Here is a 54790-nt window from a genome sequence, read left to right on the forward strand (position 1 = left end):
ACGACCACCAAGATGGCGGAATGTCGGTACAACTCTCACGCCAATGGCGGTGAGAAATTCACCGCCAAACAGCGTGAGCGGCTACACCATGCACGCCGCGGGCGGCATCGGGATCGCGGCACCGCAGGTGGGCGTCCCTCTGCAGGTAGCGGTGGTCGACATCGGTTGGGAGAGGTGGGAACTTGTCAATCCGGAACTGGTGGCGGCGGACGGCGAACAGGAGAGCCGTGAAGGATGCCTCAGCATCCCCAGCGTGCGCCTGACGGTGCGGCGGCCGGCACGAGTGACCGTGCGGGCGAAAGACCGCCGCGGCGTGGAACAGTTGATCGTGGCGGAAGGTGCTCTGGCGCGCGTGGTCTGCCACGAGCTGGATCACCTGCGCGGCGTGCTGATGGTGGACCTGCTCAGCGAGGATGAATGGTGGCAGCAGCTGATGGGCGAGCTGCTCGCCGCGGCACAAACACTCGACACGGCGGCAGAGCAAAACGGGCAGACCGAGGACAGCGATGGCGCGATGGCAGAAGAGATGCGGGTGGATGGCGAGATCGCCAAGGCTGAAGCAGGAGGGGGGAGGAAAACGCCGGACGCAGAAAACGCGGACAAGGCCGAGCAGCGTTTGCTCCCTGTGGACGATCCCGATTGGCGCGCGGCGCTCGACCTGCTGGCGGACGCGGCGTGGAAGCTGACCCTGGCCGCCGAGTGGCTGAACGAGTGGGCGGACAGGCCCAAGGTCGCCCAAGCGCAGGCGCGGATTGCGGAAGCAGCGGCGATGGCCGAAGCCGCGCACAAGGTGTTGTCCATCGATTGAAGATCCAGTTGTTCCACGATGTGGTACAATCAGAGTTGGCCCATCAACCAGATGGCCAGCGTGTTGTCGTAAGGTGACACCCCCTCGGTTGCCGTGGGACGGTGCGGCGTCTCCTGCCGGGGGACCGAGGGGGTGAGAGTTGATGCGGTGGTTCCGTATTCGCGTGATGCTCGTACCGACAGGCCATGCGTTGCTGCCGTGGTTCGTGCGTGTAGAGCTCACCATAAAGAAGTGACGACCGGCTCTCAGCCAACCGGTCGCCATGAACGAGTCACCAATCAACTCCGACAGAATGCTGCACCGTCCGTCGTGGCCCTGCCAGTCAGCCTCTGGCAGGGTCTCACTTTCATTATAACCAACGCGTGTTCAGATCAACAACAGTGTGGATCAGGTGTACCAGGTGAAATGTTTGGACTGGGCCGCCCGTTGATTCGAGACATGAGATCAAGCGCCAGCTGAGGTCTTGACGTGAAACACACCTTTTTGCGCGAGACCTGTCACTGGTGTTCACCCGTTGACGATCTCGCCTCCGTTGACGTGCAGCACCTGACCGGTCATGTACGCGGAGTCGCGCGACGCCAAAAACACGTAGCTTGGCGCCAGCTCCATCGGCTGGGCGGCGCGCTGCATGGGCGTCGTCGTGCCAAACGTCGCCACCTGGTCGGCCGGAAAGCTCGCCGGGATGAGCGGCGTCCACACCGGGCCCGGCGCGATCGCGTTGACGCGAATGCCCCGCCCTACGAGCGACAGCGCCAGCGACCGGGTGAATGCGACGATGGCCCCTTTCGTGCTCGCATAGTCGATGAGGACCGGGTTCCCCTTGTACGCCGTCACCGACGTGGTGTTGATGATGGCGGCGCCGGGTTGCATGTGCGGCAGGGCGGCCTTGGTCATGTAAAAGTACGAGAAGATGTTCGTCCGGAACGTTCGCTCGAGCTGTTGGGCGCTGATGTATTCAATCCCGTTTTGCGGGTGCTGCTCGGCTGCGTTGTTGACGAGCACGTCGAGGCGCCCCAGCCGCCCTACCGCCTCGGCCACGGCTCGCTGGCAAAAAGCCTCGTCCCCGATATCGCCGGCGATGGTCAGGCACCGCCGCCCCAACCGCTCGACGCGAGCCTTCGTCTCCTCCGCATCCTCATGCTCGTCGAGATACAAGATCGTGACATCTGCCCCCTCTTGTGCGAACGCGATGGCAACCGCGCGCCCGATGCCGCTGTCGCCCCCCGTGATGACGGCGGCCTTGCCGGCCAACTTGCCGGCCGGCTTGTACTGCGGGTCTTCCGCCAGCGGCCGTGGCGTCATCTGCGCCTCGATGCCCGGCTGGCGCGCCTGGTGTTGCGGCGGGAAGGCGGGTTTTGCCGTTTGCGTGTGAGTCATGAGGTTGCCTCCTTTGTCAAAAGAGCGCCGGCACAGGCGGGTCTGCTGATGACCACCTGCTGGCCTCCACATCCCTCTGATGGCCTCCACTTCCCTGCGGCCACCTTGGTTCGGTGCAGCCCATGCATGCACAATTTGATTGTGCTTCAGCCATACTCCCACCATGCGTGACACGTCAACCATACGTCGTATGAAGGGATATGCTTCGTATGAAGGGAACGCGTATGACCGAAACGGATCGCGAAGTCACGCGAACCCTGAGTGATGGCCAAACCCCGGGGGTTTCGCGGAATGCTGGAAATACGCGAGATGTCTGGATTTTTTCCCGAAGAGGGTGCTACAATGAGAGCGTCTGCAACGGAAATCGTACTGGTGTTGTCCAGGGGTTCGCGGAAAAAGGCTGGAAAAGCACGTCAGGCCTGGGCTGGATTCGGTGGAGTTGCTCCGCGGAGAACATCCGCGGCCCCATTGAAGCGGCCGACACAAAAAGAGCCTCCCCAACCGGAGAGGCAACGTTGCTCCGCGGAGAACATCCGCGGCCCCATTGAAGCGCGTTATCGGGTTTGACGCCATTATCAACGGGGTAAGTTGCTCCGCGGAGAACATCCGCGGCCCCATTGAAGCGCGGACCTTGATGCGCTGGCAAGCGAGATTGAGGAAGTTGATCCGCGGAGAAAATCCGCGGCCCCATTGAAGCGTAGGCCGAGGACCATGTCCGCGGCCCACGGCCTCACAGCAAAAGCGGGTGGCGACGCCCCGCACGCCAACGGCCGGTTGCCCGGTCGCCCACCGGTTGCACGCCGGCCGCCCGCCTACACCTCCAGCACCATCCGCGGCGACAGACGCGGGACGGGCGCGCCGAACGCTTCGCTCGCTTCCCGCAACAACTGATCGACGTCACCGTAGCGGGGATAGTGGGTCAACACCAGCCGCTTGGCGCCAGCCCGGCGCGCCAGCTCACCTGCCTGCCGCGAGGTGAGATGTCCTGCGCGCAACGCCGCCTCCTCCTGGCCGATGAACATGCTCGCCTCGCAGATGAACAGGTCTGCACCGGCCGCAAACGCCTCGAGGGGCGGGCACACCGAAGTGTCGGCGGAGAACACGAACGTCCGGCCGCCCTGCACCATCTTCACCGCCAGGCAGTACACCGGGTGAACCGTCTCCGCGAACGACACGTCCATCCCGGCAATGGACAGCTTGCTGCCGGCGTCAATCCGTTCCACGCGCAACAACGGCTCTGCGCGCAATTGCTCGGTCAATTCCGGCGACCCTTCCGGCAAATACACCGGGATGGGCTCCGTGCGCAGGCCGCGCGTGCGCGCCATCAAGGCGGCGTAGCTCAACACGCCCAAATCAGCGATGTGGTCAAAGTGGTGGTGCGTGATGATGACCGCCGCCAAATCGGCCACCTGACACACGTACTGCAGTTGCGCCAGCACGCCCGATCCGCAGTCCACCAGCACCTTCCCTTCAGTTGTTTCCACCAGGTATCCGGTCGTCGCCTCACCGGGCGCCGGGAATGTGCCCCAGTAGCCAAGGGCATGGATCTTCACGCCGCATCCCTCCCATGTTCATCTCACGTTTCATCACACGCGCACATCCGCCTCGTACAGGTCGGCCGGCACCTGCGCCAAGAGCGGGCACGGCGCACCTTGCCACTCGTACAGCCGCAACCGGTGCAGGGCTCGCGTGCACGCCGTGTACAGCAGCCGCCGTTCCGCTTCTTCCTGGTAGTCGGACGCATCCGCCACCAGCACTGCGTCAAACTCCAGGCCTTTCGCCAAGTACACCGGCACCAACACCACCCCGGCGTGAAACGCCGCATCCTCCGCCGTCAGCCGCCGTAACCCGGGCAACGCGGCCGCCAGGGCATCGTACAAGCCGGCGCAACCGGCATCCGTGCGCATCACCACCGCAATCGCCCGCATCCCGTCGCCCTGCAGGTGCGCTACCTCATCCGCCAGCGCACGCACGAGCGCATCCTCGTCCGCCACCCGGACGAGCCGCGGCTTCTCGCCGCCGCGGCGCACCGGATCGATCTCGCGGCCGCCCGGCAGGATGTGCCTGGCGAACTCGACAATCTCCTGCGTCGAACGGTAGCTCCTGCGCAGGTGCAGAGTGGTATGGCTGGTGCCGGTGAACACCTGGCCGATGTCGTTCAGCCAATCGGCCGTGACCAACGGATGGATAGCCTGGCGCGGATCGCCAAGGAAGGTGAAGCGGGCGCGCGGGAACATCCGCCGCAGCACCTCCGCGTGCAGGCGGGTATAATCCTGCGCCTCGTCCACCAGCACGTGCAGGATGCGGTTGTTCACCGCCGTCCCGTGCAAACGCGCCGACAGGTACAACAGCGGCGCCACGTCTTCAAACGGCACGCGCCCGGCACGGATGGCCGCCAGCGTCTGTGCGCGCACCGCCTCCGCCCGCTCCGGCGCCACGCCTGCCTCCGCCGCCAGCGGCGCCAGAATGCCTGCCTGGGCGTACATCTGCTCGTACAGACGCGGGCCGAGCGAGACGAACATCCGCCTGACCTCGAGGCGGATGCGCCGGAAGTGGCGACTGACCACCTCCTCGGCCTCACGGCGGATCTCCTCATCGCTCCCGGCGTACTGGCCACGCTGCAGCCGCCGCTCGTATTGGCGGCGCTTTTGCTCTTCCAGGCGCGCCAGTTTCTCTTGCACCGCCTCGCGCAGCTTGGCCATCCGGTGATGGATGGGCAAATGCGCCAACTTGCCGTAGAACCACTGCGCAAGCTCCGCCGCCGACACCACGGTGGAACCTTGGTACACCACGTTGGCAAAAGGCATCCCGGCTTGTTCGCACGCCGTCACCCAAGCGTCGAGCAGAGACAGGTACGCGGGTGAAAACTTCATGCGGATGCCGTCCAACCGCGTCGCGTACGCCTCGTCCCGCCGGCCGGCCAACAGGTACTCGAGGTGGTGCGCCATGTCTTCCACCTCGAGCCCTCCGCCCAGGCGCTGCACCGCGTATTCGTGAAACGTCATTTGCTGCACGTTCTCCTCGCCCAACTCCGGCAGCACGTTGGAGATGTAATCGTGCAGGATGCGGTTGGGGGCAAACAACATGACGTTCTGGGACGTCAGGCTTCGCCGGTGCCGGTACAGCAAGTACGCAATCCGCTGCAGGGCAATGGACGTCTTCCCGCTGCCGGCCGGACCCTCGACCACCAGTACGTCGTGCGCGTCGTCGCGGATGGCCTGGTTCTGTTCGCGCTGGATGCTGGCCACAATGCTCGACATCTTCTCATCCACGTTGCGGCCCAGCATCCACTGCAGGATGTCGTCGCCGATGCCGACGTCGCTGTCGAACATCCACTCAATGCGGCCGTCGGTGATCTTGTACTGCCGCTTGCGCACCAATTCGCCACGCACCGGCCCGGCCGGACCCGCGAACTCGGCCGGGCCGATGCCGTAGTCGTAGTACATGCTCGCAATGGGCGCCCGCCAGTCGTAGATGAGCCGCTCGCCGGTCTCCTCCGCGGTGAGCGACGAGATGCCGATGTAGACAGGCTCCGCAGCGGTGTCTCCCTCGAACCGAAAGTCGATGCGGGCGAAATACGGCGAATGCAGCATCCGCTCCAAGCGGCGCAGGAGGTCCCCCAATATCCGGTAATCCCGTTCGCGATCCGCCAGCTGCACGACGTGCTGTGCCATCTCGACAACCTCGTCGAACTCCGCCGCCGCGTGCGGGGCTTCCTCCCACATCTCGCGCCGATCCGAGACAATCGCCTTGGCCCGCTGTTCCCGGCTCGCCAAAAGCGCGTCCCGCTGCCGGCGCAACTCCGCCATGACCTTCGCCAGTCGTGCTCGCTCCTCGTGCCACTCCCGTTCGTCCATGACGCACCTTCTTTCAACCGCCGCCCATCCGGATGACGGCGATCCGACAGCCTTCCAAGCTTTGTTTGGACTGGGTTTGCAGTGTGCTGTCTGCATCATTGTACCGCGCTTGGGTGAAGACATGCATCGTTCGGTTCGCACGGGTTGAACGCAGCCCCACCGTCTTCGCACGCGCAACCCTCCTCGACGCACCGAGTGGCTGCGGCCGATGGACGAATCATGCTGCGCGTGTTAGAATCATACTTGTAAATGGCAGGAGGGTTTAACCCCTCCTGCGGGATGAGCGACGGCCCCCACGTCTCTGGCCTGGACGGGGGCCATCGTGTTTTCGATACAGGTCACCCCAAACGATGCCATCGCGCACCTGGCCGAAACGGGTGCGCGTTCTCGTTTTCTTCCCTGCTCCGCCCGTCCCCGTATAGTTTGCCCGTTTGCCGGCAAAAAAGATTGATAGAATCGCCATGCGTGAAGCGGCCGCGGCTCGGGCCGCGGCCAGGGCCACGGCCAAGCAACGGGCAAGGCCCAATCCATCCGAAAAATCCAAGTCACGCAGGACGCGGCGGTGGAGGGAAGGGCGATGCGAACGATGCGGGGTACGCTCGGCCGAGGCAGGACGCACAGCGTGCATGGGCCGAGCGGAAGGAGCCGGACGAGCGGGGCAACCGATGCGAGCCAAGCGAACGTGGCAACGCACCTCCGCTTCACCGAGCGGCGAACCCGGTGGCTCGCCGCAGCGGCAGGGGTCGTCCTGTCGGGGGCAGCATGGCCCATCGCGATCGCGTTGGGCTTGCCAAGTGTGCGCCTTGGACCAGCCGAACCGGCTGGCCGTGCGGCGCAGTCACCGCCGTTCGCGTCCTCACCACTGCGCCCAGGGGCCCGCCTGGAAACATCCGGCGCCGCCTTTGCTTCCGCCGGTGCCGACACCACCCTTGCTTCTGCCGGCGCCGACTCCACCCTTGCTTCCGCCGGCGCCGCCCGCAGCCTCCTCCGGGCCTACCAAGCCACCGGGGCGACGCCCACCTCGGGCCTCGTCCACGACTACACCGTGCTCAACGACCGCTTTCTGTCCGGCGCCACCCTCACCGCCGACGCGCGCCGCCTCGTTTCCCTGCTCGGCATTCGCCGCGCAGCCATTCGTTGTGCGGCACAGCCGGGCGAACATAGCGTGGTGGTATCCGCAGAGAGCCCCGCGGGCGACGGCGTGCGTCTGTATCTGACCAGCCTGGTCACGCGCTCGGCCGCCGCGCCAAAAGCACAGACGGTGCTCGTCGTGCGCTGGCAAACGGACGGGCACGGGGTGGACCGGCTTCCCGCCATCGTGGCTCGTGTTGCCCACAGCGTTCAGTGCCTGGGCGGCAGGCCCCTGGTGAGCGCCTACATCCGCGGCGTCGCGCCGGCTCCCGATTTCAGCGACGGGGAAGGAGACAGCGCCGGCACCATTCGCGCCCTGGCCCCGAACCAACGCGTCCGGCACGCACTGGCCGCCGTCGGTGCCCACCCCGTGGAAGGGTTGGCAGACGAGGGCGTCACCAGCATCTCCGCGTATACCGCCGCCATCCCCGGCGCCATCTGGACGGGTGCACACTGGATGAACCTGCAGGTCGCCATCCATACACTGTCCGGCGCGCCCACCTTGGTCGTCGCCGGGACCCCGTTTATCGTCGACCCGTATTGATCATTGAATTGATATAATGAAGCCATCACCGTGAGCGTTGACAGGGACGGGAGGAGCATGGGAAGGACACGCCACCCGCGCCAAGGCGAGCAGGCGCATGCAAACCGTGAGCCGCAAGGCAACGACCGTGTTCAGCCGCATCTGCACGGCCACCCGCATGACCATCCTCACGGCGCGGACGTCTTCCACACCCACGCGCCGGCCGGGAAGATGCGCCAGGCGTTTTTTATCACTCTCCTGATTCTGGCCGTGGAAGTCACCGGCGGTTGGCTGGCGCACAGCCTGGCCCTGTGGTCGGACGCCGGGCACGTGCTGACCGATCTCGCCGCCATCGCCCTGGCGTGGTACGCGACGAGCCTTTCGCGCCGGCCGGCCGACCGGCGGATGACGTTCGGCTATCACCGCTCCGGCATCTTGGCCGCCTTGCTGAACGGCCTTGTCCTGTGGGCCGTGGCGGGAGTGCTCCTGGCGGAGGCGTACCGGCGCTTGTTGCATCCGCAGCCGGTCCACAGCGCCGTATTGTTCGCCAGTGCGGCCATCGGCCTGGTCCTCAACCTGTATTTGGGCCTTGGCCTGCGTCACCATCCGAACCTGAACGTCCAAAGCGCCGTCCTGCACATCCTGGGCGACGCCGCCGCCTCCGCCGGCGTTATCGCAGGCGGCATCGTGATGGCCTGCACCGGGTGGATGTGGGTCGATCCGCTGCTCACCGTCCTCATCGCCCTGCTCATTGCGTTCGGCGCATGGCGGATCATCAAGCAAACCGTGAGCATCCTCATGGAGGGCACCCCGCACGGCATCGAAGTGGACCAGGTGGTGCGCACCATCCGCAGCGTAGCCGGCATCCGCGATGTGCACGACGTGCACATCTGGAGCATCACCAGCGGGCGCAACGCCCTCTCATGCCACATCGTGATCGACGGCGACAAGACCATCCGCGAGAGCCAAGAAATTTTGCGCCGCCTCGAGCACGAACTGGTGCATCTTGGCATCGGGCACGTGACCATCCAAACCGAGGATGGCGACCATCCCCACGAAGACTCCCTGTTCTGCTGCGACACGCAAGCCGCCCACGCCGCTTCGCCGGCCTCGGCACGGCGGCCCGGCTGACCGCGGACCAGATAACCCGGGCCCGGACGACCGCAACCCGCATACCCGGGGTGTGCCCCGGCGCGCTCGGCCTTCCGGCCGGCGGCGGGGCGCTTCCGCTCAATGTGCTTGCAACAGCGTCAACAACGCGCGATCCAGCTTGTGCCCGTACCAATCTTCATACGCGACGTCGCTGCGGCCGCTGTCCAGGACGCCGAACTCCCCCCGGAAGTTCCACACCGCAAAGCCGATGTGAAACTCACGGAGGATTTCGAGCACGTCACGGAACCAAGCGAGCGCCACGTGGTGCGGTGTGTGCTTGTACACCCCCATTTCGCCACAGTGGACACCGACCCCCTGACGAGCGAGGTCTGCCCACTTGGCGTAATGCCGGCGGAGTTTCTCCCGGTCCCACGCCTCGCCGCCCTGCGTCGCCCCGGGCCACACCGGCTCCGGCCACTTGTCCGATCCCGGCACCCACCCGGCCCGGTAGTGCGTCAGCCCGGCTGGGATATAGCCGCGGCAACTCTGGGCAATGCCGAGATCGACCAGGTTTGGACACGGCTCGTTGCCGATGGAGTGCCCTTCACAGAAGATGAGCCGGTCGGGGTCCACCGCGCGGATGGCCGCCACCGCCGCTCGCACCACCCGCTCGTAGTCCGCGAGCGTCATGCCGTCCGGGCTCGGTACGGGCGGCTCGTTCACCAGGTCGAAGCTGAGCTGGTGCGGCGGGATGCCCTTGTAGCGCTTGGCGAACACCGACCAGTGATAACAGAACGCCTCTTGCGCCTCCTTGTCCTTCCACAAGTCGAACGGCTCGTCGGGCCCGGGATTGATGCAGTAACCGGGCGCCCGATGGAAGTTGAGGGAAACGTGCAGACCATAGCGCTGGCCGAGCATGACGGCGCGATCGACCTTCTCCAGCACCTCCTCCCGGATGTCGTACACGTCGGGCCCGGGCGCCCACAGCCGGTACGACATCGGGATGCGCACGAAGTCAAACCCCCACTCGGCTATCCAGCGAAAGTCGTCCTCCCGGAAGTTGCCGTCGTGGCGATGCGTGAACATCTCAAGCAGATTGAACCCGCGCCAGCGCGGGAGGACCGTCTGGGCAGTGGATGACATCCGGCTTCACTCCTTCCCCCGCATGGTCACACGGGGCGGGATGGGATACGCGGGCTTGCCGCCCGGGAAGGTTCCTTCGCGCTCGCTGCCGCGGATTCCTGCCTGCTCGTTTACCCTGCCTGAGACAGCCGTGCGGGCAAAGAATCCGCCTCCCACGTCTCCCAAGTCCCGCGCACCGGATCGAAGGAGGCCAAGCGCAGCCAACCGTTCTCCACCTTGCGGCGGAAGGACGCGTCGCCCGCGAGCACGCGCGCGATGTGATTGGACGGTGCTTCAATCACCACGAGCAGCCGCAAGGGCGCGTGGTAGAGCGCATGATCGGAGGCGGCCACCGACTGCCACGGCAAACCGGCCATCAGGTCGCTGCCGTTGCCTTGCATCACGCCGATGCCGCCCGTCACCGTTTGGGTGGCTTTGTTGCCGCTGCCGTACACATGGGGCGCGACGGTGGACGCGTAGTACTGCAAATTGATCCACTGCGCCACCGTCACCGGGCCGGCCACGATGGCCGCGAGCTGTTCGCCCTCCGGGTCAAGGCGCCAATCGTAGCTGTGCAAAAACACACGCCCCGCCAAGTCGGCATGCTGGGTCAACCGACGCCGCCCGACGACAAACGCGGCGCAACCGGCGAGCCCCCACTCCGGGCGGACCTCACTCCAATCGACCGCGCGGCGGCTGGCTTCCGCATGCGGACGGCGCACCGGTCCTACGTGCGGCAGCCGGGCGAGCCGCTGCGCAGAGAGCTGCGGCCCCACGTGCGCCAACGCTTGCTTCAGGCGTTGCAGCGCCGCTTGGGCGGGACCGGACAGCGGCGGCACGTCGAGGAAACACAGTTCATCGGTGGTGGTGATGTGCTCGGCCGCTACGAAGATGGTGTCATCGGGGATGACGATGCCTTGCCGGGCCAAACCCTCCCGCACCGCGCGCAGGTTGCACATCGCGGCAAAGGCGCGGGCATTGAACCAGCCGGCCGCGCCGCCGCACGCCCCGCAGTCGAGCGCCGCCTGGTGCGGGTTGTTGGTGGTGCGGCTTTCGTGGCCGCATACCACCACCAGGGGCGCAAAGGAGACAAGCCCGATGGTGCGCAGGAGACCGCCTGCCGCAGCCACCATCTCTTCCGTGGTCAAGCCCACGGGCAGTCCGCCGTCCTCCCAGCCGTTCCCGGCCGCAGCCCCGCGGACCAGGGTCAATTGGGTCGGCGGTTTGTGATAGGCTGCCTCTTCCGCCCGCTGCCACAGCCTCCCGGCCCAACCGGGGGCGATGGTGCGCGCCAAGGTGTACAACCCGAGCCAAGGCCCGCTGCTTTCGGGCAAGACCAAGCTCGCCAACAGGTCTTGTTTCAGCTTTTTGAACACCCCGCCGACAAATTGCACCACGTTGCGCCGCCGGCGATAGGACGTTACGGACGAGGCAGGTGCGGGGCACTCGCGAATCTCGTATTTCGGTTCGACGATGGCCGGGCACGAAGGATGGGCGTACAGGCTGTCCAGCTCCCGCGTCTGCACGGGCAGGTTGAAAAATCCGGCGCATCCGTACGTCGCGAAAGGACCGGCTTGTTCCAGCTGGCGGCGCAACGGTTCCGAGCGCACGTCGATACAAAACAGGAGCTGGGCCACCGGCGACGGCTCTTTCCCCTGCGCGGCTGGATCGTTTTGCCGCGAGGAGGAGAGGATGCTGGCCCGCAGGCGCGTTTCATACGTCCTTTCCCATGCCTCGAGCCACAGCTGCCAGCGATCCACCCGCAGGAAGCGATCCAGCCACGCGATGCAGGCCGCCTGGACGTCCGCCGGCAATTGGCGAAACGCGGATGGCGTCAGCCCGCTATAGCCCAACCACAGCGCCACCAGCCGCACCGGGTCGCGGTTTGTGTCCGTCTGCCCGGCTGCACCCGCCGCAGCCTCGCCTGCAGTTGCATCGCGCACCACCGCACCGCGCACCGCCCTGTCGCCTGCTGCCGCATGGCCCGTTGCCGCTCCGTCCACCTCCGGCTTCGGCAACCAGGGTGCACAAAACGCCCACTCCAGGGACAGGCGCACCGCCAAGTATTCCAGCAACCATTCGTCCCCTTGCCCTGCCCTCCGGGAGGTCCATGCCAACATGCCAGCCCAGCCGGGCAAGGCCAGCACATGCGCTGTCAGGTACGCTGCCTGGTCGTCCTCCGCCACGCCCAGCACCGCCAGGGCATGCACCAACGCAGTCTCCGGGTCCTCGGGCCATGTGGCCAGCCGCGCCCGTTCCGTTCGCGTGAGGGACGGATCGAGCGGGACCAAGCGCCGCCACGCGCGGTACAACCCTTCGTCACGCCCAGGCAGTGGCCACAACGCCTGTCCCTCGTCCAGAAACAGCTTGCACCACTTGATCATCTGCTGGTCCAATCGTCGGCCCGGCTCACCCAATTGCACGCTGAGGGGCCGCACGGCGGGACGGCCGTGTCGGACCGTGGCGGCAGGCAGCTTGGCGCAGACTTGCTGCGCCAGGTCCAAGAGGTCATCCGCAACCGCCGGAGATTCCTCCTGGCTCTTCAACAGGGCATGACACAGCCGCGCCATGGCTTGCCGCGGCACGGGCAGCGTCTGCAAATCCAGCCATTGCTCCAGGCAACGCGCCAGGATGTTGGCGTCAATCTCTCCCCGCGCCAACGCCGCCGACAGGACGGAGCGGGACGGGTAGAGCCTGACCCCTTGCATGTCTTGCAAGCGATCCGCCACCTCGGCAAAAGACAAGTGCTCCATCTCCATCCACGGATGGCGTGCAATGAAGGCGGCAATGGGCCAAAGCGGCGCGATGACCGCGGACGCTTGCCGCACCAACTCACGGACGGTCATGTTCGCTGGCGCGTGCACATGAGTACGGGCTTGCGCCGCTTGCCCTGCCAGGGAGAGTGCGGTTTTGTTCATCCCAGACCTGCCTCCTCCGCGTACGCGGCCAGATAGCGCGGATGGGGTTCGATGGCCGCGCGTCTTGGTTCACCAAGGTGAATCAGCCAGAGATACAGCCGGACAAACGCTTGGGACGTGGGGCTTACGGCCAGCGCCCACAAGGTCACAGCACCGGCGGCCAACAAGCCCGCCGCCACTGCGGGCACCACAGGGGGTGCCTGAGCGGGCGCCAGAGCGGCGCGCACCAACCCGGCCAAGCCGGTGCGCGCCAGTTCCGCCAGCGCCGCCAGCGCCGCCAGAACCGCGAAGCCGAGCCACCGGCCCTCCTTGAGCGCAGACAGATAGCGCCACGCCAAAGCCGCCCCGGCGCCGAGAAACATGGCACTGAGCCAGCGCGCCGGCTCCTGGGGAGTGACGGCCCAATACAGCACGGCGGTGGCAGCCCCCATCGCCGCGGCCACGGCGAACCACCTCGCGGACGGTGCGGCGGCCAGCCCCCACTGCCTTTGCGGGCGTGGCACGACAGAGCCGGATCGCAAGAACAAGGTCGCTTTGAACAGGCCGTGGAAGACCAGGTGCACGACGGCCGCCCCGTACGCAGAGAGGGCACACTGAACCAGCATCAGGCCCATCTGCGCCATTGTGGACGCCACCAGCTGCCGCTTGTAGTCCACGTGCACCAGGCTGATGCCGGTGCCTATCAGGACAGACAGCCACGCGAGCAGCAAGAGCGCCATGTGCGGCAGCGTCCCGCCCACATTGAAGAGGGGCGACATCCGGGCCAACAACAGTCCCCCGGCATTCACCAGCCCGGCGTGCATCACCGCCGATACCGGCGTCGGGGTCACGGCCGATTCCAAGAGCCAGCGCTGAAACGGCCATTGACCAGCCTGGATGAGGGCCGCCACCAGCAAAAGCCCGCAGAGCGCTTCCCGCTCCCAACCAGGCAGCGCCCGGGCGTGCGCCAAGGCTGCCGGCAAGCGCCATGAACCGCCGGCCATCCCGAGCCAAACCGCGGCCGCCGCGACCGCCAGCACACCGAGTGAGAAGCGTTTCGCCATCGACACCGCCACCGCCCGCGCCGGCGCCCATTCGCGTTTCAAGGCCACCAACCCCACGAGGCCGAGGCTCATCAGCGCCCAGCACAAGGCGAGCAAACGCAGGTCATCGCTCATCCAAGTGAGGGCGGCGGCACCCGTGGTCCAGGTGAGCAGCGAAAAATAGCGGGGATATGCGCGATCGCCATGCAAGTAGCGTACAGAGAAGTGCTGGATGACGCCGCCCAGTGCCGCCACGTACAGGGCCATCAGCCAGCCCAAGGCGTCCGCCCGCCAAGGTCCCACGAGCACCCCCGACCTGCCGGCCATCACACCCGCGCACGCCGCGGCCACCGGCAACCAGAGCAAGCGGACGTGCAGGCGGACGTGGGGTTTGGGCGAGGGCCGCAGCCACAACACGGCCGCACTGGCCGCCACCACGGCCCATGCGCCCAACCAAGCCGCGAACATGACCTCGTGCATCTGCATGACGCCTTCCTCCTCTCCCGTCAGCGCGAGACCATCGGTCCGCTGCAAGCCACCATGGGGTCCAAGCCGGCAGCCCGAGCTGGCCGCTGCAGCAGGCGGGTGATGCCAAGCTGCCGCCGCAACGCGCAGGGGCAAACAAAAAACCGGCGCGGTCCGAATCGCCTGGTCAGTCGCGGGTGCAGCACCCGCCACTGCCGAACGATTGGCCTCGCCGGTTTCCCTTCAACCCGTCCCGTTAGACGGTCTGAAGAACTCCCGTGCGTGCGCTCTCCTCGGTTACCCTTCAACCCGCCGGACGCACGCCGGCGCTTTGAAGAATCCCCGATGAAAGCGGCCCCTGTGGCTCAATGTTCTCCTTGCGTCAATTTCTTCTCCAAGTCATTGTACAGGCGAAACACCATGACACGCTCGCCCGTCCGTGTGCTGAGGTCTGTGAAAAAGCTTTTCACCTGTTCCCCTGTGATACGATAGATGATGTCTTTCAGACCCTCAACACCCGACTCCACCAAACTGTTGCGCGTGCGTTTGACCGACAGCATCCCCTCGTGGGACTCGCACAGCGCATATTCAGCCGAAGTAAGGATACCTTGTAAGGATACAATGATCAAGTCCCGCACAATATCCGTTTTGACCGATACGGAGCCGCGACCCAGATAATCCTTTTCCCACTTCGTCAATGCGTTGCTGATCTCCGACTCGATACAGCCCTTCGATTTCCTCACCGGCGCTTGCTCCCCTTTGGTCACGAACTCCGCGCAGTCCCACCCCATTATCCGGCAGACCCTCCAGCATACCCTGCCCCGGCCACGAGGCACGGTCATGTGTCATTGTACCTGGAAACCGCCGCGCCCGGCAAGACAAGTGCAAGCAGGGGCCGGCTCCCGGCAGGACGACAGCTCGGAACTTGCGGCAACCGGCGGGGGTGACGCGCTGCGGCCGCCCACCATCAGGCCTCCACGCTTGCTTCCCCGCCCTGCAGAACTTTCGCCATCCGCACGTGCTCGATGCCGGCATCCAGAAACACCTCATCGCTCACGCGCCGGTAGCCGAGCTGCCGGTAAAAACCTTCCGCCTGCAGCTGGGCGTCGAGCACCGCTCGCACAAAACCCAGCCGGCGCGCCGCCGCCTCGGCAGCCGCCATGGCGGCGGTGCCGTAGCCTTGCTGGCGGTGGGAAGCCAACACGGCCACGCGCTGGATTTTCGCCGTGCCTTCCGCGTACGGGATGACGCGGGCCGTGGCCACCGGCGTGCCTTCGTCCGTGCGCACCAGGATGTGCACCGGCGCCGCTTCCTCTCCAACCGGCAGGCGGTCCCAGTCATCCATCTCTTCATCCTCCGGTACCTGCTGTTCTTCGACAAACACCGCCCGGCGAATGGCCAGGCAGGCCGACAGCCCTTCCCGCGTCTGCACGATTTCGCTTGGCATGACATCAGCTCCTCCGTCGTCGCTGTGGTGCGAGCGTTTCTACCGGTGACGACGTCGACCTCCGCTCGAGAAGATGAACCGTGTGAAGTCGAAGCAGTGAATGGTATATACTTGATATATACCACGCGCTTCACCCGGGAGGATGAGACAACATGCAACGAGCTAAAATTTTTCAGTCCGGTCGCAGTCAAGCAGTGCGTTTGCCCAAAGAATTTCGCTTTCAAGGCACCGAAGTATTCGTGAAACGCGTTGGCAAGGCCGTGGTTCTATTCCCGGCGGATGACGCATGGGACGTGTTGGCTGAATCATTGAAGATGTTCTCGGACGATTACATGTGTCGGCGCGAACAACCCACCCACTCGCCGCGGGAGGAACTTTTCTAAAATGAGATACATGTTAGATACAAACATCTGCATCTATTTGATTAAACAAAAATCCGATACATTGCTCCAAAAGCTGCGTACGTTCCGCCTCGGTGAAATTGGAGTATCGGTGGTGACCGTCGCCGAGTTGCAATACGGGGTTGCAAAGAGCCTGCACCGAGAGCGAAATCTGGCCGCTTTGCAAGCCTTTCTTCTGCCATTTGAGGTTGTGGATTTCAATATGGACGCGGCGATGATATACGGACAGATACGTGCCGATCTAGAGAAAGAAGGTCATCCCATTGGTCCGCTCGATACCTTGATTGCTGCACACGCGTTATCCTTAGATGTTCCCGTTGTCACAAACAATGTGCGTGAATTCCAACGTGTCAAAGGATTGCGTGTCGAAGATTGGAGCATCCTCCCATAAGCTCCGGTTCCACCCGGTCTGTGTCCGGCGTTTGATCCCGCATCCCTTCCCCTCTTTCCCATGACCCTCGTTGATGGCGTGGGTCTTGAAAACGGCCCCCGACAGTGCGTGCATGAAATGCCCTCATATTTCACATGCTGACCCCCAAGAACCCGGTCTTCACCCAACACCAATCAAACGAGGGGATTCGAAACATGCGAACCTGCACACGCTGGATGTGGTGTTGTCTCGGTGCGGCCGCTTTGACCGGCTTGGCCGCCTGTGGTTCTCCCACCACCAATCGCGCGGCCAACACCTCCCTGCCACGCGCCGGAGCGGGAGCCGCCATGACCGCGCTCAACACGCGCAACCTGGTGGAAGTCGCGTCCGCTGCCTACCATCCGTCGGATCAGTCGGTGACATTGACCGTTCGGCTGCATGGAGGCCGGACGGGAGAAACCATCCTGGATGCGGGCGATCCCGCCGGTCTCGTCAACTATGCGACCGCGCAATTCCCGGACAAGCCGGTGCGCACCGTGCGCGTCTTGGGGCCCGCGAGCGTGGTCCAGCGGCTTGTGCCGGCCGCCGGCATGCGCATGCTCGTGCCCAGCGCGCCGCCGGCAGGAACGGCCGGAAATGCGATGACCGGGATGACCGGTTGGTGGACATCTGTCCCCGGCACCCTGACAAAACCTGTGACAGCGCCCCCAGCTGTGAAAACGCCCATCACGACACCATCGCCCGGTGCTGCGCCGGTACCGCCGGCCACGCCGCCCGCCACGCCGGCGCCCTCGACCGTGCCGCCAACCGGACCGTCAGCCGCCTCGCCAGCGGCCCAAGGCGGCGGAATACCCATCCCTCCACCCGGCGTGCAGATAGACCCCAACATCAAGCCGCTGGCCGGGGTGAATGCACCACGCTGGGCCAAGACCGCCGCGGTACTGTCCGTGGCCCGCAGCAAGCTGGGGACACCGTATGTATGGGGACACAACGAGGACAGAGGCCAATTCGGGTTTGATTGCAGCAACTTCACCGAGTACGTGTACCACCACGCGCTCGGATACAAGTTCACCACGTCGAGCCGCGGACAAGCCAAGTACGTCGGGGTGTCGGTTCCGCGCAGCCAGATGAGCGCCGGCGATCTGCTGATTTTCGACCAGGGACGGCATGTCGGCATTTACGTGGGAAACAACCAGATGATCCAAGAAGGCGGCGGCCTGGGCAAAGTAGGCTACCTGGACATTTCCCCCGGCCATTATTGGAGCCAACACCTCACCGACGTGAAACGGATGTACTAAAGGCCTGCCGACGGCAGCGCCGCCGCGGCTTCGCGGCGGCGCTCGCCCGAGGGCCCGGAATGAGCCCGGACCAAAACGCGGTGTGAACCTGGAATCGCGGATGCGCTATTCCACCGTCACGCTCTTCGCCAGGTTGCGCGGCTTGTCGACGTCGTTGCCGCGCGCCACGGCGGCGTAGTACGCCAACAGTTGCAGCGGGATGACCGCCAGCACCGGTGCCAGCACAGGCAGGGTCTGCGGCAGGTAGATGACCTCATCCACGACCTGCGCCAAATCCTCATTGCCGACGAACGTCATCCCGAGCACAAACGCGTCGCGCGCCTTGACCTCCTTGATGTTGCTCATGGTCTTCTCGTACAGGTGCGGCTGCGTCGCCAGCGCGATCACCGGCACGCCCTCGGTAATGAGCGCGAGCGTCCCGTGTTTGAGCTCCCCGGCCGCGTACGCCTCCGCGTGGATATACGAGATCTCCTTCAACTTGAGCGCCCCTTCCAGCGCCACCGCATAGTCGAGGCCGCGCCCGATGAAGAACGTGTCGTGCGCATCCTTGTACCGCTCTGCGAACTGCGCCAACTGCGGCGCGGTGTCGAGCACCTGGTCCGCCAGCTGCGGCAGGTTGTCGAGCGCCTGCAACATCTCACGCGCCTTGTCCGCTGCCAGCGTCCCGCGCGCCAGTCCCAGGTGGATGGCGAGCAGGAGAAGCGCCACCAACTGGGTCGTGTACGCCTTCGTCGACGCCACCGCAATCTCCGGCCCCGCCCAGGTGATGATGACGTCGTCCGCCTCCCGCGCCACCGAGCTGCCGACCACGTTGGTAATGGCGAGCACCCGGTACCCGCCTTCCTTCGCAGCGCGCAGCGCGGCCAGGGTGTCCGCCGTCTCCCCCGACTGGCTGATGACCACCATCAGCGTCCGCGGCGTGCGCAGCACGTCCCGGTACCGGTACTCGGACGCGATCTCGACGTCCACCGGCACCCGCGCCAACTGCTCGATCCACACCTTCCCCACCAGCCCGGCGTGCCAGGAGGTGCCGCACGCCACAATGTGGATGCGGTCCATGTTTTCCGCGAAGCCGGCCGGCCAGCCGAGTTCCGCCAGCTCGACACCGTCCCGGCCCTCGGCGATGCGGCCGATGAGCGTGTCGCGGATGGCTTTGGGCTGTTCGTGGATCTCCTTGAGCATAAAGTGCGGGTAGCCCCCGCGCTCCGCCGCCACCGGGTCCCACGTGACCTCAAGCACCTGCTTCGCCACCGGGCGGCCGTCGAGATGGAACACCTCGACGCCGGCGCGGCGCACCACCGCCATCTCCCCGTCGTCGAGCACGTACACCCGGCGCGTGTACGCAAGCACCGCCGGGATGTCGGAGGCGACGAACTGCTCCCCCTCACCCAGCCCGATGACGAGCGGACTCGACTTGCGCACCGCCACCAAGGTCTCCGGGTCATCCGCCGCGATCACGACGAGCGCGTACGCCCCGCGGATCCGGCTCGCCACTTTGCGCATGGTCGCGGCGAGATCGCCGTCGTACAGCTCTTCGATGAGATGAACCACCACCTCCGTGTCCGTCTCCGACCGGAAGCGGTGCCCGCGCGCGATGAGCTCCGCGCGCAGCGACAGGTAGTTCTCGATGATCCCGTTGTGCACCAGGGCGAACCGCCCGCTGCAGTCAAGGTGCGGGTGGGCGTTCTCGTCCGACGGCCGCCCGTGCGTCGCCCAGCGCGTATGGCCGATGCCGAGATGCGCCGGCGCCCCTGCCTCTCGCAACTTCTCCTCCAGGTTTTGCAGCCGCCCGACCGATTTGGTCACAAAGACCCGGCCGTCCCGCACCGTCGCGATGCCGGCCGAGTCGTATCCGCGATACTCCAGCTTCCGCAAGCCCTCCACGACGACCGGCTGGACGTCGCGCGGGCCGATGTAGCCGACGATGCCGCACATGCTGTCCAAACATCCCCCTCACCGATCTGCTCGCCCTTGTTCCCCCGGTCGCCCGAGGGGTTTCAGGCTTCGCTTGCGGCGCGATCGGCGCGCCGGGAGGCATCCGCCGAATGGTTCGCCAACCTCCTCCGCGTCAACTGGCCGGGCTCCGCCCGCCAGTCCAGGCGCTTCCCGTGTTCCGGCGTGCGAGATTCGCCGAACACGTCATGCTCGTCTGCGGTTTCTCCTCTCCCTCCGCATCGCCTGCGGCGCGGCTCCCTCCGCGGCGCCACCCCCTTTCCCCGCGTTTGTGGCCGTCTTAGGCTCCCAACTCCTCGCGGATGACCTTGACCAACTCGGTCACCGTCTCCTGCAACTCCCGCTCGTCCGGGCCTTCCACCATCACGCGCACCAAGGGCTCGGTGCCCGACTCGCGCACGAACACCCGGCCCCACCCGTCGAGGCGCGCCTCCGCGCGCCGCAACGCCTCTTGGATGCGCGGGTTCGTCTTCCACGCGCCCTTGTCGGTGACGCGGACGTTTTCCAGGATCTGCGGATACCGTGTCATCACCGTCCGCAGCTCGGCGAGCGGCTTGCCGCTCTCCACCACCGTATCCACCAGCTGCAGCGCGGTCAGCATGCCGTCCCCGGTGGTCGTGTGGCGGAGGAAAATGATGTGGCCCGACTGCTCCCCGCCCAGGACGTGGTTGCCTTTGCGCATCGCCTCCATGACGTACCGGTCGCCGACCGCTGTGCGCTCCACCCGGATGCCCAAATCCTCCATCGCCTTGATGAAGCCGAGGTTGCTCATCACCGTGGCCACGATGGTGTTGTTCGCCAACTCCCCGCGCTCATAGAGGGCACGGCCGCAGATGGCCATGATGAAATCGCCGTCCACCACCTGGCCGGTGGCATCGACCGCAATGACGCGGTCCGCGTCGCCGTCAAAGGCGAGGCCGAGATCGGCCCCTTCGGCCAAGACCGCGCGCTGCACCACATGGGGATGGGTTGATCCGCAGCCGACGTTGATGTTCACCCCGTCCGGCTGGTTGTTCAACACCGTCACCCGCGCCCCCAGTTTGCGGAACAGCTCCGGCGCGATATGCGACGCCGATCCGTTGGCGCAATCGAGGACGATGTGCAACCCGTCAAACCGGTGGCGCACCGAGCCGAGCAAGAAGCGCTCGTACGCCACCACCGCCGGCTCTTCGTACAGCCGTCCCACCGCCGGGCCCACCGGCCGCGGCAGGCGGTCTTCCGTGTCACGGAGGACCCGTTCAATCTCGTCCTCCACGTCGTCGAGCAGCTTGAACCCGTCGCCGCCGAAGAACTTGATCCCGTTGTCCTCCACCGGGTTGTGCGAGGCGCTGATCATCACGCCCGCGTCGGCGTGCAGGTGCCGCGTCAAGTACGCGACGCCCGGCGTGCTGATGACGCCGAGGCGCAACACGTCCACCCCCATCGACAGCACGCCGCTGATGAGTGCGCACTCCAGCATATCGCCGGAGATGCGGGTGTCGCGCCCGACCACGAAGCGTGCGCCGGACCCGCGCTGGCTGAGGACGTACGCGCCGGCGCGCCCCAGCCGGAATGCCAATTCGGGGGTCAGGTCGCGGTTGGCCACGCCCCGCACCCCGTCAGTGCCAAACAAACGTGCCAAACCCCTCGCTCCTTCCCTTCTCCAGTCACATGCACACGAGCCCGCGTCACACACACGGCCGCACACGGCCGCCTACGACCGTCTACGGAGCCGCCTGCGCTGCCGCGAGCGGCGGTGCGGACGGTTGCTGCGGTACCCCCTGCGCCGGCGTTGATGGCGATGAAGCCGCCCCAGGAGCCACTCCGGGCATCGGTGCGCCGGTCCCCGTCCCTGCCGCCGGCACAATCGGCACCGTCACGATCACGTCCGGCGGACTCACATCGACCCCCGCCACCGGGGTCCCGCGGGCGTCGACGGGTACCAGCGTCACCAGCCGCGTGACGTCCGCACTCGCCCCGGTCACCGCAATCTCGGCGTCCACTTCCGCCACCGCCGAAATGGCGCTGCGCGTCCCGCTCAACCGCGCCACCATGGTGTCGGCCTTCGGATACCCGGCGACGTAACCCGCGGCGGGTTGGCCGACGACCCGAAAGCGGACAGGCCGTTCGGCCATGACGCGGCGTTCAATCCGGACCTCCACCTCGGCGGGTTGAATGGTGTACGTCACCGGCGGCATGTTGACGGCGGCCAGGCGCACCCGGTGCGTCCCGGGAGGGAGTCCGCGCGCATTCGCGACCACCGCGACACCCAACATCTGCGCCGGGAAGGACGGTTCGTTGGCGATGTCGCCGCTGACGACGACCACCGCGCTCGGCGGGCTGACGTGCGTCACCACCATGTCCGATTCCACTTCGACGCGGATAGGGAACGGAAACTTCTCCGAAACGCCGCTTGCGCCGCGCAGGCTGTCGCCATTGACCGCGAGCCAGAGCATACACGCCAAAACCAACGCCAACACGCGCAGGAACGTGTCGTTGTGGAGGAGCCGGTCCATCATCATGACTCCGCCTTTCGGCCGAACAGGTGCAGGCGCCCCGGGTGTTTGGGCAGAAGCAAGTTCTGCAACAGTTCCATCAACGCGCTCTCCGTCAGGTCACGGGTGATGACCCCGTCGACCGCGAGCGACACCTGGCCTGTTTCCTCCGACACCACCACCGCCACGCTGTCCGACGCTTCCGTCACCCCCAGCGCAGCCCGGTGGCGCGTGCCCAAATCCCGGTCCAGCTCGCGGTTGTCCGTCAGAGGCAAAAAACAGCCCGCCGCCACAATCCTTTGCCCGCGGATGATGACTGCGCCGTCGTGCAGCGGCGTGTTCGGGACGAACGTGTTGATGAGCAACTCCGAGGTCACCAGACCCTCGATGGGTGTTCCGGTCTCGATGTATTCGGACAGCCCCGTCTCGCGTTCCACCACGATGAGGGCCCCAATCTTGTTCTTCGCCAACACCTGCGCCGCCTTGGTCACCTCGGTGATCATCTGTTGGATCTGCGCGTCTTCGCTGGGACCGAACGAAAAAGAAAAAAAGCCGCCCCGCCCCAGTTGCTCAAGGGCTCTGCGCAGCTCCGGCTGAAACACCACCGGGATGGCGAACAGGCCGACGGTGATGATCTTGTTTAACAGCCAGTTGAGCGCCGCCAGGTGGAGGGCGCTGCTCACCGCGGTCGCGACGAGGATCACGAGCACCCCTTTGAGCAACTGGACAGCGCGCGTCCCGCGGATGAGCAGGAGCAACCGATACAAAACGAAGCTGACGATGAGGATGTCCATCGCGTCCAGCACCGTGAACTTGCCCAGAACAGACAGCCAGTTGCCCATGCTCCGCCACCCACAGCCCGGTTGCTCGTGTCTTCTCCCATTTTTCCCTACCGGCCTTCGTCCGTCAAGGGGCGAAACCGCAAGGAAACCAAACCACGCGCTCGGTGCCGTGCGGCAACATCCCTCACCTCGCCCGCCGCCGCGCCGCCAGGCGATCCCTGCTGACCGCCCGGCGATAGACCCGCAGGAACGCTTGCGCGATGAGTTCATGGCCGTGATCGTTCGGATGAATCGGATTCCGGAAAAACCGAAAGTCCTGCAGGATGCCGCGGCGAAAGCCGTGGATCAACTCCCCCTCGCGGCGATGAAACAACTTGCCGAGATCCGCCACCCAAACCTGTTCCCGCGCCGCGACCTGGCGGATGGTCTGGTTGAGCAACTCGGTGCACGCCTCGGCCAAGCCGGAGTGCGGAAACGGGTTGTACAACGTCCCCACGACCACCACCGCGGCGGGCCGCTTGACCCTTTGTACAATCTTGGTCAGGTGGTCGCGGTAGCGGTCGGCGATCTTCAGCATGCGCCCCATGTTTCCGTCCCACAGCCACGGCGCGGCGCGCAGCATGTCGTTGCCGCCGACGAGCACCGTGACCAGCCGCGCTTCGTCCCACAGGCACTCGGGCACGCGGGAAAGGGATGCCCAAAGCTGCTTCGACGTCCACCCGGGTTTGGCCTGCAAGAGGACGTGGACAGGCTGCTGGCGCAGCAACGCACGGCGGATCAGCGAGACAAAGCTCCGCTCCGGAGAGCTTGCGCTGTAGCCGTACGTGATGGAATCGCCAAGGGCCGCATAGATCACGCCGGATCCCCTCCTCGCGCGGCGCGGCCCCGCTTGGCCGGCTCGGCTCCCCGCCGGCCAAGGGGGAACCGTATGCGCCATGCCGGGCCGCGCTCTTTATCTGCATACTGCAGACTATTGCGCGATCGCCGCGCGGGTGCAGGGGAATGCACCATTCACACGGACAAGAAGTGATGGATCAACCAGGGCGTGACGACCGCCTCCACCACGGCGGCCGCGGCGAGGGCGAGCGTGATGGCGGCCATCCAGTATGACAGCGGCGGCGAAATGACGAAATACCGCTCGCGCCAACGCGGCCACGCGCCGCGCCCGGAGAACACGTCCGAAAACCCGCGCGAAGAAGGGGCGACAGGTCCCCAACCTGCCTCAGCCAGCCGGCGCAGCCAACGGGCGGACCCGCGAAGGGCGTCGGCGCTGGCCGCCGTCACCTGGTAACCGACAAACAGCCCCAGACCACCGGCACACGTGACAGCCGCCATTTCGAGCCATCCGTGCGGCAAAAGCGCGAAGACCGCCACCTTCCACCAGGGGACGTGCAAACGTGCCGCAACCTCGGCGTTCACCACACCCATGAGCAGCCCGTTGACCCACATGCGCCAGGCGGGGAAGATCCCGAACCCGACGCCGAAGACGACCAACGAGACGCTGGTGATCCAATTGTTGAGGAACAACACCCAGATCACGGCGACTGGGTTTTGCCGGTGCAGTGTGCTGCCAAGTTGTTGGATATGGCGCACGAGCGGCTCCAGGCTGGGCAAGAAGTGCTGCGGCCAGGCGAGGCCGGCCGCGTAGCCTGCGAGCAGCAACCCGGCGGCAACGCCCCAAAACCAGCGCATTTGGATGTACGGTTGCTTCGGACCCGGAACCCCGGCATGCGACACGACCAACCCCCCCTTTCCCTGCCATTCCTGGTCCATGGCATGCCCCGTCCGCGACGTATCCCGCCACGTCCGGTTGGGCGTTGTATAGGTCTTGTCCTTGGCGCATACACTCTGTGCCGAGGGGGTTGCCAAGATGAAGGATGGGAAAAAGATTGTGACACTCACCGCCATCGTCGCCCTGTTCATGGCCGTCTTATTCACCGCATCGGGCGAATGGCGGGCGTTTGCAGCCGAAGACAAGCCGGCAGCCATCTACAAGGTGGACACCGACCAAAAAGTGGTCGCCCTCACGTTTGATATCTCCTGGGGCAACAAGGTGCCGGAACCGGTCCTCGATGTGTTGCAAAAGGAAAACGTGAAAAAGGCCACGTTCTTCCTGAGCGGTCCTTGGACGCTCCGGCACGCCGAGATTGCCCAGCGCATCCGGGACATGGGATTCGAGATTGGCAGCCATGGCCATCTCCACAAGGACTACTCCAACTACCCGGACAGCTGGATCCGTTCCCAGGTGGCTGAAGCGGAAAAAGCCATCCACCAAGTGACCGGTGTGCGCACGCGCCTCATCCGGACGCCCAACGGAGACCTCAATCCGCGCGTCATCCGTTGCTTGCACAGCATGGGCTACACCGTCATCCAGTGGCACACGGATTCACTCGACTGGAAGAACCCCGGGGTGGACCAGATTGTCCAGCGCGTCCTGACCCGGGTTGTTCCGGGCGATATCATCCTCATGCACGCCAGCGACTCTTCGAAGCAGATTGTCGCTGCCCTGCCCCGCATCATCCACGGCTTGCGCGCCAAAGGATACCAATTCGCCACCGTGTCGGAACTGTTGACATTGGCGCGCGTCGAGACGAAGGTGGAGTGACGGCGGTCGCCCGACCGTCGTCGCCTGACCGCGGACGCCCCGCCGCTCTGCGCCTCCGGGCTCCGCGGTGTCCGCCCTAGTGGGCCATCGTGGCTTGCCCTCCTTGACCGGCCGCGCGGGCTCCGCCCGGTTCCGCGCCGGGTGCGGGCGCCGATGAGGGCGTGAGCAGACGGCCGTAGATGAGGATAAGGTACACATTGCACGCCATCATGACCAACCCGGTTCCGTTGACGATGCCCGGCGGGATGTTGGCCTTGATGACCAACAACCAATCCAGCACGGTGAACACATAGAGAAAGAACACCGTGGGCAGGTAGCTGCCCGGCCCGGAGAGACGCCGTTTCCACCATGCCGCCAACAGCGCCGCGACAAACGGCCACGCCCCCTGCACAAAGTAGGTGGCGTACGACGGATGGTGCGCCGGGTTGCGCGCGGCAGCCAGCTGGTACCGGCCATACAGCATATCGTACAGCACAAGCAGCGTGATCGCCGCTTGCAACCACCGCCACACCCGCCGCGGCAAGGTGCTCCGCGCCACAAAGTTGAGCGTCAGGAACGCCCAAAACCCCATCAAACTGGTTGTGGCCAAGAACGCCCCGGCGACCAACCCCACATACCAGGGCACACGGATCCAGGTCCCCGGCAGGGTGATGAGCCAACCGGTCGCTGCTCCGACGGCGACCGTACTGGCCAGCAAAAAGATGAAAGCATGGAGGCGCATCCTTATCCACTCCCTGTCGTGTCCAACCCCATGATACACCAGCGTGAACATTCTGGACAGATTCCCCCGCCCGCATAACGGGCTCGGCAGCGATGCATACTGACGTCATGCAGCGGTCCTGGCGGAGGTGAGAAGGCCGTTGGACATGCCTCGCAAACTCTGGCCCGTCGCGGTGTTCACGCTGGTTTTGATCGCCGGTTGCGGAGGCGGGAGCAGCGGAAGCAGCGCGGAAGCCGCGGCAGCCACCCAAGATTACGGGACCACCAAACAGATGGTGATCGACATCCTGCACTCACCGGAAGGCAAGTCGGCGCTGCGGGACATTATGAAGGACCCCGCGTTCAAAGAGCAGGTGGCGGTGACCGAGACGGACGTGGCGAAGGCGGTGGAGAAGACCATCCAGTCGAGCAAAGGAAAGTCGTTCCTCAGCCAACAGGCGCAACAACCCGAATTTGCCGCCACACTTGCCAAGTCCATCCACCCGGAGCTGACACAGTTGCTCAAGCAGTTGATGAAGGACCCGTCGTACCAGCAGGACATGCTGGTGCTGCTCAAGTCGCCCGAGTTTACAAAGCACGTTCAAGACCTGATGAAAACGCCGGAGTTCCGCGGTACGGTCATGAAGATCATGACGGAAGCCTTGCAGACGCCGAGTTTTCGCATGCAGTTTCAGGACGCGCTGAAAAAGGCGGTCGCGGATGCCATGGCACAGGCGGGAGGACAGGGCGGCCAACAAGGAGGCGGACAGGGCCAAGGAGGTCAGGCGCAAGGAGGACAAAGCCAGGGCGGCGGAGGCGGCGGCAGCCAATGACGCCTTTGTCCCCCGCCACACCCCGGCCGGCAGGTCCGGCGCAAACGACACCTCGGCCGCTCAACGGACGGTGCTCGGCGCAGACAACCGCACGCCAAGCTTTTCTATCACGCGCGCGGCGAGATCGCGATACACTTCCGCCTGCCTTGATCCCGGTGCGAACAGGGAGGCGGGTTGCTGGTCGAGGTTCGCCAACGGCACCTCGGCCAACACCTCGGTCCGCAACGCCTCTGCCACCCTGGCGCCGCCGCCGCGTCCGAACACGTACATCCGCTCACCGCAGCGTCCACACTCGACATACGACATGTTTTCCACAACCCCGATGACCTCGTGCTGGGTACGCAGAGCCATGGCACCGGCCCGGACCGCGACCTCGGCCGCGTTTGCCTGCGGCGTGGTGACGATGAGCTCCTTGCATCGCGGCAACAACTGGTGCACGTCGAGCGCCACGTCGCCCGTCCCTGGCGGCAGGTCGAGCAGCACCAGCTCCACGTCGCCCCAATGAACCTCCGAGAAGAAGTTGCGCAGCATTTTCCCAAGCATCGGGCCACGCCAAATCACCGGCTGGCCGGGCGGGACGAAGAAGTGCATGGAAATGAGCTTGACCCCCTCCACCTCGATGGGCAGGATGAGGTCGTCAATCACCGTCGGGCGCTGTTGCTGCACGCCGAAGATACCCGGGAGGCTGAAACCGTAGATGTCGGCGTCGATCACGCCGACGCGCACGCCGGCCTGAGCCAGCGCGCGGGCGAGGTTGGCGGTGACGGTCGATTTGCCGACGCCGCCCTTTCCGGAGGCGATGGCCAAGAACTGCACCCCGGCGTCCTCCCGCAGCAGTGGCGGTGCCTCCTGCGGCTGCGCCCGGCCGCGCAGCTTCTCGGTAAAGCGCGCCCGCTCTTCATCCGTCATGTTGCCGATGATCACATCCACCGACGCCACACCGTCGAGCGCAAGCAACTTTTCCCGCACTGCCCGTTCGATGGTATGGCGCAACGGGCAACCGGAGATGGTCAGCGCCACTTCGACCGTCACATGTGCGCCTTCGATCTCGACCCGCCGCACCATCTCCAGCTCGACGATGCTTTTATGGACTTCCGGGTCTTCCACGTCCCGGAGAGCAGCCAGCACATCCTCTTTGGTGACCATCATCTCACCCTCATCGTATATTGAAGTGGTTTGTTCCGGTACCAGTTTACCCCCAACCCGGCCGGCGTGCAAAACGGCTAGCCGCCGACCACCGCGACGTGCTCCTTGCCGTTGTCATCCTGCCAAAACACAGTCATCCGCAGCGTGTTCCCCAGGCTGCCGGCCACATACACGCAATCTCCGGGCTGCACGTCGACAGGAGGTGAAGGCAAACCGGCGGGAGGCTGTGACAATGGCCGTTTGCCAACGTAGAGCACCGTCATCGGCTGTTCTGCCCAATTGGTGATGACGACGTGATGCAGCACCCTGACCGCACCCACCGGAGTGAGCACGTACACGGGATGGCCGTACCAACGCCACGGGGCGATGGAGAGGCGGAATGGGCCGCGCTGCCATGCGCGTGCCGAAGAACGCGAGGCGGGAGCCGCAACGCCGTGGGCCAGGTCTTGGTTCAAGATACCCTGCCCTGGCGCAGGACCGTGCTCGAACGCCGGAACGCACCCCGCGGCCCAGCTGACGAGGCAGAGCGTGATCGCCAACCGGACCGCGGCCTTGTGCCCGTCTGTACGAGGGGACTGGCTCCCATACGGCCGATCCCTCGTCTTCACCCTTCCGCCGCCCACCTTTTGCGCCACCCTCCATCTTTACGCTCGCTCGGCCGGCCTGCGGAAACGAGCCGCAGCGCCACGAGGCTCAGCCCCGGATACGACCGCGCCGGCAGCATCTGGCAGAGCAAAGAAGCGCAGCAAGCTCACCGCGATACACTCCGCCACACGCCATTGATACGCGGGCGTGGCCAAATGTGCCGCCTCGTCCGGGTTGGTGAGAAAACCTATCTCTGCCAATACCGCCGGGCAGCGCAGTCGTTTCAACAGGTATAAGGTCGTCGTCTCATCCACCTGCCGGCTGGTCGGAAGCAGGTGCGCTCGAAATTCAGCCTGCATCACGTCCGCAAGCGTCTTGCCGGGCCCGTGATTGGCCAGGTGGATGACATGTGCGCCGCGCCAGCGCGGGTCTGGTACCGCGTTGCAATGGATGCTGACAAAGGCGTCGGGCCGGCAATCAAGCGTCTTCAGCAGACGCCCCGCCAGGTCGGTGCGATGCCGGCGGCCGCGTATGCGTTCTTCCGGCGCCGACAGGTCGGTGTCGGTCTCGCGCGTCATGCAGACCACTGCCCCCAGCTGCCGCAACAGGATGGCCGTCTTCTGCGCCACTGCAAGATTGATGTCTTTTTCCAGCAAGCCCCATGCCCCTTGGGCGCCAGAATCCGGGCCGCCATGACCGGCGTCGATGACAATCCGCCGCCCCACCAAGCCAGGTTCATCCGCCGCAGCCACGAACATCGGCCGACAGGTGTCCAGACACCGCTTCGCGGAGAACACGGTGGTTGTGGTGAAAGGCATGCACGCCAGCATCATGCCGCCTGCCGCCCCCGCGAGCCACCGCTGCAGGAACAGGCGCCGTGGCGAGCGAGGTGAGCCATGTGCCGGCGGGCACGATTTCTCTTGCACGGGACCTCCACCTGCCTTGTGCATGGTGTTGTCCCAGTACAGTCTACGCAAATGACCCGCTTTCATGTGGCGCCGACAAACAAAAACACCGGCACGCACGGCCATGTTGGCCGTTGCACCGGTGTCTTGCCGGCTCGGATGGCCGCGTCACCGCTTGGAGAACTGCGGCGCACGGCGAGCCGCCTTCAAACCGTACTTCTTCCGTTCTTTCATGCGGGCATCGCGTGTCAGCATCCCCGCCTTCTTCAGGGTCGGCCGCAGCTCCGGATCGACCTTCAACAGGGCGCGGGCAATGCCGTGCCGAATGGCGCCTGCCTGACCGGAGTACCCACCGCCGTACACGTTTGCGTACACATCGTACCGGCCCAGGGTACCTGTCAGCTGCAGGGGCTGTTGGATGATGATCTTCAGCGTCTTCAACGGAAAGTACTCATCCACGTCCCGGTGGTTGACGATGATGCGACCGTCACCGGGGACGAGGCGCACCCGCGCCACGGAATGCTTGCGACGGCCAGTCCCCCAGTATTGAACCTGCGCCAAGTTTCAGCCCCTCCTCAACAACTCTTCGGCTCGTAGGGAATCGGCTGCTGGGCTTGATGCGGATGCTCGGGCCCAGCGTACACCTTGAGCTTCGTCAATTGCTTGCGGCCGAGCGACGTGTTCGGCAACATGCCCTTCACGGCAAGGTACAGCACACGCTCCGGATGCGTGCGCAACATGTCGATGGCGCGCGTCTCTTTGAGACCACCAGGGTATCCGGAGTGCCGGCGATAGATCTTCTTGCGCAGCTTTTGACCCGTGAAGACGACTTTTTCCGCATTCACCACGACGACGAAGTCCCCGACGTCGACGTGGGGCGTGAATTCCGGTTTATGCTTTCCGCGCAACAGAGAGGCAATTTCGGACGCCAGCCGCCCGACCCGCTTCCCTGTCGCGTCAATCACGTACCACTTGCGTTCCACGGCGTTTGGTTTCGCCATGTACGTCGTGCGCATCGGGTTCCCTCCTAAAGAATTGAACAACGCGTCCAAACCACTGGGTTGTAACGGGGCATCCGTGGAAAGGAACACTAACTTTTAATATACGCCACACCATCCATCAGGGTCAAGAAAGCGTATGTTTTCGCCGTCGTTCGACACAGGCACACCGCAACCCGCCATGCGGATGACCGCGTCGCAGCCCGTCACGCTTCATAGTGGACTTCCCACAGCGCCAAGCCATGCGGAGGGGCCGTGATGCCTGCCCGGCTGCGGTCCCGTGCAGCCAGGATGTCCGGCATCTCATCCGGGCTGCGGCGGCCGCGGCCGACCTCGACCAGCGTACCGACGATGATCCGCACCATGTGCTGCAGAAAGCCGTTGCCTGTGCACCGGATGTCGAGATACGTGCCGCGCTCCACCAGGTCAATCGCGTCAATCCGGCGCACCTTGTCCTGCACCTGTGCCGCGGCTGCACAGAAACTGGTGAAATCGTGTTCCCCCGTCAAGTAAGAGGCCGCGCGCCGCATCGCGTCCACGTCCAGCGGGCCGGGGACGTGCCATGCATACCGCTTGGTGAACACATCTTCCACATCCGCGCGCTGCAGCGTGTAACGATACGTCTTCGCAAGCGCGGAAAAACGTGCGTGGAAGGAAGGTGGCACCTCTTCCGCCGCCACCGCAACGATGTCCGGCGGCAAAGCGCGGCGCAACAGATACGGGTAGCGATCCGCCGGCGGACCTGTGTCCTGATCCCAGTGCACGACCTGCCCGCGGGCGTGGACGCCGGCATCCGTACGGCCCGAACCGAAGACCTCCACCGGCTGCCGCAAGATGCGGCCGAGCGTCTCCTCCAAAACCCCTTGCACGGTGCGCAGTCCCTGTTGTTTGGCAAAACCGTGAAAGTCCGTGCCGTCATACGCGACCGTCATGCGGATGCGCGGCATCCTCCCCACCTCCGTGCGGCGGAGAGATGACTCTTACCGTGCTCGCCCGCGCTGCGCGGGCGAGCACCAGGGACTTGGCTTTCCGCCTCGGCTCAGCGGACCAACTCCAGCAACACCATCGGCGCCGCGTCGCCGCGCCGCGGCCCCAGCTTCAGGATCCGTGTGTACCCGCCGTTGCGATCCGCGTAGCGCGGGCCAATTTCATTGAACAGCTTCTGAATGGCGTCTTGGTTCGCACCGTCCAGGTATTCCCTGCGCACGAACGCAGCCGCTTGCCGCCGCGCGGCCAAATCCCCGCGCTTGGCGAGCGTGATGAGCTTGTCGGCAATCTTCCGCACTTCCTTGGCCTTCGCTTCGGTCGTCTGGATGCGCTCGTAAAGGAACAGGTCCGTCACGAGGCTCCGGAACAACGCCTTGCGCGCGCCCGAAGGCCGGCCGAGTTTCCGGTACGGCACAAGGATCCCTCCTCTGTCCAACATGGTTGTGCATCCGCGGCCAAACCCGCGCCGCGCTGTGGCCTAACTTGCACCGCGCTGTGGCCAAACCCGCGCCGCTCCCGTCCGTCTGTCTGTCTCCGCCATCTCCTTCAGTCTTCCGAGCGGAGCGACAGACCGAGCGCGGCCAATTTCTCAATAACCTCTTCCAACGACTTACGTCCCAGGTTGCGGACTTTCATCATCTCTTCTTCCGTCTTCGAACACAGCTCGCCAACGGTATTGATGCCCGCGCGTTTGAGACAGTTGTACGAGCGGACCGACAGATCCAACTCCTCAATCGGCATGTCGGCGATTTTGTCGGCCTGCGCATCGTCCCGGTCAGACGCCGACCCCATGTCACGCCCTCGTTCGTTGAGCCCCGCGAACAGTGCCAAATGGTCCGTGAGGATCTTGGCGCCGATGCTCACAGCCTCCTCCGGCGAGACGCTGCCGTCGGTCCACACCTCGAGGGTGAGTTTGTCGTAGTCGGTGACCTGGCCCACGCGGGTGTTCTCCACCGTGTAGTTGACCTTTTTGATGGGTGAGTACAGGGAATCGATGGGAATCACCCCGATTTCCTGCTCCTCCCCTTTATTGCGATCCGCCGGTACGTAACCACGGCCCCGGCCTGCCCGCATCTCCATGTACAGCCGGGCACCCTCGGTCAACGTCGCGATGTGCAAATCCGGGTTGATGATGTCGACGTCGGAATCGGCACGGATGTCGCCCGCCGTGACCTCACCGGCATTCTCAGCGTCAATGATCAGCACTTTCTCCTCATCGGAGTGTATCCTCAGGGAGAGCCGCTTCAGATTGAGAATGATCTCCGTCGTGTCCTCGACCACGCCCGGAATCGTCGAGAACTCGTGCAACACGCCTTCAATCTTGACCGAACGCACCGCCGCGCCCGGGATGGACGACAGCAAGATGCGGCGCAGCGAGTTCCCGAGCGTCGTGCCGTAGCCGCGTTCCAGCGGCTCGACGACGAACTTTCCGTACGTGTCGCTCCGTTCGACGATCTCAATGTTCGGCTTCTCGATCTCGATCATCCGTTATCCCCCTCGCTACGCGGACCCGCGTGCCCGCCCAACGGACGCGCACCCGCCGGCACGCCTGCCCATGGGCGCGGACGGCCTGCGCACCGCGCGCTTTCCGGGTCCGTTCGACGCGTTTGCCGGCGGCGGTCAAGCCGGTGCCGTGCCGGTTAGCGCGAGTAGTGCTCGACAATCAGCTGCTCCGCGACCGGCGCATCGATCTCGTCGCGAGCAGGGAGACGGAGGACTTTGCCGCTGCGCGCGTCGAGGTCCAGTTCCAGCCAGGCCGGAATGGTCCGCGACTGCGCCGCCTCCAGCAGCTCTTTGAAACGGGCGTTCTGCTGGCTCTTCTCCCGAATGGAGACGACATCCCCGGGTTTGACCTGGTAGGATGGGATGTCGACCCGACGCCCGTTGACGTTGAAGTGACCATGGCGGACAAGCTGACGCGCCTCCGCCCGCGAAGACGCAAAGCCGAGCCGATAGACCACGTTGTCGAGACGGCACTCCAGGAGCTGCAACAGGTTCTCGCCCGTCACGCCCTGCCGGCGAGCTGCCTCCTCGTAATACGAACGGAACTGCTTCTCCATGACACCGTAATAGCGGCGCGCCTTCTGCTTCTCACGCAGTTGCAGCCCGTATTCCGTCGTGCGGCGGCGCCCCTGTCCGTGCTGTCCGGGTGGGTACGGCCGCCGGTCGATGGCGCACTTGTCACTGAAGCACCGCTCACCCTTCAAATACAGCTTGATGCCTTCCCTGCGGCAAAGGCGGCAAACCGGCCCCGTATACCTTGCCATTCTAGTCTTGACACCTCCAATGCAATCTATACCTGTTACCATCTCAATCAGATTCCAACAACCCACGTCAGACGCGGCGGCGTTTGGGTGGCCGGCAGCCGTTGTGCGGGATGGGTGTGACGTCACGGATCCCCGTCACCTCGAGTCCCGCGGCTTGCAGCGAACGGATGGCCGCTTCCCGGCCCGCGCCCGGTCCTTTGACGGCCACTTCCACCTGCTTCATCCCGTGCTCCATCGCCGTACGCGCCGCCGCCTCAGCCGCCATCTGGGCCGCAAACGGCGTCGACTTGCGCGAGCCCTTAAATCCGACCGTGCCGGCGCTGGCCCACGAAATGACGTTCCCCGCCATGTCGGTGATGGAAACGATGGTATTGTTAAAGGTCGACTTGATGTGCGCGACGCCGACCTCGACGTGCTTGCGATCCCGGCGCTTGGTCCGCGCCGCCGTCCCGGCTTTGCGCTGCTTCACATTGGCCATGCCTCAGTCCTCCTCAAACATTCCCTCATGCGCACAAAATTACTTCTTCTTGCCTGCCACCGTGCGACGCGGGCCCTTGCGGGTGCGGGCATTGGTCTTGGTCCGCTGGCCGCGCACCGGCAAACCGCGGCGGTGACGGATCCCGCGGTAGCAGCCGATGTCCATCAACCGCTTGATGTTCATCGCCACCTCGCGCCGCAGGTCACCCTCGACCTTGTAGTTCTTATCGATGTAGTCGCGCAACCGCACGACCTCGTCCTCTGTCAGGTCTTTGACACGCGTATCCGGATTGATGCCGGTGGCCGCGAGGATCTTGTTGGCCGTCGTCCGGCCGATGCCGTAAATGTAAGTCAGGCCGATTTCCACTCGCTTGTCGCGCGGCAGGTCCACGCCAGCGATACGAGCCATGCTCAGTGTCCACCTCCGGGAGAGATTCAAAAATCTATATGAAACGCGACCGCAGCCCCAGTTTGTTGGGCAGCCGCGCTGCCGGTCGCGGGCATCCCGTGTTGCACCGCCGCTTCCGCCACCTTGGCCCGTGATGGCGACGGCCCATGGCGACGGCCGATAACGCGCCGAGGGTTGCGGACGATCCTCAACCCTGGCGCTGCTTATGCTTCGGATTCTCGCAGATGATCATCACGTTGCCCTTGCGGCGAATGACCTTACACTTTTCGCACATCGGCTTCACAGACGGGCGAACCTTCATCGTCATCCCTCCTCGCCCCAATTGTGCAATCTTACCCGATACTCGACAGTTTGGCCAGCCACACTTACTTGTAACGGTAGGTGATCCTTCCACGCGTCAGGTCGTAGGGCGATAACTCGACGGTCACCCGGTCACCCGGGAGGATCTTGATGTAATGCATCCGGATTTTTCCGGAGACATGGGCGAGGACCTTGTGGCCGTTTTCCAGTTCCACACGGAACATCGCGTTGGGCAGCGGTTCGATGACCGTGCCCTCCACTTCAATGACATCCTCTTTCGCCATGCGGAACACTCCCTTCTTCGCGTTCTTCGCCGGCTCTCGGGTTGGCTGCGTAAAACTGCTTCATCACGTGCCGGAGGCGCGCGTTGGTGATCTTGCCTTCTGCACGCAATTGCTCCTGGATCTCCGTGGCGACCACCGGTGTCCGCCGGATGTGCAACACGTTCTTCTTCTTCGGCCGGTCCACCTTGCGCCGGTCGCCGTCGGCCAACAGGACGAAGCGATCCGGTTCATGGCCGATGACGACGGCGAACGTGCCTGCATCGCGCCCCCGGATCACTTCCACCACGCGGCCGATCTCCGGTAAGGATGGAGCTCTGCGCATCGCTCACCCCTGCCCTCGGACATCGTGGAGAATGTTCCGGATGTCGTGCCACACCTCGTCCACCGTCCGGTTGCCGTCGATGGTGTACAATACGCCCTGGCGGCTGTAATGCTCCACCAACGGCTCCGTGGCCGCGTACTGAGCCAAACGGGTCGCCACCGCTTCCTCGGTGTCGTCCGAGCGCTGGTAGAGTTCGCCGCCGCAGCGGTCACAACGCCCGGGCGTCACCGGCGGCTGAAACACCATGTGGTAGACGGCCCCGCACTGCCGGCAGATCCGCCGGCCGGTGAGGCGCGCAAGCAGCACCTCGCGCGGAACCCGGATATATAATACACAATTCAGTGGACGACCGATCTCTGCCAGCATCGCGTCCAGCGCTTCCGCCTGGGGCAGCGTGCGCGGGAACCCGTCGAGCAGGAACCCTGCTCGGGTATCCGGCTGTTGCAAACGCTCGCGGATCACACGGATGGTCAGTTCGTCCGGGACCAGCCGCCCGCTGTCCAGATACGGCTTCACCTCCCGGCCCAATGGCGTGTCTGCCGCGATGGCCGCGCGAAACATGTCGCCCGTCGAGATGTGCGGCACCGCAAACTCCGCCGCGATCCGCTGTGCCTGCGTTCCCTTGCCGGCCCCAGGCAGGCCGAGCAGCATGACCTGCATCGCGAATTCCCCCCCGTGGCTGCCCGGGTTCACCGGATGAACCCGCGGTAATGGCGCTGCAGCATCTGGCCTTCCATCTGTTGCAGCGTTTGCAGCGCGACACCGACGATAATGAGCAGGGATGTGCCGCCCATATAGACGGACGTCAGGCTGATGCCGCGTAAGATCGTATAGGGCAGGACCGAGATCACCCCGAGGAACAGCGAGCCAAACACCGTGATGCGGTTGATGACGCGAATCAGGTACTGCTCCGTCTCCAAGCCCGGCCGCACACCCGGGATGTATCCTGCGTGCTTCTGCAACTGTTCCGCCAACTGCTGCGGGTTGATCTGAATGTGCGTGTAAAAGAACGTGAACGCGACGATGAGCACAATCTCCAAGGCGATGTACCAAGAGGACTGAGGCGACAGGTAACGCATGATGAACGCCGCCCACGCCCGTTGGCTGAAGTACATCGCGACGGCGTACGGCAAGAAAAGCAATGAAGTGGCAAAGATCACCGGGATGACGCCCGCCGCGTTCACCTTCAGCGGGATGTGCGTCTGTTGCCCGGTGTAGATGGTCCGCCCCACCACGCGCTTCGCGTACTGCACCGGAATACGCCGCTCCGCCTGTTGCACGAACACGATGAGGGCGAACAAGGCCACCACGCCCGCGACGAGCAGGATGACCTTCACCACGCTCCAGAACAGCGGCCCGGGATGCGCGTAAAACCAATTTTGGTAGATCTCTTGTCCAATCTGCCCGAAGCGGGAGATGATGCTCACGAAGATGATGATGGAGATGCCGTTCCCCACACCCTTCTCCGTGATCATCTCCCCGAACCACATCAGCAGCGTGTCGCCCGCGGTCAGCGCAAGGACGATCACGACGTACGACCACCAGTCGTGAAAGTAGAGCACGCCTTCGCGAACGAACCCGTAAGTGATCCCGGACGCCTGCAGAATCCCGAAGGCAACCGTCAGGTACCGGGTCACCTGCGTGAGCTTGCGCCGTCCGGACTCCCCTTCCTTCGCCCACTCCTCGAACCGCGGGATGACGCCCGACTGCAGGAGTTGGACGACGATGGACGCCGTGATGTACGGCATGACGCTCATCGCAAAGATGGAAAAGCGGTAGAACGCGCCGCCGGAAAACAAGTTCAGAATGTTGAACAGCGCGTTCTGTTGCTGCGATGACGTCAGGAGCGCCGCGTTCATCCCCGGCACCTGCACGTAGGTGCCGATGCGATAGACGGCAATCATGAACAACGTGAAGAGGATCCGTTTGCGCAAGTGTTTTAAACGCCACAGATTCACGAAGGCTGCGAGCAAACTATATCACCTCGGCCGTACCGCCGGCAGCCGCAATCTTCTCCTTGGCCGAATCCGAGTATGCGTGGGCGCGGACGGTCAACTGCACCTCGAGGTCGCCCTTGCCGAGGATCTTGACGCCGTCCAGCAGCTTGCGGATGATCCGCCGCTCCAGCAGCAACTCCGGCGTGACGACCGTACCGGGTTCAAACACGTTCAATTGCGACACGTTGACGATGGCATACTCCTTTTTGTGCGGCGCGTTGGTAAACCCGCGTTTCGGGAGCCGGCGGAAGAGCGGCGTCTGACCACCCTCGAACCCGGGGCGCACCCCCCCGCCCGCACGGGCCCATTGGCCCTTCGTCCCGCGCGTGGCCGTCTTGCCGTGACCGGAACTCGTGCCGCGGCCGAGGCGCTTGCGCGGACGCCGTGAACCAGGCGCTGGCTTCAGCTCATGGATCTGCATCGTCTCACCTCCTGGGTTATTCCGCGTCCACCGTCTGCACCTTGACAAGGTGGCGGACTTTCTCGACCATGCCGCGGATGACGGGGGTATCCTCATGAACCACCGTTTGGTGCAGCTTGCGCAAACCCAGCGCCGCCACCGTCCGCCGCTGCGTCTCCGGTCGGCCAATCAGGCTGCGGACCAACGTGATGGACAGCTTGTTCGCCACCGTCATCCCTCCTTATCCAAATATTTCTTGCAAGCTCTTGCCGCGCAACCGCGCCACGTCCTGCGGCCGTTTCAGCTTCTTCAGCCCGTCGATGGTCGCGTGGACCATGTTGATGGGGTTGTCGGACCCGAGCGACTTGGTCGCGATGTCTTTGATGCCCGCCAACTCCAGCACGGCGCGCACCGGACCGCCGGCGATGACCCCCGTACCCTCCGGCGCCGGCTTCATGAACACCTTGCCTGCGCCAAAATGGCCGATCACGTCGTGCGGGATGGTGGTCTTGCGCAGCGGCACCTCAATCAGATGCTTTTTCGCATCCTCGATGCCCTTGCGGATGGCATCCGGGACTTCGGCCGCTTTGCCGAGGCCGACCCCGACATGGCCCTTGCCGTCGCCCACGACCACGAGCGCGGAGAACGAGAAGCGACGCCCGCCCTGGACGACCTTCGCCACGCGGTTGACCGAAACGACCTTCTCGCTCAGCTCCAGTTGATTGGGATCAATGCGCACAACGACACCTTCCTCTCCGCTTCAGAATTCAAGCCCGGCTTCGCGCGCCGCATCCGCCAGTGCACGCACCCGGCCATGATACAGATAACCGCCGCGATCGAACACCACTGCTTTCACACCCTTTTCCAGGGCCCGCTTCGCCACCAACTCGCCGACCTTGCGCGCTGCTTCGATGTCCGACCCCGACTCCAGCTGCCCGCGCAGCTCCTTGTCGAGCGTCGAGGCGCTGACGAGGGTATGCCCCTTGGTGTCGTCAATCACCTGGGCATAGATGTGCTTGTTCGATCGAAACACGTTCAGGCGCGGCCGTTCCGGCGTGCCGAAAATCCGCTTGCGCACCCGCCGGTGGCGGCGTTGGCGCGCCTCGTTCCGATCCGGTTTCGTGATCACGCTGCGACTCTCCTTTCCTTTTCGCTACGCTGCGGATTACTTCTTCCCGGTTTTGCCGACCTTGCGCCGCACGACCTCATCCTCATACTTGATGCCCTTGCCCTTGTACGGCTCAGGCGGCCGGATGGACCGCACCTTGGCTGCGTAGATGCCGACCTTTTCCTTGTCGATGCCGCGGACAATCAACCGGTTGGGGGCCGGTACCTCGACCTCGATGCCCGGCTCGTTCGGCAGTTCCACCGGATGGGAGAAGCCCACGGTCAGCGTGACCTTGTTTCCCGTCTTCGCCGCACGGTAACCGACGCCGACGAGCTCCAGGCTCTTGGCATAACCGTTCGTCACGCCCTCAATCATGTTCGCGAGCACGCTGCGCGTCGTGCCGTGCAGGCTTTTGTGCAGCTTCTCGTCGCTCGGCCGCTCCACGCGGATCTGCTGGTCCTCCACAATCACCCGCATGTCCGGATGCACCGTGCGCTGGAGCGTGCCCTTCGGCCCCTTGACGGTCACCACGTTCCCTTCACAGCGGACCTCGACGCCGGCAGGAATCGGGATCGGCTTTTTACCAATGCGGGACATCGTCGCACCTCCGTTCCTTCGTCGTCACCAGATGTAGCAGAGGACCTCGCCGCCGACGTGCAACTTGCGCGCTTCCTTGTCCGTCAAGATCCCTTTGGAAGTCGACAGGATGGCGATGCCCAACCCGCCAAGCACGCGCGGGATGTTATCCGCCGACACGTACACCCTGAGCCCCGGCTTGCTGATCCGCTTCAGACCGGTGATGACGCGCTCCTGGTTCTTTCCGTATTTCAAAAACAGGCGGATGATCCCCTGCTTGTCGTCCTCAATGTACTCGGCGTCGCGGATGTATCCCTCGCGCTTCAAGATCTCCGCAATGGCCCGCTTCAGCTTGGAGGCAGGCACCTCCACCTTCTCGTGTCCGACGAGATTCGCATTGCGGATCCGCGTGAGCATGTCTGCGATCGGATCGGTCATCATTCGACGCACTACCTCCTTCCCGCACCTCGTCACCAACTGGCCTTTTTGATGCCCGGCAATTGACCTTTGTACGCCAGGTTCCGGAAGCAGATGCGGCAGACGCCGAACCTCCGGTAGACCGCGTGCGGACGCCCGCACAGCCGGCAACGCGTGTATGCCCGCGTGCTGAACTTCGGCTTCCGCTGTGCTTTGATGATCAACGCCTTCCTCGCCACGCCTGTCCCTCCTGTCTCTTTCCGGTTTCTTAAGCCTGCCGGAACGGCATGCCCATCAACGACAGCAACGCCCGCGCTTCCTCGTCCGTCTTCGCCGTCGTGACGATCACGACCTCCAATCCGCGGATCTTGTCGACTTTATCGTAATCGATCTCCGGGAAGATCAACTGTTCGCGCAGCCCCAAGGTGTAGTTGCCGCGCCCGTCAAACGCACGCGGCGACACCCCGCGAAAGTCGCGCACACGCGGCAACGCCACGTTCATCAGCTTATCGAGAAAGTGGTACATCCGCTCCCCGCGCAAGGTCACCATCGCCCCGATGGGCATCCCTTGACGAACGCGGAACTGCGCGATGGACCGCTTCGCGCGCGTCACCACCGGCTTCTGGCCGGTGATCAGGGTCAGGTCCTCCACCGCGGCGTCGATGACCTTCGGGTTCTGGGTCGCTTCACCCAGCCCCATGTTCACGACCACCTTCTCGATCCGCGGCACCTGCATGATGTTTTTATAGTTGAACCGCTTCATCAATTCACCGACAACATGGTTGTGGTAATGGTCTCGCAAACGGGCCATGCTCGCCCCTCCCTTCACCTGGCTACTCGTCCAAGATTTCGCCAGACTTTTTCGCGTAGCGGACCTTGCGCCCGTCCTCGAGGAACTTGAATCCCACCCGGGTCGGTTCGCCCGTCTTCGGATCGGCAATCATCACGTTCGAGATGTGGATGGGCGCCTCCCGCTCGATGATCCCGCCCTCCGGGTACTTCGGATTCGGCTTGGTGTGGCGCTTGATGATGTTGACGCCCTCCACCAAGACGCGCTGCTTCTTTGGAAACACCGCGAGCACGCGCCCGGTTTTGTTCTTGTCCTTGCCGGCGATGACGACCACCTTGTCGCCCTTCTTGATCCGGAACTTCACCATTCGTCGCACCTCCCCGCTCATCCGCGGCTTCTGTCCATCGCCCGGGCGGCCGTCACAGCACCTCAGGCGCCAACGAGATGATCTTCATGAAATCGCGATCGCGCAATTCGCGGGCGACCGGACCAAAGATGCGGGTTCCGCGCGGGCTTTTGTCGTCGCGGATGATGACGGCCGCGTTTTCGTCGAACCGGATGTACGACCCATCCGGGCGGCGCACGCCCCGCTTCGTACGGACGATGACCGCCTTGACGACATCGCCCTTCTTGACAACGCCACCTGGTGTTGCAGATTTCACAGATGCGACGATGATGTCGCCGATGTTCGCCGTTTTGCGATTGGAGCCGCCCAACACCCGGAAGCACATGATCTCCTTCGCACCTGTGTTATCGGCGACCACCAACCGGGTTTGCGGTTGAATCATGCTCTTCCCTCCTCACCTTGGTCTGACCGCGTGCGTCCCGCGCACGTCCCGACGCGTTCTTTACGCCGGCAAGCCGGGGACACCGCGGTGGCTCCTCAGATCACGTCCGCCTTTTCGACAATCTCGACCAAGCGCCAACGTTTCTCTTTACTGAGCGGCCGCGTCTCCATGATGCGCACAATATCGCCGACGCGCGCTTCGTTACGCTCGTCGTGCGCTTTAAACTTCTTCGTGCGGCGCACCGTCTTCCCGTACAGCGGATGCATGACGCGCTCTTCCACCGCGACGACGATGGTCTTATCCATCTTATCGCTCACGACTTTGCCCACGCGGACCTTCCGTTGACCCCGCTCCATCTGTGATCCCTCCTCCCAGCTCAACCGATGCCGAGTTCACGCTGGCGAAGGATGGTCTTCGCCCGCGCGATGTCCTTACGCACTTGGCGGATCCGCGACGGATTCTCCAATTGGCCGGTGGCGAGCTGGAAGCGCAGGTTGAACAGCTCGTCTTTCCACTGCTCGATCCGGTTCTGGATCTCCTCACTGCTCAAATTCCGCAGCTCACTGGCTTTCATCGGCCTCTCCACCCGCCTTTTCCCGTACTACGAACTTCGTCTTGATGGGCAGCTTGTGCGAGGCCAGGCGCATCGCTTCCCGGGCCACCTCTTCGCTGACACCGCCCAACTCGAACAGGATACGCCCCGGCTTCACCACGGCGACCCATTGCTCCGGTGAACCCTTGCCGCTGCCCATCCGCGTTTCCGCCGGTTTTTTCGTCACCGGCTTACTCGGGAAGATCTTGATCCACACCTTGCCGCCGCGACGGATGTAACGTGTGATCGCGATACGGGCCGCCTCAATCTGCCGGTTTGTCACCCAGGCAGGCTCCAGCGCCTGCAGGCCGTACTCGCCGAACGTCACCTCGTTGCCGCCCTTGGAACGGCCCTTCAGGCGTCCGCGGTGTTCCTTGCGGTACTTCACCCGTTTTGGCATCAGCATGATCAATTGCCCCCTTCTTCCGCAACCTTCCGTCCGCGCCGCGGCAGCACCTCACCACGGTAGATCCAAACCTTCACGCCGATTTGGCCGTACGTCGTCTTGGCCTCCGCCAACGCGTAATCGATGTCCGCCCGCAGCGTGTGCAGCGGCACTGTGCCTTCCGAATAGCCTTCCGTCCGCGCAATTTCCGCACCGCCGAGACGGCCGGACACCTGCACGCGGACACCCTTGGCCCCGGCGCGCATCACGCGCTGAATCGCCTGTTTCATCGCCCGCCGGAAGGAGACGCGCCGTTCCAGCTGCGAGGCGATGTTCTCCGCCACCAGCACGGCGGACAAGTCGGGCTGTTTGATCTCCGCGATGGAGATGTGAACCCGCTTGCCGGTCAGCGCATTCAACTGGTTCCGCAGGGCGTCGACCTCCTGTCCGCCCTTGCCGATGACCATACCCGGCTTCGCCGTATGGATGGTCACGTTGACCCGGTTCGCTGCGCGCTCGATGTCGACCTGCGCCACAGCGGCATCTTTCAACCGCCGAAAGATGAAGTCCCGGATCTTGATGTCTTCGTGCAACAGCTCTTGGTAGTTTTTCTTATCGGCGTACCAACGCGACTGCCAGTCGCGGATGATGCCAATCCGCAGGCCCACCGGGTTGACCTTTTGACCCATGTGCCGCCATCCCTCCTCAAGCTTGCGCGCGGCCGCGGCCGCTGCCGAACCGGCCGCGTCGCGCTCACTTCTCCGCCACCACGACCGTGATGTGGCTCGTCCGTTTCAGGATACTGAACGCACGACCCTGCGCCCGCGGACGGAACCGCTTCAAGGTCGGGCCGGGATCGACGTAGATCTCCTTGATGTACAGACGGTCGACGTCCATGTTGTGGTTGTTCTGCGCGTTCGCAATGGCCGAACGCAGCACCTTTTCCACGACCGGGGACGCACCGCGCGGCGTGAATTTGAGGATCGCCAACGCCTCCTGCACCCGTTTCCCGCGGATGAGGTCGACGACGAGGCGAACCTTACGCGGCGCGATGCGAATGTACTTCGCTCTGGCTCGCGTCTGTCGCACTTCCATGCATGTTCCTCCTCGTTGCCATCAGGTTAACGGGAACGGGATGCTTTCTCGTCTCCCGCGTGCCCCTTGAATGTCCGCGTCGGAGCGAATTCACCCAACTTGTGCCCGACCATGTCCTCCGTGATGTACACCGGCACATGCTTGCGGCCGTCATGAACTGCGAACGTGTGCCCGACGAAGATGGGCAGGATGGTCGACCGCCGGGACCAAGTCTTGATGACCCGCTTCTCACCCGCGGCGTTGAGCGCCTCCACCTTTTTGATAAGATACTCGTCGCAGAACGGACCCTTCTTCAGTGAGCGACCCATACGCAGTACCCCCCTTCCGAATGCCTCTCGGATACAGCTGCCGGCTTGCCGGCGCGCGTACACCAGGCGTCGCACGGCAGCATTGCCTCATCCCGATGGCACCGCCCAGCCGCCATGGCATCAGCCGTTGCGGCGGCGCACGATGAACTTGTTGCTCGGCTTGTTCTTCTTCCGGGTCTTTTTCCCCAGCGTCGGTTTCCCCCACGGCGTGACGGGCGACTTGCGGCCAATCGGCGCCTTGCCCTCGCCGCCACCGTGCGGGTGGTCGACCGGGTTCATCGCCACGCCGCGAACGGCCGGACGACGGCGGAGCCAGCGGGATCGACCCGCTTTGCCGATGTTGATGTTCTCATGATCCAGGTTGCCGACCTGCCCGACCGTGGCGCGGCACTCCAGCCGAATCAGACGCACCTCCCCGGACGTCAGCCGGACATGCGCATAGTCGCCTTCCTTCGCCAGCAGCTGCGCCGCCGCGCCGGCAGCCCGCACCAGCTGCCCGCCGCGGCCCGGATACAGCTCGATGTTGTGAATGACCGTACCGACCGGAATGTTCGCCAGCGGCAACGCGTTGCCAGGCTTGATGTCCGCATTGGGGCCGGACATCACCGTATCGCCCACCTTCAATCCCACCGGCGCGATGATGTACCGCTTCTCACCGTCCGCGTAGTGCAACAACGCGATGCGCGCAGAACGGTTCGGGTCATATTCGATGGTCGCGACTTTTGCCGGGATGCCGTCCTTATCGCGCTTGAAGTCGATGATGCGGTACATCCGCTTATGACCGCCACCGCGGTGCCGCACCGTGATCCGCCCTTGATTGTTGCGGCCAGCCCGCTTTTTCAAAGGCACAAGCAACGACTTCTCCGGCTCGTCGGTGGTGATCTCCTCGAACGTGGAGACAGACATAAACCGCCGGCCCGGAGACGTCGGGCGGTACTTTTTAATGCCCACGAGCGCTACCTCCTCCACATGGAACATGGCGTTCCGCCACGCAGGCGGACGCGATCACGACGACGATTCGCCGAACAACTCAATCGGCTTGGAATCCGGGGTCAGCTTGACGATAGCCTTTTTCCACTCCGATGTGCGGCCGACGAAACGGCCGACCCGCTTCCGCTTGCCGGGCACCCGCATCGTCCACACCTGGGCCACCTTGACGCCGAACAACTTTTCCACCGCCTGGCGGATCTCGACCTTGTTCGCCCGCTTATCCACCTCGAAGACGTACTTGCCTTCTTCCATCAATTGCGTCGACTTCTCGGTGATGATGGGGCGCTTGATCAGGTCCCGCGGGTCCATTACGAGAACACCTCCTGCACCTTGGCGACCGCGTCCTTGGTCAAAAGCAGATGGTCGTGGCGCAAAAGGTCGTACACGTTGATGCCGTTCGCGGCGACGTACTTCACGTCGGGGATGTTGCGGGCCGAAAGCTTGACGTTCTGTTCTTCCTCCGCGTCGACGATGAGCGCCTTGTTCACGTCAAACCGCTTCAACAGCGCGACCATTTGCTTCGTCTTGATTTCCGGCAGCGTCAAGTCGTCGAGGACGATGAGCCGCCCCTCGCCCACCTTGGACGACAGAGCGCTGTACAGCGCCAGGCGCCGCACCTTCTTCGGCAGCTTGTACGCATAGCTGCGCGGAACCGGGCCGTGCACGACGCCGCCGCCCTTCCACTGCGGCGCCCGAATGCTGCCCTGCCGCGCGCGGCCCGTGCCCTTCTGCCGCCACGGTTTGCGGCCGCCGCCGCTGACCTCCGCCCGGTTCTTGACCTTGTGCGTCCCGCGCCGGCGGTTGGCGAGATGCATCAAGACCACTTCATGCATCAGGTCGGGCCGGATGGGCGCCCCAAAGATGCGTTCATCGAGCTCAATCTCGCCGACCTGTTCCGCGTTCATGTTGTACACTGCAACTTTCGGCATCTGCCTGCCCTCCTTCCGAGACCGTGTCGTTACGCCTTCACTTTGGCGGCGTTCGCCTTGATGGCGGAGCGAACCGTGACGAACGAATTGCGCACCCCCGGCACCGAACCCTTGACCAGCAACAGGTTGCGTTCCGGAATCACCCGCACCACTTGCAGGTTTTGGACGGTCACACGCTCGCCGCCCATGCGGCCGGCCATCGTCTGACCCTTGAACACGCGGTTCGGCGCGATGGAACCGAGCGAACCCACACCCCGGTGGTACTTGCTGCCGTGCGCCATCGGACCGCGGCCCAGATTGTGGCGCTTGATGGGTCCGGCAAACCCTTTGCCCTTGGATGTTCCAATCACGTCGACCAGCTCACCGGGCTGAAACATATCGACCGTCAGCTGCTGGCCGACCTCGTATTGATGGATGTCCACACCGCGCAGCTCGCGAACATAGCGCTTCGGCCCGGTGTTGGCTTTCGCGGCATGGCCGATTTCCGCCTTCGTCGCCCGGCTCGGTTTCTTGTCGCCGAACCCGAGCTGTATCGCATCGTAGCCATCCGTGGCCACCTGTTTCTTTTGCAGCACGACGCAAGGCCCCAGCTCCAGGACCGTGACCGGAATGACCGTTCCGTCTTCCGCAAAGACCTGGGTCATGCCGATCTTGCGTCCCAAAAGACCCTTCATGTCAGCACCCCCTCAAGGACGATGACCCTTGCCGTCGCAACGGCCGGTCGCGACCATCCGCGCGCCCAGCGAACGGCCCGCGTATTCGCATGACAACCGACCCACGCATCTCACGATCCGACAGCAGGTTCACAGCTTGATCTCGATGTCGACGCCCGACGGCAAATCCAGGCGCATCAAAGCATCCACCGTCTGCGGCGTCGGATTCAAGATGTCGATCAGGCGTTTGTGCGTGCGCATCTCGAACTGTTCCCGTGAATCCTTATACTTGTGCGGCGCACGCAAAATGGTGAACACGGTGCGCTCTGTCGGCAGCGGGATGGGCCCCGATACCTGCGCGCCCGAACGCCGGGCGGTGTCGACGATCTTTTCCGCCGACTGATCGAGCACATGGTGGTCGTACGCCTTGAGGCGGATGCGGATCTTTTGACGTGCCATATGTTTCCCTCCTTCGTCACGGGCTGTGCGGTTCCCGGCGCCGCAGCCAAGCATCGTGCACCGCCATCGCCGGCGGATGCTCTGCTCCGGCACCAAGCCCATGGTCGCCCAAATTCGTTTTGGACGTGCTCTGCAGAAACTCCTCAGTGGTGCCCCATATGGCAAGGGCACATGAGCAACCTTCTGCTTCATGGCCGCCAGAGACCAACATTCGAAATTATACTAGACCCCATGTAAGAACACAAGGCAAATCTTCGCCAACCTCGCGCGGGCGCGGCACCGCAGGCGCATCGCTGCACGCGGACGGATGGCCGACCGAGAATAAAAAGGGGCGGGCGGCGCCTCCCACGCTCACCCACCCGCTGTCCGGTCGCCCGCGCGCAGCCCTCACCGTCTCCAGCTGCGGGGAACCCGGGCATTCGTGTCACTTGAGGATCTGCGTCACAACACCCGCGCCGACCGTGCGGCCGCCCTCGCGGATTGCGAAGCGGGTGCCTTCCTCGAGCGCGATCTTGGAGATGAGCTCGACTTCCATCGTGACGTTATCGCCGGGCATCACCATCTCGGTGCCCTCCGGCAGCTTCACCACGCCGGTGACGTCGGTCGTCCGGAAATAGAACTGTGGACGATACCCGTTGAAGAACGGGGTGTGCCGGCCGCCTTCCTCCTTGGTCAAGACGTACACCTCGCATTTGAACGTGGTGTGCGGCGTGATGGACCCCGGCTTCGCGAGCACCTGACCACGCTCGACATCCTTGCGGTCGATACCGCGCAACAGCGCACCGATGTTGTCGCCCGCCACCGCTTGGTCGAGCAGCTTGCGGAACATCTCCACGCCGGTGACCACCGTGCGCCGGGTCTCTTCAGCCAGACCGACGATCTCGACCTCATCGCCCACCTTCAGCGTGCCGCGCTCGACACGGCCCGTCGCCACCGTACCGCGACCGGTGATGGTGAACACGTCCTCCACCGGCATCAAGAACGGTTTATCCACCTCGCGCTGCGGCGTCGGGATGTAGGTGTCGATGGCGTTCATCAACTCATCGATCTTCGCGACCCACTGCGGATCGCCTTCGAGGGCTTTGAGCGCCGAACCGCGGATGACCGGCACCTCGTCACCCGGGAACTCGTACTCGTTGAGCAGCTCGCGGACCTCCATCTCGACCAGGTCCAGCAATTCCTCGTCGTCGACCATGTCGCACTTGTTGAGAAACACGACGATGTACGGCACACCGACCTGACGCGCCAACAGGATATGCTCGCGCGTTTGCGGCATCGGGCCGTCCGCCGCGGACACCACCAGGATGGCGCCGTCCATCTGTGCCGCACCGGTGATCATGTTCTTCACGTAGTCCGCATGGCCCGGGCAGTCGACGTGCGCATAGTGGCGAGCGTCCGTCTCATACTCGACGTGCGCGGTGTTGATGGTGATGCCGCGCTCGCGCTCCTCCGGCGCCTTGTCGATGTCCTCATAGCGTTGGGCCTGTGCCTTCCCCTTCTGCGCCTGGATGGTGGTGATGGCGGCCGTCAGGGTCGTCTTGCCATGGTCGACGTGACCGATGGTGCCGACGTTGACGTGCGGCTTCGTGCGCTCAAATTTTGCCTTTGCCATGTCTTCTTCACTCCTTCTGCTTCATTCGGACTTGTGTTTCGCCACAATTTCTTGTGCGATGTTCTTGGGCACTTCCTCATATGAGTGAAACTCCATCGAGTACGTTCCGCGGCCTTGCGTCCGGGAACGCAGGTTGGTGGAGTACCCAAACATCTCCGCGAGCGGCACGTACGCGCGGATGACGCGCGCATTGCCGCGCGTGTCCATGCCCTCGATGCGCCCGCGGCGGGCGTTGATGTCGCCCATGATGTCGCCCATGTACTCCTCCGGCACCGTGACCTCGACCTTCATGATGGGTTCGAGCAGCACCGGATTCGCTTTGGCGGCACCTTGTTTGAGGGCCATCGAGGCTGCAATCTTGAACGCCATCTCCGACGAGTCGACCTCGTGATAGGAACCGTCGAACAAGGTGGCCTTGACATCGACCATCGGATACCCTGCAAGGACGCCCGTTTGCATCGCTTCGCGGATGCCTTCGTCGACCGCCGGGACATATTCCTTCGGAACCACGCCGCCGACAATCTTGTTCTCGAACTGATAGCCCGCGCCGCGCGGCAGCGGCTCCAGCAACACTTTGACGTGACCGTACTGGCCGCGCCCGCCCGACTGCCGGACAAACCGGCCCTCTTGCTCGACAGGCGTCGTGATGGTCTCCTTGTACGCCACCTGCGGCCGGCCGACGTTGCACTCGACCTTGAACTCCCGCTGCAAACGGTCGACGATGATTTCGAGGTGCAACTCGCCCATGCCGGCGATGATGGTCTGGCCGGTCTCCGGATCGGTGTAGGTCCGGAACGTCGGGTCTTCTTCGGTCAACTTGCCCAGAGCGATGCCCAGTTTGTCCTGGTCCGCCTTGGTCTTGGGCTCGATGGAGACGTGGATGACCGGCTCCGGGAACTCCATCGACTCGAGCACCACGGGATGCTTCTCGTCGCAGAGCGTGTCACCCGTGGTCGTATCCTTCAAGCCGACCGCCGCCGCGATGTCCCCCGCATAGACCATGTCGATTTCTTCGCGGTGGTTCGCGTGCATCTGCATGACGCGGCCGATGCGCTCGCGCTTGCCCTTGGTCGAGTTCAGCACGTACGATCCGCTGCTCAACGTGCCTGAGTACACCCGGAAGAAGGCGAGCTTGCCGACGAACGGATCGCTCATGATCTTGAACGCCAATGCCGCGAACGGTTCATCATCGCTGGCATGGCGCTCCGTCGGTTCACCGTCCAGCGTCCAGCCGCGCACCGACGGGATGTCGAGCGGCGACGGGAGGTAATCGACGACCGCGTCGAGCATCGGTTGCACGCCTTTGTTCCGGTAGGAAGATCCGCACAAGACCGGGAAGAGCTGACCGCTGCACGTTCCTTTGCGGATGGCTGCCTTCAGTTCGTCGACGGTGATCTCTTCCCCTTCCAGGTACTTCATCATCAGGTCCTCGTCGACCTCGGCCGCAGCCTCCACCAGCTTCGTGCGGTACTCTTCGGCCATCGCTTTCATGTCGTCCGGGATCTCGCGCGCTTCGGAGCGGGTACCCAGGTCGTCGGTGTAGATGATGGCCTGCATCGTCACCAGGTCCACCATACCGACGAACGAATCCTCCACACCTATCGGCAGCTGGATGGGAACCGCGTTGGCACCCAGGCGGGTGCGCATCTGTTCCACACAACCCAAAAAGTCGGCACCGACGATGTCCATCTTGTTCACATACGCAATCCGGGGCACGCCGTACTTGTCGGCTTGCCGCCACACGGTTTCCGACTGGGGTTCCACGCCACCCTTGGCGTCGAAGACGCCGACCGCACCGTCCAGCACGCGCAACGACCGCTCCACTTCGACGGTGAAGTCCACGTGGCCCGGCGTATCAATGATGTTGATGCGATGGCCGCGCCATTGGCAGGTCGTCGCGGCGGACGTAATGGTGATGCCGCGCTCCTGCTCCTGGACCATCCAGTCCATCGTCGCCGAACCCTCGTGCACTTCGCCGATCTTGTGGACGCGCCCCGTGTAGAACAGGATGCGCTCCGTCGTCGTCGTCTTCCCGGCGTCGATGTGGGCGATGATCCCAATGTTACGCGTTTTCTCTAACGGAAATTGACGGGGCAAGCTGCAACCTCCTTCCCGTCTGCTGAGTTCTTCCCACACGGTGTGCGGACCGGCCGCAGCCGCCCGGCGCCCGGCCCGGGTGAGCCTGCGCCAGCGCTCACCACCGGTAATGCGCAAACGCCTTGTTGGCTTCCGCCATCCGGTGCGTGTCCTCTTTCTTCTTCACCGCTCCGCCCGTGTTGTTGGCCGCGTCGATCAGCTCGTTGGCCAACTTCTCATCCATGTTCTTTTCCCCGCGCAGGCGGGCGTACTGGACGAGCCAGCGGATGCCGAGGGAAACCCGCCTTTCCGGCCGCACCTCGACCGGCACCTGATAGTTGGCACCGCCGACCCGGCGCGCCTTCACCTCGAGCACCGGCATCACGTTGCGCAGCGCCGTCTCGAACACCTCAAGCGGGTCCTTGTTGGTGCGCTCGCGGATGCGGTCGAACGCCGAATACACGATCCGCTGCGCAATCCCCTTCTTTCCATCCATCATGACCTTGTTGATCAGCCGGGTCACCAATTTACTCCCGTAAATCGGGTCCGGCAACACATCGCGCTTTGGAACAGGCCCCTTGCGCGGCACCAAGCTTCCCCCTTTCTCCTGCTCAAATTCAACTGCAACCTGCGAGGCTCCGCCCCAGGACGGCGTGTGCACGGCGCACGCGTTGCACGGGTCTCACTTCTTCTTCGGCTTTTTCGCGCCGTACTTGGAGCGGCCCTGCATACGGTCCTTGACACCCGCCGCGTCGAGCGCACCGCGGATGATGTGGTAGCGGACACCCGGCAAGTCCTTGACGCGGCCACCGCGGATGAGCACCACCGAGTGCTCCTGCAGGTTGTGCCCGATGCCCGGGATGTACGCCGTCACCTCAACCTGGTTCGTCAACCGGACACGCGCAATCTTCCGCAGCGCCGAGTTCGGCTTCTTCGGCGTCATCGTCGCCACGCGCGTGCAGACCCCGCGCTTCTGCGGTGAAGGCAGGTCGATCTGCTCCTTGCGGAAACTGTTGTAGCCCTTCAGCAAAGCAGGGGACTTAGACTTTTTTTCCACGGTCCGCCGGCCTTTGCGCACGAGTTGGTTGATCGTCGGCATCACCGCACCTCCTTCCCTATTCTAGGGCTGCACCCGCACCGACTCAAGACCACTGACCCCGGTGATTCACGTGCAGCCGACACATACGCACCAGCCGGATGGGCGCCTTGTGTGCACGGCCGAATCCGCGACCTTGAACCGGTATCCACAGAGGCTAGTCCTCGATGATGGCGGCAGTCGCCGCGCCCACCTCGATCCCACATGCCTTTCCAAGCTGCTTCATGGAATCCACCCAGGTAATGGGGACGCTGCGCTCCTGCGCCAAGGCGATGACCGGGTTGACGACCCGTGCTTCCGCATCCTTGGCGACATAAATGTGCCTCGCGAGGCTTTGCTGCAGGGCCTTCAGCGTCTGGTTGGTCCCAATCGTCCGCTTTCTCGCCTGGCGTATGCGATCGAGCGACATGGCCATAGCCTCCCCCAGGTAGCACGCCATGCACAAGGCATACTCGATGATTCTAGCACCCGGTTTTGCAGACTGTCAACCAAACGCAGCACGGCACGGGCAGGCGGGCAGGCCGCCGCCTCGCCTGCCCGTGCGCAGGGTCATCCGGAAGACGAACGCGTCAATCCCCGACGCTCACCGCGTCCGCGTCGGCGTGCTCAACCTCCTCCTGTCCCTCCTCGGGCTCTTGGATGAGCTCGATCATCCGGTAACGCGTCATGCCCGTCCCGGCCGGGATGAGCTTGCCGATGATCACGTTCTCCTTCAGACCGAGCAGGCGGTCGACCTTGCCCTTGATGGCCGCCTCGGTCAGCACGCGCGTCGTCTCCTGGAACGACGCGGCCGACAAGAACGAGTCGGTCTCCAGCGACGCCTTCGTGATCCCGAGCAGGGCCGGACGGGCCACCGCCGGCTCGCCGCCCGACAAGAGGGCTTTGCGGTTGGCCTCCTCGTACTCGAACAGGTCGACGTACGTCCCCGGCAACAGGTCGGTGTCGCCCGCGTCGAGGATGCGTACCTTGCGCAGCATCTGGCGGATCATGACCTCGATGTGTTTGTCGTTGATGTCCACGCCCTGCAGGCGATAGACACGCTGGACTTCGCGCAGGAGGTAGTTCTGCACCCCCTGCAAGCCTTTCACCCGCAGCATCTCCTTCGGGTCCACCGAACCCTCCGTGAGCTCGTCGCCAGCCTCCACCACCTGGTTGACGTACGCCCGGATGCGCGATCCGTACGGGATGGAGTAGACTTTGGTCTCGCTCTCACCCGTCACCTCGATCTCGCGCTTGTCTTTCGTCTCGCGGATGTCGGTGACGACACCGTCAATCTCCGTGATGACGGCCTGGCCCTTCGGGTTGCGCGCCTCAAACAGCTCCTGGATGCGCGGCAAACCCTGGGTGATGTCGTCGCCCGCGACGCCGCCCGTGTGGAACGTGCGCATCGTCAGCTGCGTGCCCGGCTCGCCGATGGACTGGGCGGCGATGATGCCGACCGCCTCCCCGACCTCCACCATCTTGCCGGTCGCCAGGTTGCGGCCGTAACACATCACGCACACGCCGTGGCGCGTCCGGCACGAGAGCACCGAGCGGATGGTGACCTCCTTGATGCCGGCGGCGACGATGGCGGCCGCCTTCTCCGCATCGATGAGCTCGTTCTTGCCGACGATTTTCTCGCCCGTCTCCGGATGGTAGACGTCCTGGAAGGCCACGCGCCCCTCCAGGCGATCCGCCAGTTCCTCGATGACCTCTTTCCCGTCGCGGATCTCCGTGACCTTGATGCCCTTGTCCGTGCCGCAGTCGAACTCCCGCACAATCGTGTCCTGCGCCACGTCCACCAGGCGGCGCGTCAGGTATCCGGAGTCTGCCGTCCGCAGCGCCGTATCGGCCAAGCCCTTGCGGGCGCCGTGCGTGGAGATGAAATACTCCAGCACCGTCAGACCCTCGCGGAAGTTCGACTTGATGGCCATCTGGATGATCTGTCCGGCCGGGTTCGCCATCAGGCCGCGCATCCCGGCCAGCTGCGTGATCTGCGAACTGCTGCCGCGCGCGCCGGAGGTCGCCATCATGTAAATCGGGTTGTATTGGTCCATGCTGTCCATCAGGATTTGGGACAGCTTTTCCTTGGCGTCGCTCCAGATCTGCTGGAAGGAGACGTAGCGTTCCTCCTCCGTGATCAAACCGCGCCGGTACTGCTGCTTCAGCTTGTGTTCCTTCGCGTCCGCCTCGCCGGTGATGACCGACTTCTGCTCCGGCACGATGATGTCGGCGACCGAAATCGTGATCCCCGCCGTGGTCGAGTAGTGGAACCCCATCTTCTTGACCTTGTCGAGGATGATGGCCGTCTTGGTCGTGCCGTAGCGCCGGAAGCACTCGGCGAGAATGTTGCCCAGGTCCTTCTTGATGATGGCCTTCGGGATGGGCCGCTGCACAATCCGCTCGTACAGGTTGACGCCCTTCTCGAACACGAACGTCTCGTCCGGCGTCTTCTCGAGCAGGTTGCTCTTCGCCGCCGAGTGGATGTACGGGAAGTCCTCCGGGAACACTTCGTTGAAGATCAGCTTGCCGAGCGTCGTGATAAGCATCGCGTCCCGCTGCTCCGGTGTGAACGACGTCTTGTTGAGCGATCGCGCCGGCAGAGCGATGCGCGCGTGCAGCGAAAGCAACCCTTCGTGATACGCCTGATGGACTTCCTCCGGATCGGCAAACACTTTTCCCT

General features: G+C 64.2%; 66 protein-coding genes (1 of these 66 cut by a window edge). 8 read left to right on the forward strand and 58 right to left on the reverse strand.

All coding sequences use genetic code 11. From position 1 onward, the window contains the following. The first annotated feature begins 88 nt into the window (after positions 1-88). Positions 89-808, forward strand: a complete 720-nt coding sequence (locus tag IEX97_RS03685; RefSeq protein WP_188881213.1) for a peptide deformylase — start codon at positions 89-91, stop codon at positions 806-808. 507 nt (positions 809-1315) lie between these two features. Here IEX97_RS03685 and IEX97_RS03690 read toward each other — a convergent pair. From IEX97_RS03690 to helD, 3 genes are all read right to left on the reverse strand, one after another. Beyond that, positions 1316-2185 carry an SDR family oxidoreductase gene (locus IEX97_RS03690; RefSeq protein WP_188881214.1) on the reverse strand — a complete coding sequence of 290 codons (870 nt, stop codon included), beginning with the start codon at positions 2183-2185 and terminating at the stop codon, positions 1316-1318. 812 nt (positions 2186-2997) lie between these two features. Further along, entirely contained in the window at positions 2998-3738 is a 741-nt protein-coding gene (locus tag IEX97_RS03695; RefSeq protein ID WP_188881215.1) for an MBL fold metallo-hydrolase, read from the reverse strand. A gap of 33 nt (positions 3739-3771) precedes the next feature. After that, positions 3772-6042, reverse strand: coding sequence for an RNA polymerase recycling motor HelD (gene helD / locus IEX97_RS03700; protein ID WP_188881216.1), 2271 nt, complete (start codon positions 6040-6042; stop codon positions 3772-3774). Positions 6043-6619: 577 nt separating this feature from the next. On the opposite strand from helD, the gene IEX97_RS03705 reads away from it, so the two are divergent. Both IEX97_RS03705 and IEX97_RS03710 read left to right on the forward strand, forming a co-directional pair. Further along, on the forward strand, positions 6620-7717 hold the full coding sequence (locus IEX97_RS03705) for a YwmB family TATA-box binding protein (protein ID WP_188881218.1): 1098 nt from the start codon (positions 6620-6622) through the stop codon (positions 7715-7717). 57 nt (positions 7718-7774) lie between these two features. After that, a complete protein-coding gene (locus IEX97_RS03710; protein WP_229776348.1) occupies positions 7775-8827 on the forward strand; it encodes a cation diffusion facilitator family transporter in 1053 nt (350 codons plus the stop codon). Between the two features lie 99 nt (positions 8828-8926). On the opposite strand, the gene IEX97_RS03715 is transcribed toward IEX97_RS03710, so the two are convergent. The 5 genes from IEX97_RS03715 to IEX97_RS03735 all read right to left on the reverse strand — a co-directional run bounded on the left by IEX97_RS03715 (position 8927) and on the right by IEX97_RS03735 (position 15762). Beyond that, positions 8927-9931: a glycoside hydrolase family 5 protein gene (locus IEX97_RS03715; RefSeq protein ID WP_188881219.1), complete on the reverse strand. Its 1005-nt coding sequence runs from the start codon at positions 9929-9931 to the stop codon at positions 8927-8929. Between the two features lie 110 nt (positions 9932-10041). Continuing rightward, positions 10042-12828 carry a DUF2309 domain-containing protein gene (locus IEX97_RS03720; protein ID WP_229776350.1) on the reverse strand — a complete coding sequence of 929 codons (2787 nt, stop codon included), beginning with the start codon at positions 12826-12828 and terminating at the stop codon, positions 10042-10044. Beyond that, positions 12825-14336 (reverse strand): NADH dehydrogenase subunit 5, encoded by a 1512-nt coding sequence (locus IEX97_RS03725; protein ID WP_229776352.1) that lies wholly within the window; start codon positions 14334-14336, stop codon positions 12825-12827. The genes IEX97_RS03720 and IEX97_RS03725 overlap by 4 nt, the downstream gene beginning before the upstream one ends. Positions 14337-14680: 344 nt before the next feature. Next, positions 14681-15058, reverse strand: coding sequence for a Na-translocating system protein MpsC family protein (locus tag IEX97_RS03730; protein WP_188881316.1), 378 nt, complete (start codon positions 15056-15058; stop codon positions 14681-14683). Between the two features lie 224 nt (positions 15059-15282). Then, positions 15283-15762, reverse strand: a complete 480-nt coding sequence (locus IEX97_RS03735) for a GNAT family N-acetyltransferase (RefSeq protein WP_188881221.1) — start codon at positions 15760-15762, stop codon at positions 15283-15285. Positions 15763-15914: 152 nt separating this feature from the next. Here IEX97_RS03735 and vapB point away from each other — a divergent pair, with 152 nt between their 5' ends. From vapB to IEX97_RS13515, 3 genes are all read left to right on the forward strand, one after another. Next, positions 15915-16145, forward strand: coding sequence for a type II toxin-antitoxin system antitoxin VapB (gene vapB / locus IEX97_RS03740; protein ID WP_188881222.1), 231 nt, complete (start codon positions 15915-15917; stop codon positions 16143-16145). A gap of 1 nt (position 16146) precedes the next feature. Continuing rightward, a complete protein-coding gene (vapC, locus tag IEX97_RS03745) occupies positions 16147-16554 on the forward strand; it encodes a type II toxin-antitoxin system tRNA(fMet)-specific endonuclease VapC (RefSeq protein ID WP_188881223.1) in 408 nt (135 codons plus the stop codon). Positions 16555-16748: 194 nt separating this feature from the next. Further along, positions 16749-17831 (forward strand): C40 family peptidase, encoded by a 1083-nt coding sequence (locus IEX97_RS13515; protein ID WP_229776354.1) that lies wholly within the window; start codon positions 16749-16751, stop codon positions 17829-17831. 105 nt (positions 17832-17936) lie between these two features. Here the strand turns inward: IEX97_RS13515 and glmS are convergent, their stop codons facing one another. The 6 genes from glmS to IEX97_RS03780 form a co-directional block, all read right to left on the reverse strand. Then, positions 17937-19766: a glutamine--fructose-6-phosphate transaminase (isomerizing) gene (glmS, locus tag IEX97_RS03755; protein ID WP_188881318.1), complete on the reverse strand. Its 1830-nt coding sequence runs from the start codon at positions 19764-19766 to the stop codon at positions 17937-17939. A 298-nt stretch (positions 19767-20064) separates the two neighbouring features. Then, on the reverse strand, positions 20065-21405 hold the full coding sequence (gene glmM, locus IEX97_RS03760; protein ID WP_188881224.1) for a phosphoglucosamine mutase: 1341 nt from the start codon (positions 21403-21405) through the stop codon (positions 20065-20067). Positions 21406-21487: 82 nt separating this feature from the next. Then, positions 21488-22282, reverse strand: a complete 795-nt coding sequence (locus IEX97_RS03765; protein ID WP_188881225.1) for a CdaR family protein — start codon at positions 22280-22282, stop codon at positions 21488-21490. Next, positions 22282-23100 carry a diadenylate cyclase CdaA gene (cdaA, locus tag IEX97_RS03770; protein ID WP_188881226.1) on the reverse strand — a complete coding sequence of 273 codons (819 nt, stop codon included), beginning with the start codon at positions 23098-23100 and terminating at the stop codon, positions 22282-22284. The genes IEX97_RS03765 and cdaA overlap by 1 nt, the downstream gene beginning before the upstream one ends. A gap of 124 nt (positions 23101-23224) precedes the next feature. After that, positions 23225-23896 (reverse strand): SGNH/GDSL hydrolase family protein, encoded by a 672-nt coding sequence (locus IEX97_RS03775; protein ID WP_188881227.1) that lies wholly within the window; start codon positions 23894-23896, stop codon positions 23225-23227. Positions 23897-24051: 155 nt separating this feature from the next. Then, a complete protein-coding gene (locus IEX97_RS03780) occupies positions 24052-24813 on the reverse strand; it encodes a stage II sporulation protein M (protein ID WP_188881228.1) in 762 nt (253 codons plus the stop codon). Positions 24814-24910: 97 nt separating this feature from the next. On the opposite strand from IEX97_RS03780, the gene pdaB reads away from it, so the two are divergent. After that, positions 24911-25645: a polysaccharide deacetylase family sporulation protein PdaB gene (pdaB, locus tag IEX97_RS03785; protein ID WP_188881229.1), complete on the forward strand. Its 735-nt coding sequence runs from the start codon at positions 24911-24913 to the stop codon at positions 25643-25645. Between the two features lie 76 nt (positions 25646-25721). Here the strand turns inward: pdaB and IEX97_RS03790 are convergent, their stop codons facing one another. Beyond that, on the reverse strand, positions 25722-26366 hold the full coding sequence (locus IEX97_RS03790; protein ID WP_188881230.1) for a KinB-signaling pathway activation protein: 645 nt from the start codon (positions 26364-26366) through the stop codon (positions 25722-25724). Between the two features lie 145 nt (positions 26367-26511). On the opposite strand from IEX97_RS03790, the gene gerD reads away from it, so the two are divergent. Further along, positions 26512-27177 (forward strand): spore germination lipoprotein GerD, encoded by a 666-nt coding sequence (gerD, locus tag IEX97_RS03795; RefSeq protein WP_188881231.1) that lies wholly within the window; start codon positions 26512-26514, stop codon positions 27175-27177. A gap of 60 nt (positions 27178-27237) precedes the next feature. On the opposite strand, the gene IEX97_RS03800 is transcribed toward gerD, so the two are convergent. The 43 genes from IEX97_RS03800 to rpoC all read right to left on the reverse strand — a co-directional run. Further along, the gene (locus IEX97_RS03800) at positions 27238-28323 is read right to left on the reverse strand and encodes an Mrp/NBP35 family ATP-binding protein (RefSeq protein ID WP_188881232.1); all 1086 of its coding nucleotides are present in this window, start codon (positions 28321-28323) and stop codon (positions 27238-27240) included. A 77-nt stretch (positions 28324-28400) separates the two neighbouring features. Then, positions 28401-28931: a hypothetical protein gene (locus tag IEX97_RS03805; RefSeq protein ID WP_188881233.1), complete on the reverse strand. Its 531-nt coding sequence runs from the start codon at positions 28929-28931 to the stop codon at positions 28401-28403. A gap of 36 nt (positions 28932-28967) precedes the next feature. Continuing rightward, a complete protein-coding gene (locus IEX97_RS03810; protein ID WP_188881234.1) occupies positions 28968-29834 on the reverse strand; it encodes an N-acetylmuramoyl-L-alanine amidase family protein in 867 nt (288 codons plus the stop codon). A gap of 147 nt (positions 29835-29981) precedes the next feature. Beyond that, the gene (gene rpsI, locus IEX97_RS03815) at positions 29982-30374 is read right to left on the reverse strand and encodes a 30S ribosomal protein S9 (RefSeq protein WP_188881235.1); all 393 of its coding nucleotides are present in this window, start codon (positions 30372-30374) and stop codon (positions 29982-29984) included. A gap of 14 nt (positions 30375-30388) precedes the next feature. Next, positions 30389-30829: a 50S ribosomal protein L13 gene (gene rplM / locus IEX97_RS03820; RefSeq protein ID WP_188881236.1), complete on the reverse strand. Its 441-nt coding sequence runs from the start codon at positions 30827-30829 to the stop codon at positions 30389-30391. A 188-nt stretch (positions 30830-31017) separates the two neighbouring features. After that, positions 31018-31758, reverse strand: coding sequence for a tRNA pseudouridine(38-40) synthase TruA (gene truA, locus IEX97_RS03825; RefSeq protein ID WP_188881237.1), 741 nt, complete (start codon positions 31756-31758; stop codon positions 31018-31020). Between the two features lie 92 nt (positions 31759-31850). After that, a complete protein-coding gene (rplQ, locus tag IEX97_RS03830) occupies positions 31851-32213 on the reverse strand; it encodes a 50S ribosomal protein L17 (RefSeq protein ID WP_188881238.1) in 363 nt (120 codons plus the stop codon). Between the two features lie 131 nt (positions 32214-32344). Then, the gene (locus IEX97_RS03835; RefSeq protein WP_188881239.1) at positions 32345-33283 is read right to left on the reverse strand and encodes a DNA-directed RNA polymerase subunit alpha; all 939 of its coding nucleotides are present in this window, start codon (positions 33281-33283) and stop codon (positions 32345-32347) included. Between the two features lie 155 nt (positions 33284-33438). Next, positions 33439-34065, reverse strand: coding sequence for a 30S ribosomal protein S4 (gene rpsD / locus IEX97_RS03840; protein ID WP_188881242.1), 627 nt, complete (start codon positions 34063-34065; stop codon positions 33439-33441). Positions 34066-34132: 67 nt separating this feature from the next. Continuing rightward, positions 34133-34543, reverse strand: coding sequence for a 30S ribosomal protein S11 (gene rpsK, locus IEX97_RS03845; RefSeq protein WP_188881244.1), 411 nt, complete (start codon positions 34541-34543; stop codon positions 34133-34135). 39 nt (positions 34544-34582) lie between these two features. Beyond that, on the reverse strand, positions 34583-34951 hold the full coding sequence (gene rpsM / locus IEX97_RS03850) for a 30S ribosomal protein S13 (protein WP_188881245.1): 369 nt from the start codon (positions 34949-34951) through the stop codon (positions 34583-34585). Between the two features lie 187 nt (positions 34952-35138). Further along, complete coding sequence (gene rpmJ / locus IEX97_RS03855; RefSeq protein ID WP_188881247.1) at positions 35139-35252, reverse strand: 50S ribosomal protein L36; 114 nt, start codon at positions 35250-35252, stop codon at positions 35139-35141. Positions 35253-35316: 64 nt separating this feature from the next. Then, entirely contained in the window at positions 35317-35535 is a 219-nt protein-coding gene (gene infA / locus IEX97_RS03860) for a translation initiation factor IF-1 (RefSeq protein ID WP_188881249.1), read from the reverse strand. After that, positions 35513-35857: a KOW domain-containing RNA-binding protein gene (locus tag IEX97_RS03865; RefSeq protein WP_188881250.1), complete on the reverse strand. Its 345-nt coding sequence runs from the start codon at positions 35855-35857 to the stop codon at positions 35513-35515. The genes infA and IEX97_RS03865 overlap by 23 nt, the downstream gene beginning before the upstream one ends. A gap of 3 nt (positions 35858-35860) precedes the next feature. Next, positions 35861-36517: an adenylate kinase gene (locus tag IEX97_RS03870; RefSeq protein ID WP_188881251.1), complete on the reverse strand. Its 657-nt coding sequence runs from the start codon at positions 36515-36517 to the stop codon at positions 35861-35863. 29 nt (positions 36518-36546) lie between these two features. Then, positions 36547-37830, reverse strand: a complete 1284-nt coding sequence (secY, locus tag IEX97_RS03875; RefSeq protein WP_188881253.1) for a preprotein translocase subunit SecY — start codon at positions 37828-37830, stop codon at positions 36547-36549. A 1-nt stretch (position 37831) separates the two neighbouring features. Beyond that, on the reverse strand, positions 37832-38275 hold the full coding sequence (rplO, locus tag IEX97_RS03880) for a 50S ribosomal protein L15 (RefSeq protein ID WP_188881254.1): 444 nt from the start codon (positions 38273-38275) through the stop codon (positions 37832-37834). 16 nt (positions 38276-38291) lie between these two features. Then, positions 38292-38483, reverse strand: coding sequence for a 50S ribosomal protein L30 (gene rpmD / locus IEX97_RS03885; RefSeq protein WP_188881255.1), 192 nt, complete (start codon positions 38481-38483; stop codon positions 38292-38294). A 12-nt stretch (positions 38484-38495) separates the two neighbouring features. Next, positions 38496-38993, reverse strand: a complete 498-nt coding sequence (rpsE, locus tag IEX97_RS03890; RefSeq protein ID WP_188881256.1) for a 30S ribosomal protein S5 — start codon at positions 38991-38993, stop codon at positions 38496-38498. A gap of 21 nt (positions 38994-39014) precedes the next feature. Continuing rightward, entirely contained in the window at positions 39015-39383 is a 369-nt protein-coding gene (gene rplR, locus IEX97_RS03895) for a 50S ribosomal protein L18 (protein WP_188881257.1), read from the reverse strand. Between the two features lie 36 nt (positions 39384-39419). Beyond that, on the reverse strand, positions 39420-39959 hold the full coding sequence (rplF, locus tag IEX97_RS03900; protein ID WP_188881258.1) for a 50S ribosomal protein L6: 540 nt from the start codon (positions 39957-39959) through the stop codon (positions 39420-39422). Between the two features lie 24 nt (positions 39960-39983). Continuing rightward, on the reverse strand, positions 39984-40379 hold the full coding sequence (gene rpsH, locus IEX97_RS03905; RefSeq protein WP_188881259.1) for a 30S ribosomal protein S8: 396 nt from the start codon (positions 40377-40379) through the stop codon (positions 39984-39986). 29 nt (positions 40380-40408) lie between these two features. After that, positions 40409-40594: a type Z 30S ribosomal protein S14 gene (locus IEX97_RS03910; RefSeq protein WP_188881260.1), complete on the reverse strand. Its 186-nt coding sequence runs from the start codon at positions 40592-40594 to the stop codon at positions 40409-40411. 29 nt (positions 40595-40623) lie between these two features. Further along, the gene (gene rplE, locus IEX97_RS03915; RefSeq protein WP_188881261.1) at positions 40624-41166 is read right to left on the reverse strand and encodes a 50S ribosomal protein L5; all 543 of its coding nucleotides are present in this window, start codon (positions 41164-41166) and stop codon (positions 40624-40626) included. Positions 41167-41188: 22 nt separating this feature from the next. Next, positions 41189-41512, reverse strand: coding sequence for a 50S ribosomal protein L24 (gene rplX, locus IEX97_RS03920; protein WP_188881262.1), 324 nt, complete (start codon positions 41510-41512; stop codon positions 41189-41191). 52 nt (positions 41513-41564) lie between these two features. Next, positions 41565-41933, reverse strand: coding sequence for a 50S ribosomal protein L14 (gene rplN / locus IEX97_RS03925; RefSeq protein ID WP_188881263.1), 369 nt, complete (start codon positions 41931-41933; stop codon positions 41565-41567). 95 nt (positions 41934-42028) lie between these two features. Next, on the reverse strand, positions 42029-42289 hold the full coding sequence (gene rpsQ / locus IEX97_RS03930) for a 30S ribosomal protein S17 (protein ID WP_188881264.1): 261 nt from the start codon (positions 42287-42289) through the stop codon (positions 42029-42031). A gap of 20 nt (positions 42290-42309) precedes the next feature. After that, entirely contained in the window at positions 42310-42507 is a 198-nt protein-coding gene (gene rpmC / locus IEX97_RS03935) for a 50S ribosomal protein L29 (RefSeq protein WP_188881265.1), read from the reverse strand. Beyond that, complete coding sequence (gene rplP, locus IEX97_RS03940) at positions 42494-42931, reverse strand: 50S ribosomal protein L16 (protein WP_188881266.1); 438 nt, start codon at positions 42929-42931, stop codon at positions 42494-42496. Before rplP ends, rpmC begins: the two co-directional genes overlap by 14 nt. Before the next feature lie 2 nt (positions 42932-42933). Beyond that, positions 42934-43599, reverse strand: coding sequence for a 30S ribosomal protein S3 (rpsC, locus tag IEX97_RS03945; protein WP_188881267.1), 666 nt, complete (start codon positions 43597-43599; stop codon positions 42934-42936). Between the two features lie 64 nt (positions 43600-43663). Next, on the reverse strand, positions 43664-44005 hold the full coding sequence (gene rplV, locus IEX97_RS03950) for a 50S ribosomal protein L22 (protein WP_188881268.1): 342 nt from the start codon (positions 44003-44005) through the stop codon (positions 43664-43666). A 26-nt stretch (positions 44006-44031) separates the two neighbouring features. Continuing rightward, positions 44032-44313, reverse strand: coding sequence for a 30S ribosomal protein S19 (rpsS, locus tag IEX97_RS03955; protein WP_188881269.1), 282 nt, complete (start codon positions 44311-44313; stop codon positions 44032-44034). Positions 44314-44433: 120 nt separating this feature from the next. After that, complete coding sequence (gene rplB, locus IEX97_RS03960; protein ID WP_188881271.1) at positions 44434-45264, reverse strand: 50S ribosomal protein L2; 831 nt, start codon at positions 45262-45264, stop codon at positions 44434-44436. A gap of 54 nt (positions 45265-45318) precedes the next feature. Continuing rightward, positions 45319-45612: a 50S ribosomal protein L23 gene (gene rplW / locus IEX97_RS03965; protein ID WP_188881273.1), complete on the reverse strand. Its 294-nt coding sequence runs from the start codon at positions 45610-45612 to the stop codon at positions 45319-45321. Further along, a complete protein-coding gene (rplD, locus tag IEX97_RS03970) occupies positions 45612-46232 on the reverse strand; it encodes a 50S ribosomal protein L4 (protein WP_188881274.1) in 621 nt (206 codons plus the stop codon). The genes rplW and rplD overlap by 1 nt, the downstream gene beginning before the upstream one ends. 29 nt (positions 46233-46261) lie before the next feature. Next, on the reverse strand, positions 46262-46906 hold the full coding sequence (gene rplC / locus IEX97_RS03975) for a 50S ribosomal protein L3 (RefSeq protein ID WP_188881276.1): 645 nt from the start codon (positions 46904-46906) through the stop codon (positions 46262-46264). 129 nt (positions 46907-47035) lie between these two features. Further along, the gene (gene rpsJ / locus IEX97_RS03980) at positions 47036-47344 is read right to left on the reverse strand and encodes a 30S ribosomal protein S10 (protein ID WP_188881277.1); all 309 of its coding nucleotides are present in this window, start codon (positions 47342-47344) and stop codon (positions 47036-47038) included. A gap of 424 nt (positions 47345-47768) precedes the next feature. Then, a complete protein-coding gene (tuf, locus tag IEX97_RS03985) occupies positions 47769-48956 on the reverse strand; it encodes an elongation factor Tu (protein WP_188881278.1) in 1188 nt (395 codons plus the stop codon). Positions 48957-48977: 21 nt separating this feature from the next. Then, complete coding sequence (gene fusA / locus IEX97_RS03990; RefSeq protein ID WP_188881279.1) at positions 48978-51053, reverse strand: elongation factor G; 2076 nt, start codon at positions 51051-51053, stop codon at positions 48978-48980. Between the two features lie 97 nt (positions 51054-51150). Next, positions 51151-51621 carry a 30S ribosomal protein S7 gene (gene rpsG / locus IEX97_RS03995; protein ID WP_188881282.1) on the reverse strand — a complete coding sequence of 157 codons (471 nt, stop codon included), beginning with the start codon at positions 51619-51621 and terminating at the stop codon, positions 51151-51153. A gap of 93 nt (positions 51622-51714) precedes the next feature. Then, positions 51715-52131, reverse strand: a complete 417-nt coding sequence (gene rpsL, locus IEX97_RS04000) for a 30S ribosomal protein S12 (RefSeq protein WP_188881283.1) — start codon at positions 52129-52131, stop codon at positions 51715-51717. A 154-nt stretch (positions 52132-52285) separates the two neighbouring features. Further along, positions 52286-52537 (reverse strand): 50S ribosomal protein L7ae-like protein, encoded by a 252-nt coding sequence (locus IEX97_RS04005; RefSeq protein ID WP_188881284.1) that lies wholly within the window; start codon positions 52535-52537, stop codon positions 52286-52288. A gap of 160 nt (positions 52538-52697) precedes the next feature. Continuing rightward, positions 52698-54790: the 3' portion of a DNA-directed RNA polymerase subunit beta' gene (rpoC, locus tag IEX97_RS04010; protein WP_188881285.1), read on the reverse strand. 1534 nt of this gene lie beyond the right edge of the window; the window shows 2093 of its 3627 coding nt (coding positions 1535-3627); its start codon lies off the right edge, out of view — the gene reads right to left on this strand; its stop codon occupies positions 52698-52700.

It is taken from the genome of Paenalicyclobacillus cellulosilyticus (assembly GCF_014647315.1).
Classification (GTDB): Bacteria; Bacillota; Bacilli; order Alicyclobacillales; family Alicyclobacillaceae; genus Alicyclobacillus_J; species Alicyclobacillus_J cellulosilyticus.

Excerpts from the sequence above, each read along its gene's own strand:
- IEX97_RS03865 (WP_188881250.1), bottom strand. The coding sequence starts at position 35,857 with ATGCGCAGAGCTCCATCCTTACCGGAGATCGGCCGCGTGGTGGAAGTG.
- rpsH (WP_188881259.1), bottom strand. The coding sequence starts at position 40,379 with ATGATGACCGATCCGATCGCAGACATGCTCACGCGGATCCGCAATGCG.
- IEX97_RS03870 (WP_188881251.1), bottom strand. The coding sequence starts at position 36,517 with ATGCAGGTCATGCTGCTCGGCCTGCCTGGGGCCGGCAAGGGAACGCAG.
- cdaA (WP_188881226.1), bottom strand. The coding sequence starts at position 23,100 with ATGGGCAACTGGCTGTCTGTTCTGGGCAAGTTCACGGTGCTGGACGCG.
- IEX97_RS03800 (WP_188881232.1), bottom strand. The coding sequence starts at position 28,323 with ATGGTCACCAAAGAGGATGTGCTGGCTGCTCTCCGGGACGTGGAAGAC.
- IEX97_RS03835 (WP_188881239.1), bottom strand. The coding sequence starts at position 33,283 with ATGATCGAGATCGAGAAGCCGAACATTGAGATCGTCGAACGGAGCGAC.
- IEX97_RS03725 (WP_229776352.1), bottom strand. The coding sequence starts at position 14,336 with ATGCAGATGCACGAGGTCATGTTCGCGGCTTGGTTGGGCGCATGGGCC.
- rplO (WP_188881254.1), bottom strand. The coding sequence starts at position 38,275 with ATGCAGATCCATGAGCTGAAGCCAGCGCCTGGTTCACGGCGTCCGCGC.
- gerD (WP_188881231.1), top strand. The coding sequence starts at position 26,512 with ATGCCTCGCAAACTCTGGCCCGTCGCGGTGTTCACGCTGGTTTTGATC.
- tuf (WP_188881278.1), bottom strand. The coding sequence starts at position 48,956 with ATGGCAAAGGCAAAATTTGAGCGCACGAAGCCGCACGTCAACGTCGGC.
- rplM (WP_188881236.1), bottom strand. The coding sequence starts at position 30,829 with ATGCGCACGACGTACATGGCGAAACCAAACGCCGTGGAACGCAAGTGG.
- glmS (WP_188881318.1), bottom strand. The coding sequence starts at position 19,766 with ATGTGCGGCATCGTCGGCTACATCGGCCCGCGCGACGTCCAGCCGGTC.
- rpmJ (WP_188881247.1), bottom strand. The coding sequence starts at position 35,252 with ATGAAGGTTCGCCCGTCTGTGAAGCCGATGTGCGAAAAGTGTAAGGTC.
- rplF (WP_188881258.1), bottom strand. The coding sequence starts at position 39,959 with ATGTCCCGCATTGGTAAAAAGCCGATCCCGATTCCTGCCGGCGTCGAG.
- IEX97_RS03685 (WP_188881213.1), top strand. The coding sequence starts at position 89 with ATGCACGCCGCGGGCGGCATCGGGATCGCGGCACCGCAGGTGGGCGTC.
- rplD (WP_188881274.1), bottom strand. The coding sequence starts at position 46,232 with ATGCCGAAAGTTGCAGTGTACAACATGAACGCGGAACAGGTCGGCGAG.
- rpsJ (WP_188881277.1), bottom strand. The coding sequence starts at position 47,344 with ATGGCACGTCAAAAGATCCGCATCCGCCTCAAGGCGTACGACCACCAT.
- IEX97_RS03720 (WP_229776350.1), bottom strand. The coding sequence starts at position 12,828 with ATGAACAAAACCGCACTCTCCCTGGCAGGGCAAGCGGCGCAAGCCCGT.
- rpsC (WP_188881267.1), bottom strand. The coding sequence starts at position 43,599 with ATGGGTCAAAAGGTCAACCCGGTGGGCCTGCGGATTGGCATCATCCGC.
- rplP (WP_188881266.1), bottom strand. The coding sequence starts at position 42,931 with ATGCTGATGCCAAAACGGGTGAAGTACCGCAAGGAACACCGCGGACGC.
- IEX97_RS04005 (WP_188881284.1), bottom strand. The coding sequence starts at position 52,537 with ATGTCGCTCGATCGCATACGCCAGGCGAGAAAGCGGACGATTGGGACC.
- rplX (WP_188881262.1), bottom strand. The coding sequence starts at position 41,512 with ATGGTGAAGTTCCGGATCAAGAAGGGCGACAAGGTGGTCGTCATCGCC.
- IEX97_RS03715 (WP_188881219.1), bottom strand. The coding sequence starts at position 9,931 with ATGTCATCCACTGCCCAGACGGTCCTCCCGCGCTGGCGCGGGTTCAAT.
- IEX97_RS03765 (WP_188881225.1), bottom strand. The coding sequence starts at position 22,282 with ATGATGGACCGGCTCCTCCACAACGACACGTTCCTGCGCGTGTTGGCG.
- rpsQ (WP_188881264.1), bottom strand. The coding sequence starts at position 42,289 with ATGGAGCGGGGTCAACGGAAGGTCCGCGTGGGCAAAGTCGTGAGCGAT.
- rpmC (WP_188881265.1), bottom strand. The coding sequence starts at position 42,507 with ATGAAAGCCAGTGAGCTGCGGAATTTGAGCAGTGAGGAGATCCAGAAC.
- rpsD (WP_188881242.1), bottom strand. The coding sequence starts at position 34,065 with ATGGCAAGGTATACGGGGCCGGTTTGCCGCCTTTGCCGCAGGGAAGGC.
- rplC (WP_188881276.1), bottom strand. The coding sequence starts at position 46,906 with ATGAAGGGTCTTTTGGGACGCAAGATCGGCATGACCCAGGTCTTTGCG.
- IEX97_RS13515 (WP_229776354.1), top strand. The coding sequence starts at position 16,749 with ATGCGAACCTGCACACGCTGGATGTGGTGTTGTCTCGGTGCGGCCGCT.
- rpsL (WP_188881283.1), bottom strand. The coding sequence starts at position 52,131 with ATGCCGACGATCAACCAACTCGTGCGCAAAGGCCGGCGGACCGTGGAA.
- vapB (WP_188881222.1), top strand. The coding sequence starts at position 15,915 with ATGCAACGAGCTAAAATTTTTCAGTCCGGTCGCAGTCAAGCAGTGCGT.
- rplW (WP_188881273.1), bottom strand. The coding sequence starts at position 45,612 with ATGGACCCGCGGGACCTGATCAAGCGCCCCATCATCACCGAGAAGTCG.
- rplN (WP_188881263.1), bottom strand. The coding sequence starts at position 41,933 with ATGATTCAACCGCAAACCCGGTTGGTGGTCGCCGATAACACAGGTGCG.
- vapC (WP_188881223.1), top strand. The coding sequence starts at position 16,147 with ATGAGATACATGTTAGATACAAACATCTGCATCTATTTGATTAAACAA.
- IEX97_RS03780 (WP_188881228.1), bottom strand. The coding sequence starts at position 24,813 with ATGGACCAGGAATGGCAGGGAAAGGGGGGGTTGGTCGTGTCGCATGCC.
- infA (WP_188881249.1), bottom strand. The coding sequence starts at position 35,535 with ATGGCGAAAGAGGATGTCATTGAAGTGGAGGGCACGGTCATCGAACCG.
- rpsS (WP_188881269.1), bottom strand. The coding sequence starts at position 44,313 with ATGGGTCGCTCACTGAAGAAGGGTCCGTTCTGCGACGAGTATCTTATC.
- IEX97_RS03790 (WP_188881230.1), bottom strand. The coding sequence starts at position 26,366 with ATGCGCCTCCATGCTTTCATCTTTTTGCTGGCCAGTACGGTCGCCGTC.
- IEX97_RS03710 (WP_229776348.1), top strand. The coding sequence starts at position 7,775 with ATGGGAAGGACACGCCACCCGCGCCAAGGCGAGCAGGCGCATGCAAAC.
- rplV (WP_188881268.1), bottom strand. The coding sequence starts at position 44,005 with ATGGAAGTGCGACAGACGCGAGCCAGAGCGAAGTACATTCGCATCGCG.
- IEX97_RS03705 (WP_188881218.1), top strand. The coding sequence starts at position 6,620 with ATGCGAACGATGCGGGGTACGCTCGGCCGAGGCAGGACGCACAGCGTG.
- IEX97_RS03690 (WP_188881214.1), bottom strand. The coding sequence starts at position 2,185 with ATGACTCACACGCAAACGGCAAAACCCGCCTTCCCGCCGCAACACCAG.
- pdaB (WP_188881229.1), top strand. The coding sequence starts at position 24,911 with ATGAAGGATGGGAAAAAGATTGTGACACTCACCGCCATCGTCGCCCTG.
- rpsK (WP_188881244.1), bottom strand. The coding sequence starts at position 34,543 with ATGGCCAATGTGAAGCAGCGCAAAGCCGGGACGGCGGCGCGGACCAAG.
- rplE (WP_188881261.1), bottom strand. The coding sequence starts at position 41,166 with ATGGCCCGTTTGCGAGACCATTACCACAACCATGTTGTCGGTGAATTG.
- truA (WP_188881237.1), bottom strand. The coding sequence starts at position 31,758 with ATGCCGCGCATCCGCATGACGGTCGCGTATGACGGCACGGACTTTCAC.
- helD (WP_188881216.1), bottom strand. The coding sequence starts at position 6,042 with ATGGACGAACGGGAGTGGCACGAGGAGCGAGCACGACTGGCGAAGGTC.
- rpsM (WP_188881245.1), bottom strand. The coding sequence starts at position 34,951 with ATGGCTCGTATCGCTGGCGTGGACCTGCCGCGCGACAAGCGAGTGGAA.
- IEX97_RS03735 (WP_188881221.1), bottom strand. The coding sequence starts at position 15,762 with ATGCCAAGCGAAATCGTGCAGACGCGGGAAGGGCTGTCGGCCTGCCTG.